This window comes from Cupriavidus sp. GW823-FHT07A04, from assembly GCF_058794615.1.
The window spans coordinates 169,824-225,866 of sequence record NZ_JBXAHA010000015.1 but is presented as its reverse complement, the minus strand read 5'-3'; the positions used below and the strand labels follow the sequence as shown (position 1 = coordinate 225,866).

Sequence of the window (56,043 nt, the reverse complement as noted above, 5' to 3'; positions counted from 1 at the left end):
GCCAGCATGCTCGCGTTAGCTCATGGGTACGACATTTCTATTTGGCTCAAGTACGACATTACTATTTAGCCCTGACAGCAAACTCACCGATAATCATTGTTATGTTAAATCATAGAAATTCTAAATCCACGCCTGAGACGCTGACTGGCTGAGCATCCATCCCCCCCATCCTTGGCCCCAACAGCGCAGTGCATCGTCAGCCCGGAGTTGACCAAGAGGGATTGTGTTCAAGCTCCAACGCCAAGTTTTCCTTGTCCCTTGGACAATCGCGAATACTCGCTGCTATATTGCGTGAACCATTCCCGCCCCAGATCCCATGGCACGCTCGCTTGTGCTTGTCGCGTTGGCCGCTTCGCTCTATGGTTGCGCCGGCGCTCCGTCCTTCAGCCTGTTTGGCGCCTATTTTCCGCTTTGGCTCTTGAGCGCCCTGATCGGCATCGTGGGCGCCGTCATTTCCTGGCGGCTGTTTATCCTGGCCGGCTGGGCGGATGTCGTCGGCTTCCCGCTGCTGGTGAACACGGCAATCGGCCTGATGGTCGCTGAAATCGTCTGGCTATCGGCTACGGGACACATCCTATGAAAATGGCCGGCGTCCGCAAAAGCCCGCTGCGCGGGAACTTGATCACCCTGGCGATCGTTGTTCTGGCCATCCTGCTCTCCATCTATGCTTGGCATCGCACCGTGCGGTTTCCGTCTTCCGACGATGCCGGGCTCGATGCCGACATGGTGCATGTGGCCTCGCCCGTGGGCGGGAGGATCGCGAGGATCCTCGTCAGCGAGAACCAGCACGTGGCCAAGGGCGACGTGCTGTTCGAGATCGATCCTGTGCCATACCGGCTAGCCGTGGCCCAGGCGACTGCCGATCTGGAACTGGCGCAGGCTGCGCTGGGCACGCGCAGACGCACGATTGCCACCGAACACGCCAACGCGGCGATTGCCTCGGAGCAGACCGCGCGTACCGAGCAGAACTACGCGCTGACCGCGCGCACCGTGGAGCGTCTGCGCCCGTTGGCCGCGGATGGCTACGTGCCGAAGCAGCAGCTCGACCAGGCCGAGGTGGCGCAGCGCGACGCGGCGGTATCGCTGAAACAGGCCAATGTGCAGCGTGCCGCGACGGCAAAGGCGGTGGGCACGGAAGACGACGCCACGGCGACCGTGCGAGCGCGCGAGGCGGCTCTGGCCATCGCCCAGCGGGCACTGGACGACACCGTGGTTCGCGCCCCGCATGACGGCCGCGTGAGTGGCTTGGCCGTGTTGTCCGGCGAAGTGGTGATTCCCAATCAGTCCCTCTTCCTGCTAGTGCATACCGGCGAATGGTTCGCCGTCGCCAATTTCCGTGAAACCCAGCTGGCCGATATCCGGCTGGGCGATTGCGCCACGGTCTATTCGATGATCGACCGCAGCCATGCCATGCGCGGCAAGGTCGAGGGCATTGGCATTGGCATCGCCGATACCGAGCGCCTGAACCTGCCGCGTTCCCTGCCCTATGTCCAGCCGTCGGTGAACTGGGTGCATGTTGCCAAACGATTCCCGGTGCGGATCAAGCTCGAAGAACCGCCGGAAACGCTGGCCCGGGTGGGCGCGAGTGCAACCGTCGAGATCCGGCATGGCGCAGCCTGCCGCTGACAAGTTGCGTCTCGGGCTGGCCGATCTCGGCGCCCTGCTGGCACCGTTTCCTGGCCGCGCATCGGCCACCACGCGCATTGCCGTGGCTTGCACGTTGACGGTGCTCGTCACCAGCATCTATGGCACGCCGGAGGCGGCCATCTCCGCCTATATCGTCTTTTTCATCAACCGGGCGGATCGCACCACCAGCATCGTGATGAGCGTGGCGGCGCTGGTGCTGGTCAGCATCATCATCGGACTTGTGATGCTGCTGGCCGATTTCAGCGTCGATGACCCACTGCGCCGGGTGGTGTGCATGGCCGTGCTGTCGGCCGCCCTGCTCTTCCTGACCTCAGCCAGCAAGCTGCGCCCGGTGGGCGCCATCATCGCCATGATCATCGGGTTCGGGCTCGACGAACTCGGCCTGGTGCCCGGCGGCGAGATCGCCACGCGCGCCCTGCTCTATGCCTGGCTGATGGTGGCAATTCCGATCGGCGTGAACGTGGTGGTCAACCTGGTGCTGGGGGCGGCGCCGCGCCGGCTGGCCTGCGACCGGCTGGCCCATTGCCTGCGCGTGGCGGCGGCCTGCCTGCGCGATCCGCCACCGGACGGCGCCGCGCTGCACGCAGCCTTGCACGCCGGCGTTCAGCCGGTGGCGGGCTGGCTGAAGCTGGCAAGGATCGAAGGCTCGGCCAAGGCCAGCGACGTAGCCGCGCTACGTCATGCCGCGGCGTCAACCATGGCGATCCTGCTGGCGGTCGATGTCGCCTGCCGGCAGCCGGGCGCACCCCTGCCCGCCCCGGTTGCCGATCCGATCGCCGACACGCTTGACGCGATGGCGCGCATGCTCGATGCGGGCGGCTATCCCGTGGAGATCGGGCTGAGCCCACCGGACTCCAGCCAGCTTGCGCCGGCGCAGGCGGCGGTTGCCAGGGAACTGCACTCGGCCATCAACGGCTTTGCCGAGCCCCCTGAAGCGGACACGGCGACGGACACAGCGACAGCCCCGACGCCCGCAACCCGCCGTGGCGGCTTCCTCGACGCAGATGCCTTTAGCAATCGCGACCACATCCACTACGCGCTCAAGACCACCGGAGCGGCCATGTTCTGCTACCTGCTCTATCAGCAGCTCAACTGGCCAGGCATTCATACCTGCTTCATCACGTGTTATCTCGTGTCGCTCGGGACCGCCGCGGAGACCGTGGAGAAGCTCGCGCTGCGGCTGGCCGGCTGCCTGGCCGGCGCGGTCATCGGCACGGCCGCCCTCGTCTATGTCGTGCCTTCGCTGTCGTCGGTGGGCGCACTCATGTTGCTCGTCTTCGCGGGCTCGTGGATATCGGCCTGGGTTGCGCAAGGCTCTGCGCGCATCGCCTACGCTGGCTTCCAGATCGCGTTCGCGTTCTACCTGTGTGTCATCCAGGGCGCAGGCCCAGGCTTTGACCTGACCATCGCGCGTGACCGGGTCATCGGCATCATGCTTGGCAACCTGATGGTCTACCTGGTCTTCACGCGCATCTGGCCGGTCAGCATTGCCGCGCGCATCGAAGCGGCGCTGGGCCGGCTGGTCGAGCAATGGCAGCAACTGGCGCATGCCAGGCGGCCCGACGACCGGCGCGGGCATGCCACGGCCGCGCTGGCCTTGCAGGGCGATATTGCGCAGGACCTGATCCTCGCGCACTACGAGCCTGCGCCCGTGGGCCCGGCACCCGAGTGGGTCGAAGACCGCCAGCGGCGCCTGCGCTCGCTCGACGCGATTGCCGGTCCGGCGTTCCTGTTCGCCGAGCGGTTCCCGGGCGACCCTGACCTCGTGCAGCGGCTTCGCACGCTGCGGGCGCACGATACGGCGCCGCAGCCAGTGCAGCCCACCGATACCACCCACGCCACTGAGGCCACTGACGCCGCCGGTCACGACGGCCCAGCCCGCGACGCCTTGCTGGCTCTCATCGACAAACGCCTGACCGCCTCCGTTGCCGACGCCGCGCAGGCGGCCCACCCTTCCCCAATCCATGCGCAAACGTGATTCGCTGGTGATTCCGCTATCGCTGATTGCCGCGACGCTGGCCGGTTGTGCCACGTCGTCGCTGAATCTCGCGCCTGTGCAAGCCGATCGGCCGTGGCAGCCCGCCACCACGGCATCCGGAGACATCGTGCCCGGCGCCGCGGCCAGGGCCGCACCCGCGCCAGGGCCTTCCGACTACACGCTACCCGCCAATTCAGCGCTGGCGTCGATCGCACCGCCGCCCGCGCTCGATCCGGCGCACGCTTACTCGCTGCCGGAACTGATCGACATGGCCGAGTCCGCCAACCCGCTGACGCGCATCGCGTGGAACGACGCACGCAATGCGGCGCTGGCCGCAGGCATCGCCAAGGCCAGCTACCTGCCGCACATCTCGGCCGCGGCCATGGGCGGCTACCAGAACGGGCATCTTTCCACCAGCACGCCCCTGGGATCGGCCGGCACCAACACATCCACCCACGGCGCGGTGTCGGTACTGTCGCTGCAATGGCTGCTGTTCGATTTCGGTGAACGTGCGGGGATTGTCGATGCCGCGGAGCAAACTTCGATCGCCGTCAATATTGCGTTCACGGCTGTTCACCAGCGCATCGTGCACGATGTCAGCGTGGCGTTCTACCGCTATCAGGCTGCCCGGTCGCGCGGCGGCACGGTGCAGCAGGCCATGACCAACGCCGATGCCGTGCTCGCGGCCGCCAAAGCCCGCTACCAGCGCGGCATCGGCACGGTCGTGGAGGTGGCGCAGGCCACCCAGAACCGTGCGCAGACCAACCTTGCGATGGTGCAAGCACAGGGCGCCGAGACCGACGCGTATCTGGCCCTGCTCACGGCCATCGGTATCTCGCCGTTGTCCAAACCACGCATCGCCGAAATGCCCGTGCGGCCCTTGTCGCCCGCCTTGCGCGGCTCCATCGAGCAGATCGTGGAAAGCGCGATCGCGCAGCGGCCCGACGTGCTGAGCGCCTACGCGGTCGAGCGTGCCAGCCAGGCCAAGGTCAAGGCGGCCGAGGCGGCGTTCCTGCCCAAGGTGTTCCTGTCCGCGTACACGTCATATGCGTCGGGTGGATCGTCCATCTCGGCGATTCCGCCAATCGGCCAGCAGCCGCCGACGCTGAACCTCAACGGCTATCGCTACGGCGCTAGCGTATTCCTTGGCGTTACCGTGCCCATTTACGACGGCGGGGTGCGCTCGGCGGTGGTCGCGCAGTCGCGCAATGACGTCGACAGCGCATCGGCCCGGCTGACGCGCGCCAAGGAAGAATCGGTACGGCAAGTGGTGGTCAGCCAGAGCGCGCTCGAATCGAGCCTGGCGGCGTACGACGCGGCCAAGGCGCTGGCCGACGCCGCCCAGGTCACCTACAACGCGGCCTTTGCTGCATATAGCAAGGGCGTGGGATCGGTAACCGAAGCCAACCTGGCGCAGACCCAGTTGCTGCTGGCATGGAACGCGTCGACCGACGCGTATAGCGGCGCGCTGGCCGCCGCCGCCACGCTGGCGCTTGCGACCGGGGCGATCGGCTCGATGCGTTGAGCCACCCGAATCCGACTCCGTCCCCCTCTGCTTCCAAAACCCATCAGGCGGATGCAGATGCGAGCGGTACTTCGGTGTAAGTCTGCAGGCGTATGTCGGCCCGATGCAGATCCGATTCATACTGGCGCGCCGCCAAAAGAAAACATGCGGCGGCGACCAAGCCGAATGCCGGCATCACCGCAAGGGCCGTCTGCAGGCCAAGGGCGTCCGAAATCGCCCCCCCGACGAAAGGCCCAACCGCAAGGCCAAACATATTCTGAAAGAGCGACAGTAGTGCCGCGCCGGTGGAACGCACACCCGGGTGAACGACGTCGAGCACAATACCTGCCGCCGGCCCTACCGTACACGTCATCAGGAAACCGCCCAACGCAATGAGCAGGAACTGCTGGCTGGCTGGCATCGCAACGGTAAAGGCCGCAACAAAAACCAGCAGGGTCGCCACGCACAGGAACGCCACGGCGAGAGGCTTGTTGCGCGGTCGGCGTGCAGCCGCCCTGTCCACCACGAGACCCCATACGAAGGCCCCCAGCGCGCCGCACAACACGATCAACGCCGCCTGCTTGGCGGCAACATCCGGGGCTGCGCCGTGGAACCGGTTGAAGTAGCTGGGGAGCCAGGCCCAGACGGTAGACACCACGATGAGCTGAAACGCTGCGCCGACGCAGGTCCACCAAACCGTACGCGAGTCAGACAACGCGCTTGCGACGTGCCTGATGAAGTTCCATGGTGATTCCTTCGCCTTGTGCAGCCGGGATGTCAGTTCCACGGTCTTGTAGTCAGGCACGAACAGGTACAGCAGCGCGATTGCCAGGCCCGGGAAGCCCACCACGCCGAACGCTGCCTGCCAGCCCCAGCGCTGGGCGATCACGCCGCCCAGCATGACGCCGAGGACAGCGCCAATGGAGCCGGCGGCAAAGAACGCTCCCAGCAACATGGAGCGCATGCGCTTAGGGAACAAGCTCGCAATCAGTGCCGCACCGACGGAACCATAGCCACTTTCGCCAACGCCGACCATGGCGCGCGCGGCAAATAGCTGACTGTAGTTGCGAGTAAACATGCATGAGATGGTCGCTACGCTCCATACCGTTGCCATCACGGCGACGCTCTTGACCCGGCTCATCCGATCGGCCAGAAGAGCGACGGGCAGGCCGCCCAGTGCGACAACGATCGAGATGATCGACACCAGTGCGCCAAGCTGCTTGTCCGACAAGCTCCACGCCTCCTTCAAGTGGGGAAACAACGAGACAATGACCTGCCGGTCGATGTAGTCGAACAGCATCAGCGCAAAGGTCATGGCAAAGGCAAACCAGGCTCGGGGCCGGCTGACCAGATAGTCGTCGCGATCATCGGGTCCGGAATGCGGGATGTGCGGGTTCATGCGTGTCTCCATAGTGGGTCGGCTCTTGCATTGAGAGCCACCTCTGATGCTTGCACAGTCTGCTACGTGCAACGGGCATTGCCGGCAACCTTCCGGCATGGTGCGTTCAAAGTCAGGCGGACACGCCAGCAATGCGCCCTTGATGCATGCCGCGTGTGCTTCTGCAATGTGACAGTGCCCTGTCAGGGCACCAGGACGGTGGAGCCTACTGTCTTGCGCGACTCGAGCGCCCGATGCGCGTCGGCGGCATCGGCCAGGGCAAAGGTCTGCTGGGGCTCGCTCGCGATGCGCCCGGCCAGCACGTGGTCGAACAGTTCCTTGGCCATGTCCAGCATGTGCGCGCGCGGCTGGATATAGTGCATCATGGCGGGCCGCGTGAACCAGATAGATCCCTTCACGGCCAGCATCTGGGAGTCGACGATCACCGCTCCCGACGAGGTGCCGTTGCTGATCAGCGAACCGCGCGGCTGCAGGCAGTCCAGCGAGGCTTCCAGCGTGTCCTTGCCCACCGAGTCATAGACCACCGGAACCCCCTTGCCGTCGGTGATCTCCTTGACGCGCTGCACGATGTTCTCGCGCGAGGTCACGATGGTGTGCGCACAGCCGTTGGCCTTGGCGATCGCGGCCTTCTCGTCGGTACTTACGGTTCCGATCATGGTGACGCCCATCGCCCGCGCCCACTGGCAGGCGATCAGCCCCACGCCACCCGCAGCCGCGTGGTAGAGGATGGTCTCGCCACCCTGGAGCGGGTAGACCTGACGGAACAGGTATTGCGCCGTCATGCCCTTCATCATCAGCGTGGCGGCGGTGCGCTCGGAAATGCCATCGGGCAGCGGGATCAGCACCGCGGCCGGCATCACGCGCACCTGGGAGTAAGCGCCCTGCGGTCCGATCAGGTAGCCGACGCGGTCACCCACGCGGATGTCCGTCACGCCGGAACCCACGGCCTCGACCACACCGACCGCGTCGGAGCCCAGCCCGTTGGGCAGCGCCAGCGGGTAGCGGCCGGTGCGGAAATAGATATCGATGAAATTCAGCGCGATGTAGCTGTGGCGCACGCGGGCCTCGCCGGGGCCAGGCTCGCCGACTTCGACGTCCTCGAACTTCAGCACTTGCGGGCCGCCGGTTTCGTACAAGCGAATGGCTTTTGACATGATTGTGTTCCTGTGTATGTTCTGTGGGGCTTCGCGCCGCCGGCCCAGTTGGTCACTGACAGCACGGCGACGGGGTTCGTGGACGGGCCAGAGGCGCCGACGCGCGCCGGGCGAAGGCGACCCCGAGAAGCGCCGCACGCTGGCCGTACCTGGTGGCTTGCCTCATCATGGGTCTCCTTGCCGTTGTGAGCCAGGGCGTGGCAGCGCTCAGGCGACCTTGCGCAGATGACCCTGCTGGCGACCGACGCGGTTGGGCGCGAAGCCATTGGCCGCCAGGGACTCCTCCACGGTGTCGTAGAACACACCGATCTTGGAAATCTCGCGCGCCTGCTGCGCGGTGGCGATCGGGCGGCCGAACTCACGTGAAATGCGCACCAGTTGCTCGATCTGCTGGACCGTGCTGAACTTACTGGAGCGCTGCTGATTCCAGAGGTTGTCCTCGATGCCGCAGCGCACGTGCAGGCCCATGGCGATGCCCATCATGTTGATCGGCAGCACGTTGAGCACGGAGCTTTCCACCGTCAGCACTGCGCCATCGGGCACGGCGCGCACGATGTTAGCCATGTTGTAGATGTTGGGCGCGTCCATGCCGCCGCTGATGGCCACCCAGTTCATGACCAGCGGGCCTTTGTAGATGCCCCTGCGCATCAGGCGCTCGACCGACTCGAAGCTGTTGATGTTGTAGCACTGGAAAGCGCTTTGGATGCCAGCAGCCGACAGGCGGCGGATGTGCTCCTCGACCCAGCCTGGCTGCGAGGGCACCGTCATTTCCTTGTAAGCCTGAAAGGTGGCCGGATCTTCCATCGACGTGCCACGCAGGTCTTCGTAATCGAAGTGCTCCAGCACATTCATCTGCGAGGTGTTCACGGTCACGGTGACCTGGTCGGGCTTGGGGTCGAGATCGGCCAGCATGTGGCGCGTATCGTCGGAGAGCCACTTGGCGGCAGCGCCATCGGTCTCTGGCGCGAAGGAGATCGAACCACCCACCTGGATGATCATCTCGGGCACGGCCTTGCGCACGCCGGCGACCAGTTCGTTGAATTTGGACAAACGCTTGGAGCCGCGGCCATCGAGTTCGCGTACGTGCAGGTGCAGCACCGTGGCACCCGCGTTGTAGCAATCCACGGCCTTCTGGATCTGCGCCTCCATCGTCACCGGGATGTCCTCGGGAAAGTCAGAGGGGACATAGGACGGCGCGTAGGGCGCGGCCGTGATGATGAGCGGCTGCTGGTTTTCGGGGAACAGGTGTCCGTCGAGAAAGTTCATGGCGTGTCTCCAGGGGGGAAAGAAGAAAGGGGATAGGGTTAGCGAGAGTGAGGATCAGAACACCAGGTCAGAACACCTTGTCGCCGATGATGCCGGCGCGCTCCATCTTGCGATGGCAGGGCGGGTAGTCCATCACGGCGTAGTGCTGCGTCGAGCGGTTGTCCCAGATGGCGATGCTGTTCGGCTTCCAGCGCCAGCGCACCTGATACTCGGGAATCAAGGCCTGGCCGATCAGGTACTGCAGCAGCGCCGATCCGCCTTGGGTGAAGTCCTGGCCGTAGCGCACGTTGGCCGCCGTGTGGAAGTTCGTGAAATGGGTGGCGAAGCCGTTGACGAACAGCACTTTCTCGCCGGTCTCGGGATGGGTGCGCACCACGGGATGTTCGGCATCCGGGTACTGGGCCTTGAGTGCCAGGCGTTTCTCAATCGGCATGGCCGCACCGAACGTGGCTTCGATGCTGTGCCGCGCACGCAGGCCGGCGATCTGGAGCTTGACCTCGTCGGGCAGCTTCTCGTAGGCCAGCGCCATGTTGGCCCACATGGTGTCGCCGCCCACCGGCGGGCATTCCACGCAGCGCAGCACGCAGCCCATTGGCGGCGTCTCGCGCCAAGTGGCGTCGCAGTGCCAGCCGTTCTCGTAACGGTCGTTGGGAGCCTCCGGCGATTTGTAGATGCGCACCAGGCCCGGGTGATCCGGGTCGCTGCCGACCACGGGGTGGTCCTCGAGCTCGCCGAAGCGGCGCGCGAAGCCCACATGCTCGGCGCGCGTGAGGTCCTGGTCGCGCAGGAACAGCACCTTGTGCTTGAGCAGCGCGGCCCTGATCTCGGCGAACAGCCCATCGTCGTGCACGGCGTCTGCCAGGTCCACGTTCACAAGCTCGGCACCGATGGCGCACGTCAGCGGTTTGATATGCATGGTTTGTCTCCTTCGTTTTTTTGTTCAAATCACCACCACGGACGGGCCCGTCGTCTTGCGGGACTCAAAGTCGCGGTGGGCACGCCCCGCTACATGCGGCGCGTAGCGCTGGCCGGGCCGCTCTTGCGTTGAGAGCTGCCGCCAATGCTTGATGCTTGCCCGGTCAGTGCTGCAACGCGGGCTCGGGACGGCTAGAGCGGCGCCCTGTGTCAAGCCGCTCGATCAACTGCGAGGCCATCGGCCAGGGCCCATAGCCAGATGCCGGGTTCAGATGACCGACCTTGCCCAGGTCCACCGTGTCACTGCCCCAGGCCTGCGCGAGTTCGATCACCCTGGGCAGATCGCCCAGCGGGTCGTTCTGGCTGGTAGCGACCAGGCTGGGAAACGGAAGCTGCTGGCGTGGTACCGGGAGCCAGCCGCTGGACCGGATCGTGGAGAGTGTCGGGTAGCCTTCCGGCATGGGGCGTTCAAAGTCAGGCGGGCATGCCAGCAATGCGCCCTTGATGCGTGCTGCGTGTGCGGTTGTCAGGGCCCAGTGAGCAAGCACGATGCAGCCACCGCTGTGGGCGACCAGCAGTACAGGGCCGCCAATGTCTGCCACCGCCCGCTCAATTGCCGCGACACGGCGAGAACAGTCCAGGTTCTCGCGTCCCATCGGCGGCACCGTGCATGCACCAGGCAGTCGCTCAGCCAGTAATGTCTGCCAATGGTCGGCAACCTGGTCACGCAGGCCGGGGACGATAAGCACAGTGGACGTTGTCATGATGGATTTCGATTTGAGGTTGTGCTGGAACTCGGGTCTGTCAACAGCTATCGGGGATCAGATCCACATCGGATCCACATCGCAAGACTATCTCTGCAAGACCAAATGCGATGTATTATTTGGGACATTCAATGTCTAAATTGGGACACACCCATGCCCGGCTATACGCCCTTGATCCGAAGCGCCAGTCTTACCGGCTACATGGAACTGGCGCGCCACCATGGACTCAACCCTGAGGCAATGCTGCGCAAAGTGGGGTTGAGTCCTCGAAGCCTCCTCGATCCCGACATGCCGGTCACTTCCATGGCGGTACGCCAGTTGCTTGAGGACAGCGCATCGATGGCGGGCGTGGAAGACTTCGGCTTGCGGCTGGCCATGGACCGGCGGCTGGCCAACCTGGGCCCGATCAGCTTTGTGATGCGCGAAGCACCGAATGCCCGGCAGGCGCTGGACAACCTGTGTCGCTATATGCGCCTGATCAATGCGGCGCTGCTGACTAGCATCGAAGACTTTGGCGATGCCGTATTGATTCGCGAAGAGATCCTGGTCACCGGCAAGTACCCGGTGCGGCAGTCCATTGAAATGGCCGTGGGCGTGCTATACCGCACGATCCAGGAACTATTGGGGCCAACCTGGCGGCCCCGAAGCGTCTGTTTCGAGCATCGTCAACCGCACGGTGCTACGTGTCACAAAGCGCTGTTCGGCTCAGTGGTTGAATTCAATGCGAGTTTCAATGGCATCGTCTGTGCGGCAAAGGACCTCGCCGCGCCCATGCCGGCCAATGACTACCGTATGACGCCCTATGTCCGTCGCTTTCTCGACCAGGCCATGTCTGGATCCGATGAGAGTGCATCGCACACCGTTCGGCAGGTCGTGATTGCCATGTTGCCCGGGGGCAGGTGTACGTCGGACCAGGTGGCAAAGCACCTTGGCGTGGATCGCCGAACTTTGCATCGCCGGCTCATTGCGGAAGGCACGAGCTTTTTGTCACTGCTCCAGGCGGTCCGGGCGGAACTCGCCTCCCGCCAGATACTCGACAGCGATCGCTCCCTCGCCGAACTCGCCGATCTGCTCGGCTTCTCAAGCCCCAGCGCTTTCGCATTCTGGTTCAGAAAGCACTTTGGCATGACGGTGTCGAGCTGGAAGCAAAGCGCACAGGCAGTCGCAAGTGCATTGCCGCAACCCGGCTGATCTTCGCCCTCTCCCACTGTAACCTGCGCACCGAGGCAGGCCAGTTTCTGGCCGGGCTCGCCGGTATGATCGCCTCATACCAAAGGGCAATAGACGCCCCCGGCCCCCTGCGCCTAGCCTTGCGCTGACCTGGCGGCAGGTATTCCCGGCCCCGGACGCAGCGCAGAACGGCGCTTGGCCCGGCGCTGCGCCCATCTCCTTTCCGGGTCTTGGCCATATCGGCGTCAAGGGACGGGAATTCCACGGGATTCCCGCACGCGGGCGCATTGATCCGCGCCTGACCAGCAGCAGCCCGCCGTGCCAGCCCTGCCCATAACGCCCCACAGCGGCTGACTAATACGAAGAGACAATGGCGATGAGCACCATGCAGCTTTAACCTTCGTTCGAGGTGCTTGCGCAGAGCTCCGCCACACTCCCGCGCTGCATCCGACCAAGGATCGGCCGTCCGTCGCCTGTGCCGCGCCATGCCTGCACGATCCTGCCAACCCAACTTCAGGAGAGAACCATGACCAATCCCAAGCTAGAAGTGCTGACCCCGCAGAACAGCCAGCTGATCTTCATCGACCATCAGCCGCAAATGGCTTTCGGCGTGCAGTCGATGGATCGCCAGGCCATGAAGAACAATGCGGTCGGGCTGGCCAAGGCGGCCAGGATCTTCAATATCCCCACCACCATCACCACGGTGGAGAGCGAGTCGTTCTCGGGCTACACCTACCCCGAACTGCTCGACGTATTCCCCGGCCAGAAGACGCTGGAACGCACCTCGATGAACTCGTGGGACGACCAGAAGGTGCGCGACGCGCTGAAAGCCAACGGCCGCAAGAAGGTCGTCGTCGCCGGCCTGTGGACCGAGGTTTGCAACACCACCTTCGCCCTGTGCGCGATGCTCGAAGGCGACTACGAGATCTACATGGTTGGCGATGCCTCCGGCGGCACCAGCAAGGAAGCGCATGACTACGCCATGCAGCGCATGGTGCAGGCCGGCGTGGTACCGGTGACCTGGCAGCAGGTGCTGCTCGAATGGCAGCGCGACTGGGCGCACCGTGACAGTTACGACGCCGTGATGAAACTGGTCAAGGAACACTCGGGTGCCTACGGCATGGGCGTGGACTATGCCTACACCATGGTGCACAAGGCCGAGCAACGTACCGCCACGCCGCACGAGTCGCTCGCGCCGGTACCGGCCCGCTGATTCGCCGCCAACACCACCCTTATCTCTCGGGCAGACAAGCATGAGCGCGCAATCCAATCAGCAAGGCATGGCCCAGAACCCAGCGCGGCGCGAGCTGCTGGTTTCCGGCGCCAGCACGGCCGGTGCCGCCGCCCTCGCGGCCCTGGGCAGCACCGCCGCCGTTGCCGCCGGCAAGCCGCAGGGCCACGCCGCATCCCACCATACCGGAGCACGCAGCATGAACACCGTTACCACCAAGGATGGCACCCGGATCTACTACAAGGACTGGGGCACCGGCCGCCCGGTCGTGTTCTCGCACGGCTGGCCGTTGAATGCCGACGCCTGGGACGCGCAGATGCTGTTCCTGGTGCAGCACGGCTTCCGCGTGATCGCGCATGACCGCCGTGGCCATGGCCGCTCCGACCAGCCCGCCAAGGGCAACGACATGGACACCTATGCCGACGACCTGGCAGCGGTGATCGAAGCGCTGGACCTGAAGGGTGCGGCGCTGGTCGGCCACTCCACCGGCGGTGGCGAGGTGGCCCACTACATCGGCCGCCACGGCACCAGGCGCGTGGCCAAGGCCGTGCTGATCGGCGCGGTGCCGCCCATCATGGTCAAGACCCCGTCCAACCCCGGCGGCCTGCCGATGGACGTGTTCGACGGCATCCGCAAGAACACGGCTGAAAACCGCTCGCAGTTCTTCAAGGATCTGGCGGTGCCGTTCTTCGGCTTCAACCGTCCCGGCGCCAAGATTTCGCAAGGCACCATCGATGCGTTCTGGGCGCAGGGCATGACCGGCAGCATCCTGGGCCAGTACCTGTGCATCAAGGAATTCTCGGAAGTCGACTACACCGAGGACCTGAAGAAGATTGATGTGCCGACGCTGATCCTGCACGGTGATGACGACCAGATCGTGCCGATCGACGATGCGGGCAAGCTCAGCGCCAAGATCGTCAAGAACGCCACGCTGAAGGTCTACCCGGGTGGCTCGCACGGCATGTGCGTGGTGCAAGCCGACAAGGTCAACGCCGACCTGCTGGCCTTCCTCTCGGCCTGATGAACACGCCGTCTCGCGACCAGCAGACAGGCCGGGACGGCCTGTCTTCATCCGATGCCTCCCGGTCCTCCTCGCCTTCCGTCTCACTGACCCGCCGCCAGTTCATCGCCGGCGCCGCCGCGCTCGGCGCGGCTGCCGCCGGCCGGAGTTTCGCCATGACCCAAACCAGCACGCCCGAGCTCATCCTCGTCAACGGCAAGTTCGCCACGCTCGACCGCGCCAATCCGCAGGCCGAAGCCGTGGCCATCAGCGACGGCAAGTTCATCGCCGTCGGCACCCGGCACGAGATCATGCAACTGGCCGGCGCCGCCACCAAGGTGGTCGACCTGCAAGGCCGCCGCGCGATTCCCGGGCTGATCGACAGCCACATGCACATCATTCGCGGCGGGCTGAACTACAACATGGAGCTGCGCTGGGACGGCGTGCGCTCGCTAGCCGATGCCATGCGCATGCTCAAGGACCAGGTGGCGCGCACGCCCGCTCCGCAGTGGGTGCGCGTGGTCGGCGGCTTCACCGAGCATCAGTTCGCCGAAAAACGCCTGCCCACCATCGAGGAGCTGAATGCGGCGGCGCCGGATACGCCTGTGTTCATCCTGCACCTGTACGACCGAGCCATCCTCAACGGCGCCGCCCTGCGCGCCGTGGGCTATACCAAGGACACGCCGAACCCGCCGGGCGGCGAGATCGTGCACGACAAGGCCGGCAATCCCACGGGCCTGCTGCTCGCCAAGCCAAACGCCACCATCCTCTACGCCACGCTGGCCAAGGGCCCCAAGCTGCCGCCCGAATACCAGAAGAACTCCACGCGCCATTTCATGCGCGAGGTGAACCGTCTTGGCGTGACCGGCGTCATCGACGCTGGTGGCGGCTACCAGAACTACCCCGAGGACTACCACATCATCGAGGAGCTGCACAAGGACGGGCAGCTCACGGTGCGCCTGGCCTACAACCTGTTCACGCAGAAGCCCAAGGACGAGCTCAGCGATTTCAGCGGCTGGTCCAAGCAGATCAAGCCTGGCCAGGGCGACGACCTGTATCGCCACAACGGCGCCGGCGAGATGCTGGTCTACAGCGCCGCCGACTTCGAGGACTTCCGCGTCGAGCGGCCCGACATGCCGCCGTCGATGGAAGGCGACCTGGAGCCGGTGATCCGCCTGCTGGCGGAGAACCGCTGGCCCTGGCGCCTGCACGCCACCTACAACGAGACCATCTCGCGCGCGCTGGATGTCTACGAGAAGGTGGCGAAGGACGTGCCCTTCGACGGCCTGCACTGGTTCTTCGACCACGCCGAGACCATCACGGACCGCAACATCGACCGCATCGCGGCGCTGGGCGGCGGCATCGCCGTGCAACACCGCATGGCCTACCAAGGCGAGTATTTCGTCGAGCGCTACGGCGCGCGCGCGGCCGAGGCCACGCCACCGATCAAGCGCATGCTCGAGCGCGGCGTCAAGGTCGGCGCCGGCACCGACGCCACGCGCGTGGCCTCATACAACCCGTGGGTGTCGCTGTACTGGCTGACTACCGGCAAGACGGTGGGCGGGCTGTCGATGTATCCGCAGGCCAACCTGCTCGACCGCGACACGGCGCTGCGGCTGTGGACCGAAGCCAACACCTGGTTCTCCTCCGAGGAAGGCAAGAAGGGCCAGATCAAGGCCGGCCAGCTGGCCGACCTGGCGGTGCTCTCCGCCGACTACTTCAGCGTGCCCGGAGACGATATCCAGGACATCACCTCGGTGATGACCGTGCTGGGCGGCAAGGTGGTGTATGGCGACGGCGATTTTGACAAGCTCGCGCCGGCGCTGCCGCCCGCCATGCCGGACTGGTCGCCGGTGCGCCACGCTGGCGGCTACCAGCCACGGCCGCAGGCCAAAGCGCTCGCGCTCAACACCGCGTGCGCCTGCGCCAGTGCCTGCGGCGTGCACGGCCACGGCCATGCGAACGCGTGGACGGCCGGCGTGCCTGCGTCGGACGAAAGCACATTCTGGGGCGCGCTCGGCTGTTCCTGCTGGGCCTTCTGAGACGCGCGTCCGATCCACGCATCCTGCCAGGGAGACTCCAAGATGCGCCCTTCTGCCTCCACCCACCCTTGCGCGGCGGGCGCCGTCCCGCTCCCGTCCTGGCTGCGCTGGCTTGCACTGCTGGCGCTGTGCGCCGCCTACCTGCAAGGTGGCCTGGTCAAGGCCATGGACTTCGCCGGCGCCATCGGCGAGATGCAGCACTTCGGCCTCGCGCCGGCGGCGCCGCTGGCCGCCGCGGTGATCGCGCTGGAGCTGGGCGCGTCGCTGATGATCCTGTGTGGCGTCTACCGCTGGCTCGGCGCGCTGGCGCTGGCGGTCTTCACGCTGCTGGCGACCCTGCTGGCCAACCGCTTCTGGGCGGCGCCGCCAGCCGAGCAGTTCATGATGGCCAACGCCTTTTTCGAGCATATCGGCCTGGTCGGCGGCTTTGTACTGGTGGCGTGGGAAGACCTCTGCCGCCGCGCGGCCGGGCAAACGGCATGAGGCTGGCCATGCCGCGAGCTCGGCAACCCACGCTGAACACTGAACACAGAACACTGAACACAGAACACTGGAAATGCGATGAAGCTCTATATCGTTTCGCTTGGCGCCGGCATCCTCGTCGGCATCATCTACGCCTTGCTGCAGGTCCGCTCGCCCGCCCCGCCCGTGGTCGCGCTGATCGGGCTGCTCGGCATGCTGATCGGCGAGCAAGTCGTGCCGCCAATCAAGCGCATGCTGGCCGGCGAGCCCGTCACCGCCGCCTGGTTCCACACGGAGTGCGTACCCAAGATCACCGGCGCACCGCCGCCGGCAACCTTGGCCGCGGCCCGCAACGACATACCACCAGCGCCGAGCGGCCCCATCGATTCGCGCTGAGCCCGCCTCACAAGCCAAGCCTTCCGGCGATTCAAGGCTGCATCTGCGCTGCTCCCGCAGCCATCCGCTGCAAGCGCAGACCTTCTGCGCGCGCCTCGGCCAGTCGCTGATTCCAGTCGTCCGGAGGGTGGCCACTCTCCTGCATCTTGCGGAATACGCGGTAGGCGTCGTCGCTGCTCTCGCAGGCGCGCTTGGTGTCTTCGTCGCTAACCCAGGCAAATACGATTACCTTGCTTTGCGCGTGGTAGCGAAAGAACAGCCGGTACTGTTGAAAGAACTTGGCCCGGAACCAATGTTTGTGATCGTCGCCGAGAGTGCCGCCCTGCCGGTATTCCGGCCGTGCCGGCTCCTGCGCGATCACCTCGAACGCCAACCTGGTGATCGCCGCCAGCCGCTTGCTGGCGTTCTTCTTCACGTACCCGGTTGGGTCTCTTTGCTTGAGCGCTTCGACTTGTTGGGTCAGCCCCTCAAGCTGAGCAAGAAACAGGGGATGGGCAAAAACGGTCCAACCGTTGATGACTAAAGGCGCGGGCTGACTCGCGCTCATTCATCGTCTGCCGAAAGGGCGGCATCAAGATCAACTTCGATGCCACCGACCAGCGACTGGATGCGCCGCACAAAACTGGCATCGACGGCCTGCAGGCCCTCCGGATGGCTGGCGATGTCGCGGACCAGGAAACTCAGGAAGTTGCCCAGCACCGGATCGTCTCCCTCGGAAGCCTCGGCGCGCGTCATCACGACCTCGCCGCCGGGGCGGATCGTGTAGTGGATCTTGTCGCGCTTGCCCAGCCGCAGGGCGCGGCGCACGGCCTCCGGCACCGTGGTCTGGTAGCGGTCGGTCAGCTTGGATTCGACTTCGAGGGTGGCAGCCATGGGGCTCTCCGGCCAAAGGAGTGGATGTCTTGCATGGTCATGCAATCGCCTTACCAAGTCAGTGCAAGCGCATTGCCTCCGACGTGTGCCATCCTGCCCCCAAGCCCAGATGGAGACGGCCTACCAACCACATCGAGATAGCGCTTTCTTCACTTTTCTCCATGAAGCGCCACCAGAACCTGAACCAGAATGGACCCACAATCCGCAATCCCCGAGGCCAGGCCGGGACGGATGCGGGGCTGGCTCATGGCGGCATGCGCGGCAGCTAGACCGCGTCCTTCCTCTCCATATCGCTCACCGCTTCGCCGACGATGCGGCGTAGCCACTCAAGCGCGGCATTACCCAGCACGCGGCGGCTGCAGACCATGTCTATGCTGAACGCGTTTTCGCCCAGTTCCGGCGGCAGCGCATGCAGCGCGATCTGCCGGCCTGCCAATGGCAACGCTGCTCGCCGCGCGAGCGTTGCGACGAGGTCGGTGTTCTGCACGGCATAGGGCAACGCAATAATGTGGGCGAAGGTCGCCGCCACGCGTCGCCTGACTCCCAGCCTGGCCAGGTTCTCATCGATCACGCCGCGGGTGGAACCGTCATCGCTCGGCACGAACAGCGCATGCGGCAACTCGATGAAGGTCTGCAGATCCAGCGCGTGCCGGCGCAGGCGCGGATGGCGGCGGTCAGCGATGCAAACGAATTGCTCCTCATACAGATGGGTGACAAGCATGCGTTTTGGCGGCGCCAGGTGGCCGCCGATGGCCATGTCCAGCACGCCTTCATCCAGTTGCTTGTAGATGGCAGCGCGATCAAGCTTGGCGACGCGCAGGTCGGTGTGCGGCGCCAGGCGACGCAGCCGCGCCAATATATGTGGCACGACCACAATATCGGCATAGTCGCTGGCGGCGATGGTGAAGCGCTTGCCCCTGGTCGTCGCGGGATCGAAGCCGGCGCCCTGGTCCAGCACCTCGCGGATCTGCGTCAGTGCCTGGCCGATGGACGGCATCAGGGCCATGGCCCGTTCGGTAGGCACCATGCCGGCCGCGGTCCGCATGAACAGTTCGTCTTGAAACAGCGTGCGCAGGCGGCTCAGCGCGTTGCTGACCGACGGCTGGGCTCTGTGCAAACGCTGCGCGGCTAGCGTGACATTACCCGTCTCGAACACTGCCTCGAAGGCCACCAGCAGGTTCAGGTCGATGGAAGCTAAATTCATGATTCCAATACTACGGATATTGATTATCCATTTCAAGAATTCATACCAGCAGATCTATGCTTGCGAATCTACCAGCTAACCAGGTTTGGAGCCTGCAATGACCAAGATCTTGCTCACCGGCATCGAGCCCTTCGATGGCGAAACAATCAATCCGTCATGGGAAGCGGCGCGTGCGCTCGACGGCGAGTCCATCGATGGGGCGAGCGTCGTCGCCCGTCAACTGCCGTGCGTGATCGGCAAGGTGAACCAGGTCCTGCAGCGCGCCATCGAGGAGCTTGATCCGACCGTGGTCATTTGCCTCGGACAGGCCGGCGGCCGCAGCGATATCTCGATAGAGCGCGTCGCGATCAATGTGGTCGATGCACGGATCCCCGACAATGAAGGGCGCCAGCCTGTCGACGAACCGGTGGTCAGCGACGGCCCAGCGGCCTATTTCTCCACCCTGCCGATCAAGGCCATTGTCAGCGCACTCCGTCAACATGGCGTGCCCGCCTCGGTGTCGCAAACCGCCGGCACGTACAACTGCAACGCGATTTTCTATGGGCTATCGCACTACATTGCCGAGTGCCGGCCCGGCCTGCGCGGCGGCTTCGTCCACGTACCCTATCTGCCTGAAATGGCGGCGCGCCATCCAGGCGCTCCCAGCCTTGCGCTCGATACGCTGATTGCCGGCGTCCGGGTAATAGTGGCGACTACGCTAGCTGTGGAGCAGGACATCCGAGAAGGCGCGGGCGCGCTGCACTGAAATGGCCAGGAACTCGGCATTGCCGAGCCTGCGCAGAGACCGGCACCGAGAGTCAGGATGGTCTCGGCCTGGGTGCGCAGGCTTTCTGCGCTGTAGCGATTCTCTGCCATGTGCGCCTCGCCTCAGGCGGGAGTCTTGCGAAACTTCTCGTGCAGCTGGCGCAGCAGCGGCGTGGGCGTCATGCCGTTCTTTTTTTCTACGGCAATCAGCCAGCCGGTGCGATGCCAGTCCTGCACGATGCGGTCGATGGCGGCCTGGGTATCGGTCTCGCCCTTACGCACCCAGATCACCGATGGCGATGGGATCAGGTCGCGTGGCGAAACGATCTCGTAGTCCTTCCAGTCGGCGTTGTTCTCCACCAGGTCGCGCAGCGTCGGACTCACATGCACCGCCGCCACGCAATTGCCGCCCCTGAGCGCCAGCAGCGACTCCGGCCGGCCGCGGAAAGCCTTGATCTGCGCGCCGTACTGCTCGGCCAGCGGCTTGGTGAAGTTGCTGCCCTGCGAAACGCAGACCGGCTTGCCTTTTGTGTCTTCCCACCTGGCGATGCCACTCCCCTTCCTGGCGATGGCCGCGCCACCGACCTCCTCAAAGGGCGTGGGCACGAAGGACAGGATCTCGCTGCGCTCCTGCGTCCATTGCATGTTGGCGATCAGGATGTCGACCTTGCCCTGCTGGAGGAACTGCACGCGGTTCGAAGGCTGCACCTGGATGGTCTCCAGTGTTACGCCAAGGCCCCTGGCCACGCCTTCGGACAACTCCACGTTATAGCCAATGTGCTTTTGCGTGGCCGGGTCGATGGTGCCGAAGGGCGGGCCGGACAGGATCACGCCGACCACGAGCTTGCCGCGCTGCCTGATCTTGTCGAGCGTGGCATCGGCATGCGCGGCAGTGGCCACCAGGGCAAGGCCGGCCAGCAGCGCGGCACGCACGCCACGCGAGGGGAGACGGAAACAGAAAGGGAAACGGGAATGGGAGTGGGAACGCAAGGTTTTCAGCATCTGCAATGTCACTTCCTGGATTGCTCGAAGGGCGCATGGTCGAATTCGCCCTGCCGTGCCTTCTGGTTACGGGTCTTGATGTAGGCATCCGGCACGCCATACTTGCGCGCGGTCCGCAGCAGCAGGCCGGAGCGGTGCCAGTCGCGGATGGCCTGGTCGACGAACGCCTGCGTATCGGTCTCGCCGCGCCGCATCCAGACCACAGTGGGTGACGGGATCAGCTGGTCCTGCGTGGCAAGCTCATAGTCCTTCCATTCGGCAGCGCCCTGGCCATGCAGCGTCTGGTAGAGCGCCGGCTGGATATGCACTGAGGCGGCGCAGGAGCCTCCCTTCAGGGCCAGCAACGATTCGGGAATGCCACGCAGCCCCTTGACGATGGCACCGTAGGTTTCCTGCAGCGGCCTGGCGAAATTGCTGCCTTGCGATACGCACGCGATCTTGCCGCGCAAATCCTCCCAGCGATGGATGCCGCTCGATCTGGCCACCATGGCGGCGCCACCGATGAGGTCATAAGGCGTCGGCGCGAAAGAGAGGATTTCGCTGCGCTCCTGTGTCCACTGGATATTGGCGATCAACAGGTCAACCTTGCCGGTATTGAGAAACTGGACGCGCGTGTTGGCGGTAACGGATACGGTCTCCAGTTGCACCCCCAGGCGCTTGGCGATATCGCTCGCCAGGTCGGTCTGGTAGCCGCCAACCTTGCCGGTAGCCGTGTCCATGAAGCCAAACGGCGGGCTGGCGCCGTCGATGCCGACGCTGATCCTGCCGCGCTGCTTGATCTTGTCGAGCGTGGCATCGCCATGGGCGGCGCCCACCGCCAGGCAAAGCAAGGCGGCGGCTGCGATTTGGGGAAAAAACGGGAAGCGGAAAACGGAATTCATGCGGGCTACGCACCGAGGCAAGTGAAGGGGAAGCGGGGATCTTGCTGGATCGCCCAGACGATCACAAGAAAGGGTTTCGGATATGGATATGCGCGACTCCAGGTAGGGCCCGGAACCCCGCCCGGCTTAGCTAGGCCGCGCGCGCCCGGCGTGCAGGCGCGGGCTCGGCCGCAATCAGTGCGCGCGTGTAGGGATGCACCGGAGAATTCCAGAGCTGCTCCTGCGGCGCGTTTTCGACGATCTGCCCCGCCTGCATCACCATGACGCGGTCAGCCAGATAGCGCACCACGGCGAGATCGTGCGAAATGAACAGGTAGGCCAGGCCGAACTCGCGCTTCAAGTCAACCAGCAGGTTCAGGATCTGGGCCTGGATCGACACATCGAGCGCCGACACCGGCTCGTCGCAGACCACCAGGTCGGGCTGCAGCAGCAAGGCGCGCGCGATACCGATGCGCTGGCGCTGGCCGCCGGAAAACTCGTGAGGATAGCGCCCCAGCGCCGACAGCGGCAGGCCCACCCGGTCGATCATCAGCGCCACCTGCCGCAAGCGCTCCCTCGCGTTGGACACGCCATGCACACGCAGTATCGTCTCCAGCGTGTCGCGCACGCTGCGGCGCGGGTTGAGGGACGCGTAAGCGTCCTGGAAGATCATCTGGACGCGGGGACGCAATGCGCGTAGCGGCCCCGGTTTCAAGGCGCCCAGGTCCACACCGTCGAGCAGCACGCGTCCGGAAGTGGCGGGCACCAGTTGCAGCAGCGTCTTTCCGAGGGTCGATTTTCCGCAGCCGGACTCGCCTACCAGCCCCACGGTTTCGCCTGCGGCAATGTCAAAGGACACACCCCTTACCGCATGGGTAACGCCCGCGCGGGTGGCGTAGCGGGTATGCAGATCAATGACTGACAACAGCGGCATGAGAATCCTGTTTCTCGCTCTGATAATAGCCTGGCGCGGCACCGCGGTGAGCGGGCCCGCAGGCCACGTGGTGCAGCGTTGCGCCCGGCGGCGCAACGCGGGACTGTTCGTATACCGCTGAGCGCAGCGGTTCTGGCCTTGGCGGCCGTACCAGGCACTGCGCCTGCGCCTGCGCGCAGCGCGGCGCGAAGGGGCAGCCAGCAGCCTGCCGCGCGGACTCCACGCCGCCGGGAATCTCGGCAAGCCGGGTGTCGCGATAGAACCTGCCCTGATCCAGCCGCAGCGAGGCGTCGAGCAGGCCGCGCGTGTATGGGTGGGCCGGGGCTGCGAATAGCTCGCCCGCCTGCGCCTCTTCCATCTTTCGACCGGCGTACATCACCACCACGCGGTCGGCCCATTGCTCCACCAGGCCGAGATCATGGGTGATCAGCAGCAACGCCATCGACAATTCGCGCCGCAGCGTATCCAGCAGGGCCAGTACCTCGGCCTGGATGGTCACATCGAGCGCGGTGGTGGGCTCGTCGGCAATCAGCAGCTGCGGCTTGCAGGCGATCGCCATGGCGATCATCACGCGCTGGCGCTGGCCGCCCGACAGATTGTGCGCATGGGTATCCACGCGCTGCGCCGGGGCGGGAATACGCACCAGGTCCAGCAGCTCGATGGCCTGCGCGCGCGCCGCGCGGCGCGACAAGCCCTGATGCCGGCGCAGCACTTCGGCAATCTGGTGGCCCACCGGCATCACCGGATTGAGCGAACTCATCGGTTCCTGGAAAATCATCGACATGGCGCGCCCCCGCAGGTCGCGCAGCGCCGGTGGCGGCAAGCCCAGCAAAGACTGCCCGGCAAAGCGGATGCTCCCCCCGCTGATTCTCCCAGGAGCTGGCAACAGCTGCATCAGTGCCAGCGCGGTGGCCGATTTGCCGCAGCCCGATTCGCCCACCAGCGCGAGGGTCTGCCCGGCTTCGATGGCAAAGCTCAGGTCATGCACCACGGGCTGGGTACCGAAGCGGATCTCCAGTTTCTCGACTTCCAACAGTGCGCTCATGCGCTCTCCCCTAGTGCGCCCGCATGCACGGCGGCAAGGCCACGGCCGGCCTTTCTGGCATCGGTCACAGTCATATCTCAGTCATATCTCAGTCATACCGCAGGCGAGGGTTGAGCGCATCGTTGAGTGCATCGCCCACCAGGTTCAGCGCCAGCACGGTCAGGATGATGGCGGTCCCCGGCAGCGCGCTCAGGTACCAGGCGCTGCGCAGCACCTCGCGGCCGGCGCCAATCATGCTGCCCCAGCTCACGACATTGGGATCTCCCATGCCCAGGAATGAGAGTGCCGATTCGATCAGGATGGCGCTGGCCACCATGACCGAGGTGGTGACGATCACCGGTGGCAGCGCATTGGGCAGGATCTCGGCAACGATGATGCGGCTGCTGCGGTAGCCCACGCTGCGTGCAGCCAGCACGAAATCCGCCTCCCGCAGGGTACGGAACTCGGCGCGCACCAGGCGCGCCACCGTGGGCCAGGAGGCCAGCCCGATCGCCAGCGCAATGGTGGTGACAGACGGACTGCCGATGGCCACGATCACGATCACCAGCAAGAAGCTCGGCACCGTCTGCACCAGCTCGATCAGCCGGCTCAGCACGGCGTCGGCCGCGTGCCCGAAGTAGCCTGCCACGGCGCCCACCAGCATACCAATCAACAGGCTCAGCGACGCCGCCGCCAGCCCCACCAGCAGCGACACGCGCGCCCCGTGCACGATGCCGGCCAGCACATCGCGGCCGAGCGAGTCGGTGCCGAACGGGAAGGCGGGATCTGCGCCGGGCCACAGGAAGGGCTGGCCCACCATGTCAAGCGGATCGCCGGGAAACAGCACGCCGGCGAGCGCGGCCATTGACACCATCGTCAGCAGCACCAGTACGCCGCCCAGCGCGGCCGGGTTGCGCAGGAAAATGCGCAGCGCGCGCATGCGCGCAGTGCCCGCCTGCGATACGTCCACGGAGGTGGTGTTTGCGGTGCCAGCCGCGCCGGCCGGCCCGGAGGAAGACATGGAACTCATATCAATACGCGCCTTGTATGGCGCTCCGCGATTCGGTTGATCGGCGATCCCGCCATGCCGTGCTTGGTGCGTCAGGCATTCTTGATGCGCGGGTCCAGCCATGCTTGCAAGAGGTCGACCAGCACATTGGCAAGCACCACCAAGAAGGACGACAGCAACAGCACGCCGAGCAGCACGCTGAAATCCCGCGCCATCACCGCCTCCAGCGCCAAGCGGCCCAGCCCGGGCCAGCTGAATACCGTCTCGATCACCACCGTGCCGCCCAACAAGGCGCCAAAGTGCATGCCGGCCACCGTCGTGATCGGCATCAGCGCATTGCGCAGCACGTGGCGCACGGATACCCGCAGCGGATGCAGCCCTTTGGCAGCAGCGGTGCGCACGAAGTCCTGGCGCTGTACCTCGAGCATGGCGGCGCGCGTCAGGCGCGCGTAGATGGCGATGAAGAACGTCGACATTGCCAGTGCCGGCAGCACCAGGTGGCTGGCCACGTCGCCAAGCCGCGCCCACCCGCCCAGCTCCGCGCCGATGGTGCCGGTGCCTTCGCTGGGCAGCCAGCCCAGATGGACCGAGAACAGCACGATTGCCATCAACCCGATCCAGAAGCCTGGCACCGAGTACAGCAGCAGCACCGCGAGCGAGAGTGCGCGATCCACCCAGGTGCCCACGCGCGCGGCCATGGCAGCGCCGCAAGCCACGCCGAGCGCCAGCGCGATGCACAGCGCGGCGCCCGTCAGCAGCAGCGTATTGGGCAGGCGCGCCAGGATCAGGTCCGCCACCGGCATGTTGTAGCGTGGCGAGAAACCCAGGTCGAAGCGTGCCAGGTGGCCCAGGTAGGCCAGCAACTGGTGCAGCACCGGCTGGTCCAGGCCAAAGCGGGCCCGTATCAACGCCATGGTCTGCTCGGTAGCCGAGCCGGACTCGCCCGCCAGCACGTCGGCGGCATCGCCGGGCACCAGCTGCAGCAGCAGGAAGTTGAAGACGATCACGCCCAGGGCGGTGGGCAGCGCGCGCCATAGCGTGCGCCGCAGGGCCGATCCGATTCGTAGCAAGGTTGGCATGGTGTGGCGCCCGGTCGGCCGGACTATTTGTCCAGGTAGACGTTGGCGAGGTTGGACTCGACCCCGTCGGCAGTCAGCGAATGGTCATGTACCCGCGTGTTGGCGATGGTGATGAACTGCGGCGACACGAGGTTCAGATCGGGCACCTCCTTGCCGACGATCTGCTGGAACTGCTTGAACTGCGCCACCCGCCTGGCGGGGTCGATCTCGGAAGTGGCGTCCTCCAGCAACCGGTCCACCTCTGGATTGCTGTAGTGGGTTGCGTTGGAGAACGGCACACCCTTCTTGAAGTTCTTGGACCAATACAAACGCTGCACGCCGACGGTGGGATCGAACAGGTTGCTCGCGCCATTCACAGTGAAATCGTAGTCGCGCTCGGTATAGATGCGCTTGACGAAGGCCGGCAGGTCTTGCGAGCGGATGGTCACGTCGATGCCGACCTTGCCCAGCGCCGAGCGCAGGTAGTCGGCCAGGCGCTTGCTGTCCTCGCTGATGGGGTTGTAATCCAGCGTGACGCGAAAGCGCGGAGCGCCGCCTTTGCGTGGATAGCCGGCCTCATCCAGCAGCTTGTCGGCCGCTTTCGTGTCGAATGGGTAAGGCGTGGGCGTATTGTCGTGGAACGCGCTTAGGCCGGGAGCGATCGGCGATGCGGTTCGGGTGCCGTAGCCGTAGTAGACCGTGTTCAGCACCACATCTCGGTTGACGGCCTGTGCCACCGCCTGGCGCACTTTCAGGTTCTTGAAGTACGGATTGTCGAGATTGAACTCCAGTCGCGTCACATTGAAGGAGTAGCTGTTGCCCTTCGTCTCGAACATCAGCTTGGGCACCTTCTTCAGCCGCGCCAGATCGGACAGCGGTACCGGTGTGCGGTAGCCCAGGTCCACCGCGCCGGTCTCGAAGGCAATGGCGCGCGCGGCCGGATCGGGGATGAACTTCACCACGACGCGGTCCACGTAGGGCTTGGGCTTGTCCCAATAGTCCGGATTGCGCTCATAGACGATGTGGCTGCCGCGCACCCATTCCTTGAAACGGAAGGGGCCGGTGCCGATCGGGGCATTGTTGTTGGGATTGCCGATGGCGTCCGTGTTCTCGTAGATGTGCTTGGGCACGATCGGTGATTCGGTGGCCACCAGCGCCTTGATCAGGTAAGGCGCGGGCCTGGACAGCACGATGATCGCGGTGTAGGGATCGGGGGTCTTCACCTCCGTCACGTTGGCGAAGGTGCTGCTGCCGCGCGGGTGGACCTTCTTGAGCAGCAGGATCGAGAACGCGACATCGGCCGAGCTGAAGTCCTTGCCGTCGTGCCACTTGACGCCCTTGCGCAGATGGAAGGTGTACTGCTTGCCGTCCGGGCTGATGCTCCACGAGGTGGCCAGTTGCGGGCGCGGGGTCAGGTCGTAGTTGTATTCCAGCAGGCCTTCCGTCACCTTGGCACTGACGCTGAGTGCGGGCGTGGCCACATTGGCAAGCGACACCAGCGTGGGCGGCTCGTAGTTGAGCAAGAGGTTGAGCGTGCCACCGTGAGCTGGCGCGGGCGCGGCGTGCGCGACCGGTATCGGCAGCGCGGCAATGCCTAGCGAGACAACCAGCACTGCCGACAACACACCGGACAGCAAGCGTTCATGCAGTTTGGGCAACGAAGGCTTTGAAGACATGAGTGGGAGATCCTGATGAAAATGCGGATGGATGGCGGTGCCGGGCACCGCCGGGCCGGCGGCAGCGCCGCGAGCCGGCGTAGGGAGGTGAGGCAAATCCTTCATGCCAATGCGGCATTGCCCGGCGCGGCATCCAGGCCATAGCTGGCGCTCGCCTGCGCGGCGCTGACCAGGCCGTTGCGCAGATCCGCCGCCAGTTTCTCCGAATCGCGCGCCGCGGGGTTGCCGATGCCACCGCCGCCTGGCGTTTCCACCACCAGTCGCTCGCCACCCGGCACCAGTTGCCGGCCCTTTCCCCTCAGGGCCTGGCCAGAGGCAAGCGAGACCCGGCCGGGCGCGCCGGCCAGGCCGCCATCGGCGCCCCGCGCCGGAAACAGCAGGCGATCCCACGCGGCAGCCAGCACCATGGGCGCACCTTCGGCGTTGGCCACCTCGATGACCTGCCCCAGGCCGCCGCGCTGCTGCCCGGCGCCTCCCGAATCCGGACGGTACTCTTTGCGCCAGAACACCAGCGGGCTCACCGTTTCCAGGATTTCCACCGACACATTGCGCACCCCGCTGGGGAAAGACGTGGTGGACAGCCCGTCCTTGCCTGGACGCGCGCCGGTGCCGCCAGTGGAGAAACTGGTGATGGCGAAGCGCCGGCCTTGCAGCAGCTCGCCTGCGCCAGCGCCGGCCAGCGGCTGGCCGCCCGAGAGCTGGATATTCCACAGACTCGACGAACCTTCGGCCGGCACCACGCCAGCGCGCGCCTGGCGCAGGCAGCCAAACACAACGTCCGGCAGCATCTGGCCGATGATGTGGCGCGCGGTCACGGCGCAAGGAAACGGCGCATTCAGGATCGAACCTTCGGGCGCATGCACGCGCACGGGAGCCAGCGAGCCGGCGTTGTTGGGAATATCAGCGCCGATCAGGCAACGGATGCCGAACGAGGTATAGGCGTCGGTATAGGCCTTGGGCACATTGATGCCGCGCGCCACCACCGGCGACGAGCCGGTGAAGTCCACGTCGATGCCGTCCGGCGAAATGGTCAGGCTGGCCTGCAGGGTGATCGGCGTTTCATAGCCGTCGATGGTCATGCTGTTGTGCCAGGTGCCGTGGGGCCACGCGGCGATCGCGGCGGTCATGGCCTGGCCGGCCTGGCGGATGATGTACTCGCCCACCGCATGCAGGTCGCCGAGTCCGAACTCATCCATCATCGTCCGCAAGCGGCGCCCGCCGATCTCGTTGCAGGCAACCAGCGCATGCAGGTCGCCGATCACCTGCACCGGCTCGCGCACGTTGGCGCGCACGATGTCGAACACGGCTTCATTGGGCTGGCCTGCGTCGAACAGCTTCAGGATCGGCAGGAACAGGCCTTCGTGATAGACCTGGGTGCCATCCGGACCCGCACCGATGCCGCCGATATCGACCACGTGCAGGGTCGAGGCGAACAGCGCCACCACCTGGCCCGCGCGCACCACCGGCGTGACCATGGTCATGTCGAACAGGTGGCCGGTGCCCTTCCATGGATCGTTGGTAAGGTAGACATCGCCCTCGGCCATGGTTGCGGCGGGAAATGCAAACAGGAAGTGCTTGACCGATTCGGCCATCGAGTTGACGTGCCCCGGCGTACCGGTAACCGCCTGCGCGATCATGCGGCCATCGGGCAGGAACACCCCGGCGGATAGATCCCCGGCTTCGCGCGTGGAGGTGCCAAAGGCCGTGCGGATCAGGGTCTGCGCCTGCTCCTCCACGACCGACAGCAGCCGGTTCCACATCAACTGGGCGTGGATGGTGCCGCGCAGCGCGGCATGGGTGACTACGGGATTGGCCGGGCTCATTGCGCCACCTCCACAAGATCGGTAAGGCCCGCTTGGGCCGGGACAGGTATCGACGCCGCGAGCACCAGATGCCCATCCGGATCCAGCGAGAAGGCAAAGCCAGCCGGCACCACGGTCGTGGTTTCGTCCTCCACCACCAGCGCGGGGCCGTGTATCGGCGAGCCGCCGGACAACGTGGCACGTTCGTACACCGGTACTTCGCGCCCCGCACCGTGCTCGCCGTCGAACAGGATCCGCTGGCCACCGCTGGCCACCGCCGCGGCGCCCGCCGCCACGCTCTGCCCCGCGCGTGCAATCGCCGGCTGCGCGGTACTCACATTGATCGACCAGCTGATGATCTCGACCGGGTTGCCGGGCAAGGTGCGGCCGTACAGGGCGGCATAGGCACGCTCGAAGCTCTCGCCCAGCGCCGCCGCATCTGCCGCGCGCAGAACCTGTGCATGCAGGGGCACGGGAATTTCGTGCCCCTGGCCTGCATAGCGCATGTACGCCAGGCGCTGTTCGCCCAATGCCTGGCCGGGTGCGGCCTGGCTGACGATATCCCGCGCGCTGGCCGCCAACTGCCCGAGCACGGCATTGACTGCCGCTGCGTCGAAGGCGTCAAGGCGTTGATAAAAGCTGCGCACCGCCTGATAAGCAATCGGTGCCCACAGGAAACCCAGCGCCGACCCCACCCCGGCGGATTGGGGAACGATCACGCGGTGGATGCCGAGCCGCCTGGCCAGTGCCGCCGCATGCAACGGCGCGGCGCCGCCAAACGCGATCAGGGTGTAGTCCTCCACCGTCTTGCCGAGCTCGGTGGCATGGACGCGGGCAGCGTTCGCCATGTTCTCCGTCACGATCTCGGTCACCGCCAGCGCGGCGAACTCCGGTGTCGTACCCAGTCCATGCGCGATATCGGTGCCAAGCGCAACACGCGCGAGCTCCGGCTGCAGCGCCACCTTGCCCACGGCAAAGCGCTGCGGATCCAGCAGGCCCAGCACGCAGTTGGCGTCGGTCACCGTGGCAGCGCTGCCACCCAAGCCATAGCTGGCCGGGCCGGGCTCGGAACCGGCACTATCCGGGCCGACCTGCACGCGGCCCAGCGCGTCGATGCGGGCGATCGATCCGCCACCCGCGCCGATCTCCACCATCTCGATCACCGGGATGCGGATCGGCAAGCCCGATCCCTTGAGGTGCCGGTGCATGCGGCCGAATTCGAAACTACGCGAGATCTGCGGCTGGTAGTCGTCGATAAAGCAAATCTTGGCGGTCGTGCCACCCATGTCGAAGGACAGCGCGCGCCCGATGCCACCCTGCTCCGCCACCCGGCGCGACAGGATGGCGCCCCCGGCGGGACCGGATTCGACCAGCCGCACCGGCTGCGCGATGCCCGCTTCGATATTGGTAATGGCGCCGCCCGATGTCATCAGGAAGAGCGGACTGCGCAGGCCCAACGCGGCCACGCGCTCGCGCAGGCGTCCGAGATAGCCCGCCACCAGCGGCTGGACATAGGCATTGGCGCTGGTGGTGGACAAACGTTCGTACTCCCGGATCTCCGGGCACACGTCGGAAGACAGCGAGACCCACAGATGCGGTGCCAGCTCGCCCAGGATGGCGCGCACTCGCTGCTCGTGCGCGGGATTCACATAGCTGTGCAGGAAGGTGACGGCCACGCTTTCCACGCCCTGCGCCTCGAACTGCGGCACCAGCGCGGCCACGGCCTCCTCGTCGAGGGACAGCAGCGTGTTGCCGCGGCCGTCGACGCGCTCCGGTACGCCAAAGCGCAGGTAGCGCGGCACCAGCGGTGCTGGCTTGTCGAGGAAGATGTCGTACTGCGCGAAACGATCCTCCCAGCCGATCTCGACCAGATCGCGGAATCCCGCCGTGGTGATCAGCGCGGTACGCGCGCCCTTGCGTTCGATCAGCGCGTTGGTGGCAAGGGTGGTGCCGAGGATAAAGAGGTCGACTTGAGCCAGCGAGAGCCCGGCGCTGGCCAGGAGGTCCTGTACGCCGTGGATCACGCCGTTCTCGGGCGCGGCCGGCGTTGTCAGGACTTTGCTGGTGTAGCGGCGCGTGCCGGCCAGCAGGACGGTATCGGTAAAGGTGCCGCCAACGTCGACAGCGAGCCGCACGCTCGCCTGATGTGAATTCTGGTTGTCTGCAGGCATGCCGTTGTTCATGGAGTGGGAATATCTGGATTCAGCCCTCGCGGCGGGGTGCCGCAGCGCACTCGACAAACGACGACCATCGGGAACTTCCCCTGGATAGATACATCTCCCCTGCCTGAAGGCAGGGAGCAAGCGCCGGACTTCGCTGAAAGCCAGCGCGCAGCATAGTCGGCCGCGGCGGCACATCGGAACGAAGGATTTCGCGCTTGCTTATGTTGTGTCAATGGCTATGGATAGACGCAATCCATCCTTGCGCCAACGCGCGCGCGAGACTATGTCGCGCCCCGGCCGGGCCTTCGCACGTCGGCAAATACCCATATGAGCGAACCTTCGTATGCAAGGCATTGCGGCGCGGCTAGGATCGTCGCCTATTGCCGTGCCGGGTCCGCGTAAGCCGGCCTGCCCGCCATGGCGCTCACTGGAATCCACCTTGACTCTCGCCGTCCCGCCCTTCTCTCCCAACGCTTCTCGCACTTCCCGACGCACCTCCCGGCGCATCTTCCTTCTCAGCACCGCGCGCGCCGGGGCCAGCCTTGCCGCATTGGGCGCGCTGTCGGCATGCGCCACGGTATCGGGCACCGCCGAGCCGGTCGTCGATACCACATCGGGCCGCCTGCGCGGCACGCGTGCGCGCGGCGCGTTCGTCTTCAAGGGCGTGCCCTATGCGGCGACAACAGCTGGCGACAACCGCTTCCGCCCGCCCGTCGCGCGGCAACCGTGGGCAGGCGTTCGCGATGCCCTGGAAGGCGGTGCTTCCGCGCCGCAGCCGCAAGTCGGCAGCCCGGTCGAGTTCGCCTGGTACTGGTCGGGCATTCCGGCGAGCGAGGACTGCCTGTCGTTGTCGGTGTTCACGCCCGCGCTGCGTGACAATCAGCGCCGCCCCGTGCTGGTGTGGCTGCACGGCGGGGCATTCGCCATCGGAGCCGGCACGTCGGCGGGCTTCGATGGCAGCCATCTGGCGACATCGCAGGACGTGGTGGTGGTGTCCGTCAACCATCGCCTCAACGTGTTGGGCGGGCTGTTCACTGGCGAGCAACCCGAACAGTTGTCCGCCGAATCGGGAAACCTCGGCACGCTCGACCAGCTTGCCGCGCTGAAGTGGATCAAGGCCAATGCCGAGTCGTTTGGCGGCGACCCGGCCAACCTCACGGTGTTCGGCCAGTCGGGCGGCGCGGCCAAGGTCACGGCGCTGCTGGGGCTGCCCGCCGCGCGCGGCTACATCCAGCGGGCCATCGTGCAGAGCGGCTCCGGCGCCTGGAAGCTGGCAGGCCCGGATGCGGCGGCACGCGCCGCGCATGCGTTCCTGCGTGAGTTCGGCTTGACCGCCGCCAACGCGGGCCGCCTGCGCCAGTTGCCGGTGGAGCAACTGGTGGCCGCATTCGCCAAGGTGTCCGGCGCCGCCGGCGGCGTCAGCGAGTTCCGGCCCACGCTGGACGGCAAGGTGTTCGTCGACGATCCGTTCGACCCGGTGGCATCGCCGCTGTCGGCGGACGTTCCGGTCCTGATCGGCAATGCCGCGCAGGAGGCCACGTTCTTCCTCGCCGCCGACCCGCGCAATTTCTCGTTGAGCGCCGGCCAGGCGCGTCAGCGCATCCAGCGCTTCCTGAAGCTCGACGACGCCGGCACCGCTCGGCTGATCGATGCCTACCGCGACCTAGACGGCAAGGCTACGCCCAGCGAACTGCTGATCCGCATTGCCGGCGACTACAACTACCGCCTGCCGACGCTGGCCGTGGCCGAGCGCAAGGCCGCGCAGAATGGCGCGCCGGTCTATGCCTACGAATTCGACTGGCAATCGCCGGCGCGCGGCGGCGTCCTGGGGGCTGCACATACGTCGGAGGTGCCGTTCATCTTCGGCACGCTGGACGCGGCGAGGCCTCTGGTGCAAGACAGCGCCGACCAGCTGGAGGTGCGCGACCACATGGGGGGCAATCTGGGCGCAGTTCGCACGCACCGGCAAGCCGGGCAGCGGCGTGGTAGCGGGCTGGGCGCCTTACGACGGCTCGGCGCGCACCACCGCGCTGCTGGGCAAGTCATGGGAGGCACGGCGCGACCCTGCCGCGCGCGCACGCGCCGCGTTTGCGGGTATCCCGCTGTACGCGTACAGCGTCCCGGTGTCGTTCACGCGCGACTGACGCCCGGCGCGCGCCGGCAAACGCGCCTGCGTGCGCGACGCGCATCAGGCGGCGTTGATCCGCGATCAGACCAGCCGCGCGTAGCCGGCCGCCACCGCGGCGCGGGCCATCTGCGCCACCGGCTCGTAGTGCGCCAGTCCGGTCCGCGCAATGCCCCGCAAGCGCAAGCGGCGCGCCAGTGCCGGCTCGCCGGAAAGCACCTGGGCCAGCGCCGCGCCAACGCGCGCGCTATGCGCCGGGGCGGCGTGGCGCGAAGACACCAGCGGCAGTCCGGGGGCGGCCTCGGTGCGGCCAATCTGACGCAGCGCGACAAGACGCTCGGGCAGGTGATCGCGCGCGAACGCCAGCGTGACGCAATCGATGGCGGCGACATCCGCCGCGCCGTTGGCCACGGCGTCAAGCGATGCCAGATGCGAGCCGGTGCGCACCGTGCCGGAGAAGAAGCGGCCGTCCCGCGCCAGCGGCGCCACCGCGTAGCGCAGCGCGTTCATGCCGCTGTGCGAGCCCTCATCGTTGTAGGCCGCGCGCAATCCGCGGCATGCGGCGAGCGTGGCGGGCCCGTCATTGGCGCGCACCACGATGGCGCTGGTATAGCTGGCGCCGTCGCAGCCCGGCGCATTGAACCGAGGCGTGCCAATGATGCGCACATGGCGCCGCAGGCCCTGCACCAGCGGATAGCCGCAGGTTTGCGAGAGCAGCAGGTCCGGCCGGCGCCAGAAGTCGTGCAGCGCCTCCACCGTCGCGGCGGGTTCGACGATGCTCAGCTGGAGCGGGTCGCGTTGCCGCGCGAGCACGTCGGCCACGCGTGCGATCAGCGCCAGCCAGTCCGTATGCAGCGCGGGTGTCAGGTTATACATGGGTAGCGCGGCCACCCAGTGCTTGCGTTCGGTCATCGGCCGGTCTTCCACGTTCACCCCGCCAGTTGCGCACGGGCATCGTTGCTGGCCTGCCCGCTTCCTGTTGCAACGGGCACCGCGTCACGTACAGGACCGTGAAACAGCGGATGCACCACGGGCGCGGCCGGACGCAGCGAGAAGCGCGCCAGCCATTCGCCGTAGCCATCCACCACGAAACCGCCGCTGCGCCGCTGGTAGTCGGCCGCGCGACGACGATAGATACGCCCCAGCGCGAACCAGGGCACCGCGGGCAGATCATGGTGGACGAGGTGATAGTTGTTGTTGAGAAAGAGCAAGCGCCATGGCCACGCGGCCTCGTTTATCACGCTGCGGCATGCCGGCAAGGCATGGGCACGGTGCTCCTGGAAGGAGCGTACCGCCGACAGCGACAGCGCCGGATAGGCCACGCCGCCCAACATCAGCCACGGCGCTATGCCGCAAATGCGGTCGAGCCAGGCCAGCAACGCGCCCAACGCCAACAGGTGCGCAAGCCACATCGGCAGGTCGCGCAGATCGCCGTCGCGCACCTTGCGCCCTGCGCCGGCCGCAGTCTGCGCAATGGCAAAGGCCGGGCCGATCAGCACACGCCCCGCCAATGTATTGCGACAGCGCAGCAGCACCCGCCCTAGCGGACCGGCCGCCTGCCAGTCACCGGAGAGCATGAAATAGCTCTCCGGATCGGCGCCCGGATGGGTGAGATCATCGGCCTCGTGATGGCGCAGGTGTTCGCGGCGATACAGCCCGTAGGGAAACCATACCGCCAGCGGCGCCATGCCGAACAGCGCATTGAACCAGGCCAGCCGGGTCGGATGACCATGCAGCAACTCGTGCTGCACAGACATATACCAGGCGGTGACAAGGGCCAGCAGCGCAACAGCCAGCGGCAGGCCGATGCGGGTGGCGTTGAAGGCAATGCCAAACCACCCGCCATAGACCGCCGCGATCAGCAGCCAGGTGGGCGCCTCCGCTCGCCATAACCAACGGCGGGAGGCGCGCGCAATCTCGGCGCGTTGAATGTCATCCAGGTAGATTGCCATGGCTTCGTCATCGTCGATCGGTGGCGGGCTGGTCGGCAATCGAGGCGATGCGAACACCCAGGGCATCCCGCGCCCAGCGCTCCGCCATGTGCATGGCTCCCGGCGCGAGGGATGTCACTCCAGCTTAGCGCCGACGGAAAATAAGGGAACGAAGGAATGCCGATAAGGATATGCGCAGCGCAGGGCCGGCTAACCGCTGCTATTGCTGGAGTGCTCGCCGGGCCCGCAGGCATCGGGTTTACCGCCTCGGCAGGCGTTCGATAGCTTACTTCTGCAGCGAGCGCACGCACGGAACCGAGTAAGCATCTACAAAAAAATTCGTGGGAAAGAGCCGAGGCGCCATGCTGCAATGCGCGAATGGTTTACTTAGCGCATCCAGCCTCCAGGCCGGGCAGCCACGCTGCTCCGTCGCCCTCCCCAGTCACGCAAACCGGCACACGGGCCGGCACGGTGACCCTGCAGCCATTACTGGACATCCATGGCCTCAACGTGCACTTTCCCGGCAATCATGCGCTGCGCGACCTGAACCTGCAGGTCGCTGCCGGAGAGATGCTGGCGTTGGTCGGCGAATCCGGCTGCGGAAAATCGACGACGGCCCTGGCGTTGATGCGCCTGCTGCCGGCGCATGCACGGCTGTCGGGCACTGTCCGCTTCGACGGCGAGGACCTGCTTGCGCTGCGCGAGGCGGAGATGAGCGCCATGCGGGGGCGCGCTGTGTCGATGATTTTCCAGGAGCCGATGACTTCGCTGAACCCGGTGCTAAGCATCGGCCAGCAGGTCGCCGAGGCCTTGACGCTGCACGCACCGCTGTCACGCCGCGCAGCGCGGGCACAGGCCATCGAACTGCTGCACCTGGTCCAGTTGCCTGACCCGGCGCGCCGCTTCGATGCGTACCCGCACCAGTTCTCCGGCGGGCAGCGCCAGCGCGTGATGATTGCCATGGCGGTGGCCTGCAAGCCGCGCCTGCTGATCGCGGACGAGCCGACCACCGCGCTGGACGTGACCATCCAGGCGCAGATCCTCGCGCTGATCGACAGCCTGCGCCGTGAACTCGGCATGGCCGTGCTGCTGATCACGCACGACCTGGGTGTCGTGGCCCGGTATGCAGACCGCGTTGCGGTGATGTACGGCGGGCGCAAGCTGGAAGAAGGCACCGCGCAGAGCGTGTTCGCCGCGCCCCGGCACGCCTACACGCATGGCCTGCTTGGCGCATCGCTGCACGTCGCGCAGGGCCTGCACTACACCACCGACCGGCTGGCGGAGATCCGCGCAGATGGCCAGGATGGCTTCCAGCTTGTCAAGCCGCCGGTAGCGCCTTGCGCGGCCGCGCTGCGCACGCCGGCCGCCAACGCGGCACCGCTGCTCTCGGTGCAAGGCCTGCGCGTCTCATACACCAGCGGCGAGCATCGAGTGAGCGCGGTCAACGACGTCTCGCTCGACATCGCCGCCGGCGAAACACTCGGACTGGTGGGGGAATCGGGCTGCGGCAAGTCCAGCCTGTCGCGCGCCATCCTGCGGCTGGCGCCTGCCGACGCGGGCAGCATCTCGTTTGCCGGACAGGACTTGCTGGCACTGGCGCCCGGTGCGCTGCTGCCCTGGCGCCGCCGCGTGCAGCTGATCTTCCAGGATCCCTACGGTTCACTCAACCCGCGCCACCGCGTGGAAGACATCCTTGGCCATGCCCTGGCCATCCATGGCGTGCGCGAGCGCGCCGAACGCACGCGCCGCATCGACGCCATCCTCGACGACGTCGGGCTCGGCACGGGCGCACGCAGCCGCTACCCGCACGAGTTCTCGGGCGGGCAGCGCCAGCGCATCGCCATCGCACGCGCGCTGGTGCTGCGCCCTGAGCTGGTGATCTGCGACGAGCCCGTATCCGCGCTGGACGTTTCCATCCAGGCGCAGATCCTGAACCTGCTGGTCGACCTGAAGGCAGAGCACGGCCTGACCTACCTGTTCATCTCGCACGACCTGTCGGTCGTGCGTTATATCGCCGACCGTGTGTGCGTGATGCAGGCGGGGCGGATCGTCGAATCAGGCGATCCCGATGCCATCTGGACGCGTGCGCAACATCCCTACACCCGCACCCTGCTGGCGGCCATGCCCGGCCATGCGCGACCGGCCTGTCCTCCGGACGCTGCCGCCGAAGCGCCGCTGCCTGCCCTCGCGCACAGCTGAACTCTTGCTGTCTTTTTTCCGCAGTTACCGCATCACCGGAACCTCAACGCCCCATGAACGAACACGATTTCCCCTTCGCCAAGCCGTCCGACACCCTTGCCCAGGACAACGCCGCGCCGCATAGCGCGCAACGCCGTCAGCTGCTTGGCGCCACCGGCGCCCTGCTTGCCGGTGGCCTGTTCGCCGGCCTGCTGCCCGAGGCCAGCGCGCTGACCAAACCGCTGCCGAATACCGAAGATGGCGCCCAGCGCGGCGGCGCTCTCGATGCCGTGGTGCACCCCGAGCCACCCACGCTGGCGTTCTTCATCAACACCTCCACGCCGGGCCGCACCGTGGTCAGCAAGATCTTCGACGGCCTGCTGGACTACGGCCCCGACCTCAAGCCGCGCCCGCAGCTCGCGCAGAGCGTCGACGTCTCACCCGATGGCCTCACCGTGCGGCTCAAGCTGCGCAAGAACGTACTGTGGCACGACGGCAAGCCCTTCACCGCCGCTGACGTGAAATTCTCCGCTGAAGAAATCTGGCGCAAGCACGCACCCACCGCACGCCGCGTGTTCCAGCACCTGGCCAAGGTCGATACGCCGGACAGCCATACGGTGGTGCTCACGCTCGGCAAGCCAACGCCGGTGATCCTGAACGCGCTCGACGTGGTAGCCGCGCCGATCCTGCCCAAGCACCTTTACGAAGGCACGGACATCCCGAACAATCCGTACAACAACAAGCCAGTCGGCACCGGCCCCTTCGTTTTCAAGGAGTGGGTGCGCGGCCAGCATATCGCGCTGGAGCGCTTCGACAAATACTGGGCGCCGGGGCTGCCTTACCTCGACAAGCTCACCTTCAAGATCATACCGGACGTGGCGGGCCGCGCCACTGCGCTGGAGACCGGCGCGGTGCAATACGGGGAGCGCAACCCGGTAACCTTTGCCGACGCCGACCGCCTGGCCAAGTCGCCTAACCTGGTGGTGAGCACCGAGGGCTACAACGGCTTTGCCGGCTGGCTGTGGCTGATCCCCAACCTGCGCGACCCGGTCATCGGCAACCTCAAGGTACGCGAGGCCATCCTGTATGCGATCAACCGCGATGCGCTGGTCAAAACGGTGTGGGGCGGCTACGCGGTGCCAGCCACCGGGCCGGTGTCCTCCCTGCTCAAGACCTTCTATACCAAGGACACACAGCAGTACCCGTTCGACCGCAAGAAGGCCGAAGCGCTGCTCGACGAAGCCGGCTTCCCACGCAAGGCGGACGGATTCCGCTTCAAGCTCAATCACGACTTCATTCCCTTTGGGGACGACTACCGCCGCACCGGCGAGTTCGTGCGCCAGTCGCTGCGCGCTGTCGGCATCGATGTGAACCTGCGCGGCCAGGATCTGCCCACCTGGACCAAGAACGTCTTCACCGACTACAACTACCAGCTGGTCAGTTCCTGGGGCATCAACTGGCAGGATCCGCAGATCGGCGTGGAGCAGCATTACTGGTCCAAGGCCGAGTCCAAGGGCACGCCGTGGCAAAACGCGTCCGGCTATGCCAGCGCGGAAGCAGACAAGCTGATCGAAGCGGCACAGGTCGAGCGCGATCCCGCCAAGCGCGTGCAGCTCTACCAGGATTTCCAGAAGCTGGCGCAGAAGGACCTGGCGCTGCTGAACCTGTTCGAGTTCCGCTGGTTCGGCGTCTGGGACAAGCGCCTGCGCAACGTCACGGATACCTTCGACCACAGCCAGAACAATTTCTCCCGTGTCTGGCTCAGCGCCAAGTGAGGTTGCCGTGCGCATGACCCGACGCCTGCTGCGCCGCCTGCTGCAACTTCTTGGCGTGATCGTCGCCACCGCCGTGCTCAACTTCGCGCTGCTCAAGGCGCTGCCCGGCGACCTGGTGGATGTGATCGCCAGCGAGAGCGGCAGCGTGCCGCCGGAGTACGTGACGCAGCTGCGCCAGCTCTACGGGCTGGACCGCAGCCTGCCGGAGCAGTTGGCAAGCTATCTCGGACGCATCGCGCATGGCGACCTGGGCTACTCGTTCCGCTTCGGCGAGCCTGTCCTTGATCTCGTGCTCGGCCGGCTTGGGCCAACGCTGGCGCTCGTCGGTGCCGCGCTGCTGCTGTCCACCGTCGGCGGCGTGCTGCTGGGCGTGGCGGCGGCACGGCGCCCGCATGGCCTGACCGACACCGTGCTGTCCGCGCTGGCTACGGTGGGCTACTCGGCGCCGATGTTCTGGACCTCGCTGATGCTGATCGTGCTGTTTGGCGTGCAGCTGGAATGGCTGCCGATCGGCGGGCTGCGCGAAGTCAATGCCGGCTACCACGGCCTGCGGCTGTTGCTCGACTACATCCATCACCTGGTGCTGCCGGTGCTGACGCTGGCGATCTACTACATCGCGGTATATGCACGGCTGGCGCGCGCGTCGATGATCGAGACGCTGGCGGAGGACTTTATCCGCACCGCCCGCGCCAAGGGCGCGCGGGAGGCGCGGGTCATCTTTGGCCACGCGCTGCGCAACGCCGTGCTGCCGGTGATCACCATGCTGGGCGTGCAAAGCAGCGCGCTGCTGGGCGGCTCGATCGTGGTGGAAACGGTGTTTGCGTGGCCCGGGCTGGGCCAGCTCTCCTTCGAGGCCATCAAGAGCCGCGATATCCCGGTGCTGCTGGCCGTGCTGATCTTCAGCGGCGTGCTGGTGGTGCTGGCCAACCTGCTGGTGGACATGGCACAGGCGGTGCTTGACCCGCGCGTGCGGGCCGGTTCGGCCCCCGTGCCTTCGGCAACACAAGGAGGCGCGGCATGAAGCGCTGGTACCTGCAACCTTCCATCTGGCTCGGCGGCGCCATCCTGCTGCTGGTCTTAGCCGCTGCGGCGCTGGCCGGCGTGCTGTTCCCGGCCGATCCGCTCGACATGGTGGGCGCGCCCTTCGTCTGGCCCGGCACGGACCCGGCCACGCCGCTCGGCACCGACCTGATGGGCCGCGACCTGCTGGCCGGGCTAGCACACGGCGCGCGCGTTTCACTGCTGGTTGGCGTGTCGTCGGCCGCGGTAGCACTAGCGATCGGCGTCACGATCGGCGCAGCGGCGGGCTTCTATCGCGGCGCCGTGGACGCGGTGCTCAGCCGCATCACCGAGTTCTTCCAGACCATCCCGGCCTTCCTGCTGGCGATCATCCTGGTGGCGGTGCTCAAGCCCAGCCTCGGCACCATCGTGTTCGCGCTTGGCGTGACCTCATGGACCAGCGTGGCCCGGCTGGTGCGCGCGGAGTTCCTGACGCTGCGCGAGCGCGAATACGTGCGGGCCGCCGTGGCGGTGGGCGCCAGCGACGCGCACCTGATCTTCCGCGAGCTCCTGCCCAACGCCTGGACGCCGATCATTGTCTCCACGGGCCTGCTGGTGGCCAGCGCGATCCTGTCCGAAGCCGGGCTGGCCTTTCTCGGGCTGGGCGACCCCAACGTGGTGAGCTGGGGTTCGATGATCGGCCTGGGCCGGGACGCGCTGCGCACCGGCTGGTACATGACCGCGATCCCCGGCCTGGCCGTGGTGCTCACCGTGCTCTCGCTCAACCTGCTCAGCGACGGCCTGCAGGCCGCGCTCAACCCGCGCCTGCGCCGCGCGCGCCGGGCTGCTTTGCCAACCTGAACTGCCAGCCTGACCCGCGCCGACCCGACACACGACTGCCATGACGAAACTGAACGATCTCCCTTCCACACCCATTTGCACACCCATTCCCGCGCCACCGGCACGGCTGCCCGACCCGGAGCGCGTGCGCCGCATCGCCAGCGATGCCGAGGCGCTGCAAGCCGCCCGCGAGCTTGCAGCGGTATTCGCCGACGGCGCCTCCGAGCGGGACCGCGAACGCCGCCTTCCCTGGGACGAGCTGGACCGCTGGTCCGAAAGCGGCCTGGGCGGCATGACCGTGCCGCGCGAGTACGGCGGCGCCGATGTGTCCTACGCCACGCTGGCCGAAGTCTTCACCATCCTCTGCGCTGCCGACCCGGCGCTCGGCCAGATCCCGCAGAACCACTTCGGCTTGCTGGGCGTGCTGCGCGAAATCGGCAGCGAATCGCAGAAACGCCGCTTCTATGGCGAGGTACTGACCGGCGCGCGCCTGGGCAACGCCGGTCCCGAGCGCCGCTCCGAGACCAGCCAGACCATCCTCCAAGGCACCACGCGGCTCACCGGAACCGCCCAGGGCCTGCGGCTCAACGGCCAACGCTTCTACGCCACGGGCGCGCTGTTCGCGCATCGCGTTCCCGCACGGGCGCTCGACGACCAGGGCCGCAGCGTGCAGGTGTGGACGCCGCGCGAGGTGCGCGGCCTGCGCATCGTCGACGACTGGTCCTCCTTCGGCCAGCGCACCACGGCCAGCGGGAGCGTGGTGTTCGACAACGTGCCGGTGGCGCCCGAGGACGTGTTGCCGATCTGGCAGCTGGCCGACCGTCCGGGCCTGTATGGCCCCACCTCGCAACTGATCCAGGCCGCCATCGACCAGGGCATCGCCGAGGCTGCGCTGGCCGATGCCATCGCCTTCGTGCGCCAGTACGCCCGCCCGTGGATCGACTCCGGTCTGGAGCACGCCACGCAAGACCCCTACATCATCCAGGACGTCGGCCGCCTGCAGATCGACGTGCACGCCGCGCGCGAAGTGCTGCTGGAAGCCGGCCGCACGCTTGACGCGATCGCCGCGCGGCCACTGGATGCCGAAGCCAGCGCGCGCGCCTCCGTGGCAGTGGCCGAGGCCAAGGTGCTGACCACCGAGATCGCCCTGGAAGCCAGCCAGAAGCTGTTCGAACTCGCCGGCTCGTCCGCCACGCGCGCCAAGCACAACCTGGACCGCCACTGGCGCAACGCGCGCGCCCACACGCTGCACGACCCGGTGCGCTGGAAAACCCACCTGATCGGCAACTACCACCTTAACCACGTGCTGCCCGCGCGCCACTCCTGGAACTGATATGTCCGTGCTCCTCTCCCCGGTTCCCACCGATAGCCGTCCCGCGCCAGCCGCACCGCCCGCCCAGCCGCCCGAACTGATCCGCGACGACGCCCACGCCATCCTGAGCGCGCGCCAGCTCGCAGCCCGGTTTGCCCCCGAGGCGGCATTGCGCGACCGCGAGCGCCGCCTGCCCTGGGCCGAGCTGGACGCCTTCAGCGCCAGCGGCCTGTGGGGCATCACGGTGCCGCGCGAATACGGCGGCCCCGGCGTGTCCAACGTCACGCTCGCCGAGGTCATTGCCACCATTTCCGCCGCGGACGGCTCGCTCGGGCAGATCCCGCAAAACCATTTCTACGCGTTGGAAGTGCTGCGTGTGGGCGGCAGCGAGGCGCAAAAGCGCTTCTTCTACGAGCGTGCACTCGCCGGCGAGCGCTTTGGCAACGCCCTTGCCGAAATCGGTCACAAGGACTTCAAGCGCCGCACCCGGCTGGCGCCGGACGGCGACGGCTGGCGCGTGGACGGCAAGAAGTTCTATTGCACAGGCGCGCTCTTCGCCCACTGGATCCCCACGCTGGTGGTAGCCGAGGAGCAAGGGCGCGAGGTCACCTACCTGGCTTTTGTGCCGCGCCGCGCCGAAGGCGTGTCCATCGTCGACGACTGGGACGGCTTCGGCCAGCGCGTCACCGGCAGCGGCTCGGTGTCCTTCGACAACGTGCGGGTCGAGGCCGAATGGGTAGTGCCCTTCCTGGCCTCCTTTGAACAGCCGACCACCATCGGCCCCGTAGCGCAGCTCCTGCACGCGGCGATCGACCTCGGCATTGGCCGCGCCGCCTTCGAAGCCACCCTGCCCTTCGTACGCGAGCGCGCCCGCCCCTGGGCGGACGCCGGCGTGCAACGCGCCAGCGACGACCCGCTGACGATCCACCAGGTTGGCGAGGTCTCGGTTAGGCTGCGCGCAGCCGAAGCGCTGGTGCGCCGCGCCGGGCGCATCGTCGATGCCGCCCAGTTGGCCCCCACCGAACGCAGCGTGGCAGAGGCCTCCATCGCCGTGGCAGAGGCGCGCGCACTGACCACCACGGCATCGCTGCTGGCGGGCAGCAAGCTGTTCGAGCTGGGCGGCACCGCCGCCACGCTGGATCACCTGGGCCTGGACCGCTTCTGGCGCAATGCCCGCACCCACACCCTGCACGACCCGGTGCGCTGGAAGTACCACGCCGTCGGCAACTTCTACCTCAACGACCGGCTCCCGACCCGGCATGGAGCGCTGTAATGGCACGCAAGGAAATCCTGCTCAACGCCTTCAACATGAACTGCGCCGGGCATATCAACCACGGCCTATGGACGCACCCGCGCGACCGCTCGGCTGACTACAACACCCTGACGTACTGGACCGGCCAGGCGCGCACGCTGGAGCGCGGCTTGTTCGACGGGCTCTTTATCGCCGATATCGTCGGCGTCTACGATGTGTACCAGGGCAATGTGGACGTGACGCTGCGCGAGTCGATCCAGCTGCCGGTCAACGATCCGCTGCTACTGGTGCCTGCGATGGCCGCTGTCACGCAGCACCTTGGCTTCGGCGTCACCGTGAACCTGACCTACGAGCAGCCCTACCTGCTGGCGCGCCGCTTCTCCACGCTGGACCACCTGACGCGCGGACGCGTTGGCTGGAACATCGTCACCGGCTACCTGGACAGCGCCGCGCGCGCCATGGGCCTCGCCGGCCAGATCGCGCACGACGAGCGCTACGACCGCGCGGACGAATACCTGGAGGTGCTCTACAGGCTCTGGGAAGGCAGCTGGGAGGACGATGCGGTGCGGCGCGACAAGGCCGCCCGCGTGTTCGCCGATCCGCGCAAGGTACATAAGGTCAGGCACGAGGGCAAGTACTACAAGGTCGATGGCTATCACCTGGCCGAGCCCTCGCCGCAGCGCACGCCGGTGCTGTTCCAGGCCGGCAGCTCCGGGCGCGGCCAGCAGTTTGCCGCGCGCCATGCCGAGTGCGTGTTCATCTCGCCACCCAGCAAGGAAGCCGCCCGCCATACCGTGAGGGCACTGCGCGACCAACTGGTGGCCGCCGGACGCAGGCCGGATGACATCAAGATCTTTGCCGGCACCGCCGTGGTACCGGGCAAGACTGCTGCAGAAGCCCGCCAGAAGCACGCCGAGTACAAGGACTACGCCAGCCGCGAAGCCGGCCTGGCGCACTTTGCCGCGAGCACGGGCGTGGATTTCGGCCGCTATGACCTCGACGCGCCGGTGGACTACGGCGGCGGCAACGCCATCGAGTCGGCCACGCGCACCGCGCAGCAGCATGGGTGGACCCGGCGCAAGCTGCTGGAGCTGTTCGAACTTGGCGGCCGCTATCCCGCCATCGTGGGCGACGCGCAGCAGGTTGCGGATGAACTACAATCCTGGGTGGACGAGACCGGCATCGACGGATTCAACCTCAGCCGCACCGTGGTGCCGGAGAGCTACGAGGACTTCGTGGACCTGGTGGTGCCCGAGTTGCAGAATCGCGGCATCTACAAGACGGCCTATGCCGAAGGCAGCCTGCGCAAGAAGCTGTTCGCCGAAGACGATCGGCTGCCGGCGCGGCACGCGGCGGCGGGATTTCGCCATGGCCGGGACTGAGCCCCGCGCACCCCATTGAAGGCACCGAAGGCACGCAAGGGCGAGGAATCCCCCCGGAACACCTCGCATCGAGGCGCTGTCCAGCGGGCTCAGCCGGTCGCGCCGAATGGCCGCAATATGCTCGCCAAGGGCCCCTCCCAACTGCTATCGGCATGCACCTGGCGCCAGGCAGCGGTACATACAGAAATACAAGCCCCCCCGATAGTAGGGTCAAGTTTTCCCCCAGGGGGTCGATAGAAAAGACCACGGCTTCAGTCTGTGACCGGCCAGGCGCGCGCATGCGCATGCGGATCGCTTACGATCATAGGAAAAGACAAACATGGAGCTAGTAGTGAGTATCGATAGCATCATGTCCAAAAAGCTCGTCACCGTCGTGTTCGACGACACGTTGGCAACGATCAAGAATATCTTCGACGAGGCCAAGTTCCACCACGTGCTCGTCGTAGAGGACGGAAAGCTGCATGGTGTTGTATCGGACCGCGATCTGCTGCGCGCGATGAGCCCGTTTATAGGCAGCACGGTAGAGTCGGCCAGGGACGTCAATACCCTCAAGAAGCGCGTGCACCAGATCATGACGCGCAAGCCGGTAACGCTGCGCCCCGAGGCCGGGATTGCTGATGCCATTGCACTATTTCTTGCCCACCAGGTCTCGTGCATTCCCATCGTCGACGAGCAGTTCCGGCCGGTTGGCATCGTGAGCTGGCGGGACATTCTGCGATCGTTGGCGGCAAGTTCCACGCCGCCGGATAGCGCCGCCTAGGAAAGACATGGCATCCGAGATATCCGGGCGGGGAGTACTGTCCTCCCCCTTGCAGGGCGGCCGCTACGCGTAGTGCACCGTTCCGATGCCGACGCGACGGGATCCGCCAGCCTCGTCGGGCATCGGGTCGCTTTCGAGTGCCTCGATCGCCTCCTCCAGCGCTTGCCTCACATCCTCGCGCCGTTTCGGCAGAGCCGATAGCAGGTCGCGCAGTTCGGACACATCGCAGATCTCGGCCAGCGCCTGGACAGCCTGCTGCCGCACATGGGGATCGCTGTCGCCAAAGCTGCCCGTCAGCAGCGGCAGCACCTTGCCGGGCGTGAAGAAGCTCAGCGCCCAGACGACCCGGCGCCGGACATCCGGCGAAGGCTCCCGCTTGAGCCGCGACGCCAATGGCGGAACCGCGTCATCGTCACCGATGGCCGCCAGCGCCAACGCCGCCTCGCCACGCACCGCATCGTCGTCATCACTCAGCAGCCCAAGCAGCAACGGCATCGCGCGCGGATCGGGTTGCTCCCGCAAGGCTTCGACGAGGCCAGCGCGCGCATCTGCCTGCGCGGTGGCGAGCACGTCGATCAGGTGCGCAATGGCTGCGGGGTCGCCATGCCGCGTCAGCGACTTCGCCAGCGCCCCCTTTACTTGTGCATCCGCATCTGGGGCGCGCAGAAAGGCCAGTGCTTCCGGCGGTGTGACGGCACCATCGGGGAGCCAGAGTGCTTCGGCTGCGCACTGCTGAACGCGCCGGCTCGGATCCTGGAGGCAACCCAGGATCAGGGCGGCATGGTGCTTCGCGTCGATGCGGCTGATGGCCTCGATGATCTTGCACCGAACCTCGTCGTCGCCGTCGCGCAGCGCACCGGCAAGAAACGGGACGGCCCGCGCATCGCGCAAGCTGGCGAGCGCGTCGCAGACGCTGCGCCTGACGTTCGGCTCGGCATCGCTCAGCGCACGGCAGAGGCTTTGCAGCGTGGCCGTGGTGTCGGGATGCGCCTCCCACGGGAGGCTGCCGAGCGAGTCAGCGGCGCGCTCCCTGAATTCCGGGTCGGGATCCTGCAGGGCCGCACGCAATGCCGGCAGCGCGTCAAAGTCGTTGTTGTCGCCCAAAGCCCAGAGCACCGCCCAGCGGACCCGACGTGTCTCGGCAGGATTGTTGAGCGCGTCAATCAGATGCTGCGTGGCGCCCGCGTGCCGCATCTCGCCCAGCGCATTGACCGCGTAATAACGGACCTCTTCGTCCGGATCGCTGAAGATGCGGTCGGCGAGGGTGTCGATGGCTTGATGCACCTGCATCGAACCCAGCGCGATGACGGCCTGCAGCCGCACGCCAGCCACCTCGTCGTTTGCCGCAAGCATGAGCGCCGGGATGGCCTCCGGCGACGAAAACCGCAAGGCTTCGGCTGCCGTTTCCCGGACGATTGCCGAGGTGTCGGACAAAGCGGCCAAGAATACGATGCACAACGCCGGCCCCGCCTCGACGCCGGCGCACTCCCTGAGCGCGGATAGTACCGTGGCCCGTACACCCTCGTCGCTGTCGTTGACGGCCGCGCGCAGATCCGGGATCAGGTCGGCACACTGTAATTCACCGAGCATGGCGGCGGCAGAGGCGCGCACCCCGGCGTCCTGATCGTGGCGCAGGCGGTCTTTCAGTGCCTCGACTGCCGGCTCCGTGCGAAAGACGCCGAGCGCCAGGACGGCTTGCCTGCGGACCTCGGCACTGGCGTCATCGAGCGCCTTCACGAGCGCATGCACGAGCGCATGCACGTGCTTCGGCGACTGGCTCGCCAGGGCTGCCGCCGCGGCCGCCCGGATCGACGCGTCAGGGTCGCCCGCCAGCGCCCGATGCACGGCCTGCGCCACTTGCGCATGCGTCTCCATGTCGTAGTGCCCGAGCGCATGGATCGCGCTGGCGCGGATGTACGGGTCCTGGTCCCGCGCTGCGGCCAGCAACGGCGCAACGAACGCATCGGCCACCCCCGGATCGGTGAGGCTGACGTTCGCACCGCGCCGCTCGTCAGGGGGCTGCGTCCTCAAGGACGCGATCAGGTCTTCGATTTCGCTCGGCGCACGCATTCCTTCTCCGGCCGAATCGTCAGCAGCGGCATCTCGATGGCCAGCAAGGGCCGCTTTCATGCGCATCATCAGTGCCTTCAGCCGCATGTGCCGGCCCCCGGACCTTCCCACGTGTCGTAGTCCGCAACCGGCAACGCGCGCGGTTGCCGCCCGTCGAGCAGCGCATCGGACGCGCAGTCAATGCGCCGGATTTCCTTGATATCTCTCATGATGTCCATCGCGATGCGTAAGCTTCCCTCCCCATTGCACGGTCGCGAGGCCTACGCCTTGTTCGCCTGCCGTTCGCCTGCCGTTCGCCAGCTTGACGGATTGGTGACCAGCTCGCCCGTCGCCCGGCACACACTGCTCGCTTCGAGCCTCAACGCAACCATTTCGCGTCGAACCGGCGCGACACGTTATCACAGGCGCATCGTGCATCTCAAGTGCAGGCGCAACCCGGCAATGTGGACAATCAGGCCGCCTTCGCCCCAACCGACCAGTAGTAAGTCGGCGCCGTGCCGTTGATGACGTGATCGCCGACAACTCTGCCCTTGTAGAGGGTCGGATTATGCGAAGCCAGTGTCCGCGCATTGCGCCAGTGGCGGTCCAGCCGGCGGTCTTCATCCAGCGCGGAAGCGCCGCCGATGTCGAACAGCCGCGTGGCCGCCGCCAGCACCTGGTCCGCGATGCCGACCTGCGCCTTGGCGGTACGCAACTCCACGTCGTCCAGCAAGCCGACCGGAACGGCTTCGCCCCGCTGGCGCAGGCGATCGATCTCGCCAAGGCCTTGCGCCACGGCTGCGACGGCGGCAGCCGCAACGAACGCCGTGCCGGCAAGCTGGCCCACCACCTGCTGCACCAGCGGATCCTCGGCTGGCGTGCGTGCGCTGCCGTGGCTGTACACCCGCTTGCGCGCGCGCACAAAGGCGGCCGCGTCGCGCTCGATGGCCCGGGCGATGCCGGCCAGCGTCGCCAGATGCACCAGCTGGAAGTAAGCCGTGATGGATGTGGGCACATTGCGCGGGAAGCTCAGCACCTGTTCGCCGGACACCGCCACATCGCGAAAGCGTGTCGTGCCGGAGCCGGTGAGGCGCTGGCCAAAACCCCGCCAGTCGTCGATGCGGTCGATGCCCGGCGCATTGGCCGGCACCAGCACATAAACCGGATCGGCACTGCCCTCGCGGCTGGCGCTGACGGCAATCCAGTCGGCATAGAGCGTGCCTGTGCTGTAGAACTTCTCGCCGTCGAGCCGCCAGCCTTCGCCATCCGGCGACAAGGTGGTCTTGTGCTTGCCTGGCGCGCCGTCGCCAAGCTCGGTAGTGGCGTTGCCGAAGATCGCGCCCTGCGCGACGAGCTGCAGCCAGCGCTCCCGCAGTTCTGGCGCTATCTCCGCATAGAGCCGCTCGACAAAGCCAAAATGCGCGCGCAGGATCTGCGGCAAGTTGGAATCCGCTTCGCCCAGCTCGATCAGCAGTTCGAACAATTGCTCGACCGACGCGCCCAGCCCGCCGAGCGCCACCGGGACGCGCAAGGCGCCGAAGCCGGCATCGCGCAGCAGGGCGACCGCATCGAAAGCAAGCTCGCGCTCCTGTTCGCGCTGGGCCGCGCGTTCGGCGATCTGCGCAAAGATCGGGCGGAAGCGCGCAAAGAGATCCGCCTGGGAAGGATTGAGTTCTGGCATGCGTTTGTTGTCTGGGTTTAGATAGCGATGGCAAACACGGGAGGCTCGCCAGCGGCGGCATCTGGCTCTTCCGGCTCGCCGGGCTTGGGCCGGCTCTCCCGCAGCTCGCCGATCTGGATCAGGCGCGAGCGCGTGAGGTTGCGGCTCAGGCCGCAGCCTTCCTGCCCGGCAGCACGTCGTTGGCGATCATCTCGCCGAACGGCCCCGTCAGGTTGGTGGCGCCGCCGCGGCCCAGGCTGGCGTACGGCTCCGGCAGCAACGGGAACACCAGTTCGGCGAAGCGGTACGCTTCCTCCAGGTGCGGGTAGCCCGAGAAGATAAAGCTCTCGATGCCAAGATCCGCGTATTCCTGGATCCGTGCGGCCACTTCCTGTGGATTGCCCACCAGCGCGGTGCCGGCACCGCCGCGCACCAGGCCCACGCCGGCCCAGAGGTTGGGATAGATCTCCAGCTGGTCGCGGCGGCCGCCGTGCAACGCGGCCATGCGGCGCTGGCCGACGGAATCGAAGCGCGAGAAGGACTTCTGCGCGGCGGCGATCGTTTCGTCCGAGATCTGCGCGATCAGTTCATCGGCGGCCCGCCAGGCTTGCTCGCTGGTACGGCGCACGATCACATGCAGGCGCACGCCAAAACGCACTTTGCGGCCAAGGCGCGCGGCGCGCTCGCGAACATCGGCGATTTTTTGCGCTACGGCCTCGGGCGGTTCGCCCCAGGTCAGGTACACGTCGACCTGCTCGGCTGCCAGGTCGTGCGCTTGCTCGGACGAGCCGCCAAAGTAAAGGGGCGGGTAAGGACGCTGCACCGGCGGATACAGCGCCTTGGCGTTATCCACCTTGATATGCTCGCCATCGAAGTGAACCGCCTCGCCCTCCAGCACGCGGCGCCAGACGCGCAGGAACTCGGCCGATGCCGCGTAGCGCTGGCTGTGGTCGAGGTACAGCCCATCGCCACGATTTTCGTCCGGATCGCCGCCGGTCACGACGTTGATCAGCAGCCGGCCATTGGTAATACGGTCAAGCGTGGCGGCCATGCGCGCCGACACGGTAGGCGAGATGATGCCCGGGCGGATTGCCACCAGGTAGCGCAGGCGCTCCGTCCAGGGCGCCACTGCGGAGGCAATCACCCATGAATCCTCGCAGGAGCGGCCGGTGGGAATCAGCACGCCGTAGTAGCCCAGGTTGTCGGCCGCCTGCGCGATCTGCTTCAGATAGCCCAGCGAAACGGGGCGCGCGCCCTCCGTGGTGCCGAGATAGTGGCCGTCGCCGTGCGTGGGAAGAAACCAGAAGACATTCATTGCCGCGGTTCTCCCCTTCAAGCCGCGCGCTGCAGCGGCAATTTGCGGCTGGCTTCGAACAACGGCGCGCAACGATCCGCGGCCAGGCGGATGCGTTCGGCCAGCGCGGTGCTGCTGACCTGGTCATTGTGGAAATCCCCCGGGCTGCCGTACACGCCGATGGGCAACGTGAGCGCCTGCAGGAAGCCGAACAGCGGCCGCAGCTGATGCTCCAGCACCAGCGCGTGGCGGTCGCTGCCGCCCGTCGCCCCCAGCAACACCGGCTTGTCCACCAGCGCTTCCTGCCCCACCAGGTCGAAAAGGTGCTTGAAGTGGCCGGGATATGAACCGCGATACACCGGCGCGGCCACCACCAGCAGGTCCGCGGACTCGATGGCGACCAGTTCGTTTTCAATCTCGGCCGGCAGCTCTGCGCGCGACAGCGCCGCGCCCAGCGGACGCGCGATATCGCCGAGGTTGACGATATGGCTTTGCAAAAGCAGCCGGCTATCCAGTTCCGTGAGCAGTGCCTGCACGAGCGCGAGCGTGCGCGAGGGCTGCTGCGCGCTGCCGTTGACGGCGACCACTTTCAGCGGTGTAGCCATGGGAAGAACCTCCTGTCGATATCGATGGTTTGTGGATTCACGCGCGGGGCGCATTTCGTTGCCGGCAATGCATCAGGCAAGAAGCAAGCCCGCGTGAATTGCCATGTTCTTTGCCTGTGCGCCATTCCTGGCACGGATCCGCGCCGTTCTCCCAGAGCACACTGCTGATGATGCAACTGCGTGGAGATGGGGGGCGTTGCCACCGCAGCCGTCTTAGGCAAGCGCTTACAAGCCCCTCACGATAGCGCAACGGAATTGGCCGTCGAAGGATGAATTTCGTCTATATATAGACACGCGAAACGCATATAGGCATGCAAGCTTTGCATCCCCGCCAGGACCCTGCAGAGAGTGCCGAAGATTGGTGCTGCTCCAGCCCGAATGCGCAGCGGCGATGCATGCAAAGCGAAGGGGGCCCCGCTTGCGGGACCCCCTTCGTTCATGCCTTGCCGGACGCGTCTTCATCCAACGGCCTCAGAAATCCAGTCCACCGCCTCCGCCAGCCGCGCCCTGCGCGCCGAGCTGTCCCTCATCCTTCGGCAGTTCGACGATCGCAGCATCCGTGGTAAGGATCAGGCCTGCCACCGAAGCGGCATTCTGCAAAGCGGTGCGTGTGACCTTGGTCGGGTCAACCACACCACCTTCCACCAGGTCACCATATTCTCCCGTCGCCGCGTTGTAGCCAAAATTGCCCGTCCCTTCGGCCACGCGCGCTACCACCACGCTGGCCTCTTCGCCGGCGTTGGCAACAATCTGGCGCAACGGCTCCTCCAGTGCCCGCAGCACGATCTTGATGCCTGCCTGCTGGTCCGGGTTGATGCCCGTCAGATCCTTGATGGCCTGGCGCGCACGAATCAGCGCTACGCCGCCGCCGGCCACGATGCCCTCTTCCACCGCGGCACGCGTGGCGTGCAGCGCGTCTTCCACGCGGGCTTTCTTCTCCTTGACCTCGACTTCCGTGGCGCCGCCGACCTTGAGCACTGCCACCCCGCCGGCCAGTTTGGCCACGCGCTCCTGCAGCTTCTCGCGGTCATAGTCGGAGCTGGCCTCGTCGATCTGGGTGCGGATACGCTTGACCCGCGCCTGGATCTGCGCGGCGTCGCCGGCGCCATCGATGATGATGGTGTTCTCCTTGCCGATTTCCACGCGCCCCGCCTGGCCCAGTTGCTCCAGCGCGATCTTTTCCAGAGACAGCCCGACCTCTTCCGACACCACCTGGCCGCTGGTCAGGATCGCGATGTCTTCCAGCAGTGCCTTGCGGCGGTCGCCAAAGCCGGGGGCCTTGACCGCGGCGGCCTTCAGGATGCCGCGGATATTGTTGACCACCAGCGTGGCGAGTGCCTCGCCCTCCACGTCCTCGGCCACGATCAGCAGCGGACGTCCGGCCTTGGCCACCTGCTCCAGCACGGGCAGCAGGTCGCGGATGCTGGAGATCTTCTTGTCCACCAGCAGCAGGTAGGGTTGCTCGAGCACCGCCACCTGCTTGTCGGGGTTGTTGATGAAATACGGCGACAGGTAGCCACGGTCGAACTGCATGCCCTCCACCACTTCGAGCTCGTCTTCCAGCGACTTGCCGTCTTCCACCGTGATCACGCCTTCCTTGCCGACCCGGTCGATGGCCTGGGCGATACGCTCGCCGATGGCGCTTTCGCCGTTGGCGGAGATGGTGCCGACCTGCGCGATCTCGCGGCTGGTGGTGGTGGGCTTGCTGATGCGGCGCAGCTCTTCAATGGCCGCCGTCACCGCCTTGTCGATGCCGCGCTTCAGGTCCTGCGGATTGAGCCCGGCCGCGACGTACTTGACGCCCTCCCGCACGATGGCCTGCGCCAGTACGGTAGCGGTGGTGGTGCCGTCGCCGGCGTTATCGCTGGTGCGGGAAGCGACCTCCTTGACCAGCTGCGCGCCGATGTTCTGCAGCTTGTCCTTGAGCTCGATCTCCTTGGCCACGGAGACGCCGTCCTTGGTCACGGTAGGGCTGCCGAAGCTGCGCTCCAGCACCACGTTGCGGCCCTTGGGGCCCAGCGTCACCTTGACCGCATTGGCGAGAATATTGACGCCTTCGACCACCTTGGCGCGGGCCACGTCGCTGAACACTACATCTTTTGCTGCCATTGCTGTCTGTCCTGTCTTGATTGTCGGGTTCGTTCGGGAAACACTGGATCGATGCTGGCGGACACGCGGCGATTCAGCGCTCGACCACCGCCAGGATGTCTTCCTCGCGCAGCACCAGGAGTTCGTCGCCGTCGACCTTCACCGCCTGGCCTGCATACTTGCCGAACAGCACCCGGTCGCCCGCGCGCAGGTCCAGTGCAATGCGTTCGCCGGCTTCGTTGCGCCGGCCCGGGCCGACGGCGATCACCTCGCCCTGGTCCGGCTTTTCGGCGGCGCTGTCGGGAATGACGATGCCGGATTGCGTGCGGGTTTCGTTGTCGGACCGTTTGACGAGAACGCGGTCGTGCAGTGGGCGAAGGCTCATGCTGGCTCCAGAAGGAAAGGAAGAGAGAAGTTCGTTGGCGGCGGATGCCAGTGCCGACGGTGGCACTGCGGGCTGGCAATCAGCACTCGATGCCGGTGAGTGCTGAGTATAGAAAGCACCGCCATGCGCGGCCAACTGATCGTTTCGCATTTGCTTAGAATGCGCGCCTGACAGCGCGCCTGACGTGGCGAGCACATCGGGTTCCCACCCACGCTGCCTTGCGCGACCCGCATGATTTACCCGGGTCCACGACGTCGGCATGGAGCGGGCCGGGCACGGCCAGCCGGCCAGCCTTAAGCGTTTCTTAAGCCGTTGTGCCCTATCCTTGCCGCATCGCCAGAATCCAACGTTCCCGATGCCGACGCTCCTTGCCCTGAACCTCACGCTGTTCCAGCGCCTGAACGCCCCCGCTGGGCTGTCTGGCGCCGGCCTCTGGGTGGCCGCTTTCCTTGCCGAGGGACTGATCGCAGCCGCGCCGCTGGTGCTGGCCGCGGGCTGGCTGCGCGCGCGGCCGGGTGAGCGCCAGATGGTGACGAGCGCACTGGCGGCCGTGGCGCTGGGCGGGCTCTGCTCGACCCTGTTCGGCCTGCTGCTGCCGATGCCGCGGCCCTTCATGGCGGGCGTCGGGCATACCTACCTGGCGCATGCCGCCGACCCCTCCTTCCCGAGCGACCACGTCACGCTGCTGGCCACGCTGGCCTTCGTCCTGCTGCGCGCGCCCGGCAGGGCCCAGCGCCTGAGCGGTACCGGCTTGCTGGTAGCCGCGGCACTAACGGGCTGGGCCCGCGTCTTCCTCGGCGTACACTTTCCACTGGACATCGTCGGCGCATTTGCGATAGCGGCATGCTGCGCGGCCGTGACTACGTCTGCCTTCACGCGCCCGCTGCTTGCCGCTGTCACTGTGCGCGCGGAGCAGCTTTACCGCCACCTGCTGGCCTACCCCATCGCACGCGGATGGCTCAACCCATGACAATGGCTGACACGATGCCGCCCCTTGCCACCGTTGGCGCCCTGCCGTCAACGCGCGGTGCCGACGCCAGCCTGGACATCAGCGGCCTCGAAGGCGCCGGCCGCGGGCCGTTCAGCCTCACCGTCGCGCCCGGCAGTTGCGTGATCCTGTCCGGCGCTTCCGGCGCGGGCAAGAGCCTGCTGCTGCGCATGATTGCCGATCTCGATCCCAATCGCGGGCAGGTCCGGCTAGGCCATACCCCGCGCGAGAGCATGAGCGGTCCGGCCTGGCGGCGCCAGGTCATGTACGTGGCGGCCGAGTCCGGCTGGTGGGGCGACGACGTGCTTGAACATATGACGGACGTGCCGGCTGCCCAGGCGCTGCTGGCGCGGCTGCGCTTGCCCGCGGACATCCTGCAGGCGCCCGTGAGCCGCCTGTCCACCGGCGAGCGCCAGCGCCTCGCGCTGATCCGCGCGCTGGTGCGCCGTCCGCGCTTCCTGCTACTGGATGAGCCAACCTCCGCGCTGGACGCCGAGACCACGCTGGCCGTCGAAGCGCTGCTGCACGACTGCAAGGCACAGGGGCTGGGGCTGCTGATCGTCTCGCACAATCCCGCGCAGGCGGCACGCCTGCAGGACCGGCACTATCGCCTCGGCGCCGCCGGGCTGGAAGCGGTGCCGGCATGAGCCCGATCCCGCTCACAGCCTATGACCTGGCGCTGGCCAGCCTGCTGGTGCTAGCCGGCGCGGGCGCCTCGCTGGTGATGTCGCTGGACGTGCACCGCAACCTGCTCTGGGCCGCCGGCCGCATGGTGGTGCAACTGCTGCTGGTCGGGCTGGTGCTGCGCACGGTGTTTGGCTTGTCGTCGCCGCTGGTGACCGCGTTGACGGTAGCGGCCATGATCGCGGCAGCCGCCCGCGAGGTGGGCAGCCGGCAGGAGCGCCGCCTGGCGGGGCCCTGGCACGCGCTGATCGGCGCCGCCGCCGTGAGCCTGCCGACGCTGCTGGTGACCGTGCTGGCGCTGACCACGGCCTTGCGCCCGACGCCCTGGTACGACGCCCGCCACGCGATCCCGCTGGCCGGCATCATCCTGGGCAATGTGATGAACGCCGCGAGCCTGGCGCTCAATGGCGCCTTTACCGCGGTCTGGCACCAGCGCGCCGCCATCGATGCACGCCTGGCG

At 66.5% G+C, this 56,043-nt stretch carries 47 protein-coding genes and 1 pseudogene (1 of these 48 cut by a window edge); 23 read left to right on the top strand and 25 right to left on the bottom strand.

The features are described from left to right. Window positions 1-316: 316 nt before the first annotated feature. Genes AC1Q7Q_RS25850 through AC1Q7Q_RS25835 form a run of 4 tightly spaced genes read left to right on the top strand, consistent with a single transcriptional unit; the run spans window position 317 to window position 5,150 of the window. Window positions 317-580: a hypothetical protein gene (locus tag AC1Q7Q_RS25850; protein ID WP_492371273.1), complete on the top strand. Its 264-nt coding sequence runs from the start codon at window positions 317-319 to the stop codon at window positions 578-580. After that, complete coding sequence (gene mdtN, locus AC1Q7Q_RS25845; protein WP_492371272.1) at window positions 577-1,626, top strand: multidrug transporter subunit MdtN; 1,050 nt, start codon at window positions 577-579, stop codon at window positions 1,624-1,626. The genes AC1Q7Q_RS25850 and mdtN overlap by 4 nt, the downstream gene beginning before the upstream one ends. Beyond that, complete coding sequence (locus AC1Q7Q_RS25840) at window positions 1,607-3,625, top strand: FUSC family protein (protein WP_492371271.1); 2,019 nt, start codon at window positions 1,607-1,609, stop codon at window positions 3,623-3,625. The genes mdtN and AC1Q7Q_RS25840 overlap by 20 nt, the downstream gene beginning before the upstream one ends. Then, on the top strand, window positions 3,612-5,150 hold the full coding sequence (locus AC1Q7Q_RS25835; RefSeq protein ID WP_492371270.1) for a TolC family protein: 1,539 nt from the start codon (window positions 3,612-3,614) through the stop codon (window positions 5,148-5,150). Before AC1Q7Q_RS25840 ends, AC1Q7Q_RS25835 begins: the two co-directional genes overlap by 14 nt. Window positions 5,151-5,193: 43 nt before the next feature. Here the strand turns inward: AC1Q7Q_RS25835 and AC1Q7Q_RS25830 are convergent, their stop codons facing one another. From AC1Q7Q_RS25830 to AC1Q7Q_RS25810, 5 genes are all read right to left on the bottom strand, one after another. Further along, window positions 5,194-6,528, bottom strand: coding sequence for a spinster family MFS transporter (locus AC1Q7Q_RS25830; RefSeq protein WP_492371269.1), 1,335 nt, complete (start codon window positions 6,526-6,528; stop codon window positions 5,194-5,196). 182 nt (window positions 6,529-6,710) lie between these two features. Continuing rightward, on the bottom strand, window positions 6,711-7,682 hold the full coding sequence (locus AC1Q7Q_RS25825; protein ID WP_492371268.1) for a quinone oxidoreductase family protein: 972 nt from the start codon (window positions 7,680-7,682) through the stop codon (window positions 6,711-6,713). 207 nt (window positions 7,683-7,889) lie between these two features. After that, window positions 7,890-8,948 (bottom strand): beta-keto acid cleavage family enzyme, encoded by a 1,059-nt coding sequence (locus tag AC1Q7Q_RS25820; protein ID WP_492371267.1) that lies wholly within the window; start codon window positions 8,946-8,948, stop codon window positions 7,890-7,892. A gap of 67 nt (window positions 8,949-9,015) precedes the next feature. Next, the gene (locus AC1Q7Q_RS25815; RefSeq protein WP_492371266.1) at window positions 9,016-9,864 is read right to left on the bottom strand and encodes a TauD/TfdA dioxygenase family protein; all 849 of its coding nucleotides are present in this window, start codon (window positions 9,862-9,864) and stop codon (window positions 9,016-9,018) included. A 163-nt stretch (window positions 9,865-10,027) separates the two neighbouring features. Next, window positions 10,028-10,627 carry an RBBP9/YdeN family alpha/beta hydrolase gene (locus AC1Q7Q_RS25810; protein ID WP_492371265.1) on the bottom strand — a complete coding sequence of 200 codons (600 nt, stop codon included), beginning with the start codon at window positions 10,625-10,627 and terminating at the stop codon, window positions 10,028-10,030. Window positions 10,628-10,780: 153 nt separating this feature from the next. On the opposite strand from AC1Q7Q_RS25810, the gene AC1Q7Q_RS25805 reads away from it, so the two are divergent. From AC1Q7Q_RS25805 to AC1Q7Q_RS25780, 6 genes are all read left to right on the top strand, one after another. After that, on the top strand, window positions 10,781-11,818 hold the full coding sequence (locus AC1Q7Q_RS25805; RefSeq protein WP_492371264.1) for an AraC family transcriptional regulator: 1,038 nt from the start codon (window positions 10,781-10,783) through the stop codon (window positions 11,816-11,818). Between the two features lie 505 nt (window positions 11,819-12,323). Beyond that, complete coding sequence (locus AC1Q7Q_RS25800) at window positions 12,324-13,010, top strand: hydrolase (protein ID WP_492371263.1); 687 nt, start codon at window positions 12,324-12,326, stop codon at window positions 13,008-13,010. Window positions 13,011-13,227: 217 nt separating this feature from the next. Beyond that, window positions 13,228-14,049 carry an alpha/beta fold hydrolase gene (locus AC1Q7Q_RS25795; RefSeq protein ID WP_492371286.1) on the top strand — a complete coding sequence of 274 codons (822 nt, stop codon included), beginning with the start codon at window positions 13,228-13,230 and terminating at the stop codon, window positions 14,047-14,049. 155 nt (window positions 14,050-14,204) lie between these two features. After that, window positions 14,205-16,070: an amidohydrolase gene (locus AC1Q7Q_RS25790; RefSeq protein ID WP_492371262.1), complete on the top strand. Its 1,866-nt coding sequence runs from the start codon at window positions 14,205-14,207 to the stop codon at window positions 16,068-16,070. Window positions 16,071-16,112: 42 nt separating this feature from the next. Next, window positions 16,113-16,553 carry a DoxX family protein gene (locus tag AC1Q7Q_RS25785; protein ID WP_492371261.1) on the top strand — a complete coding sequence of 147 codons (441 nt, stop codon included), beginning with the start codon at window positions 16,113-16,115 and terminating at the stop codon, window positions 16,551-16,553. Window positions 16,554-16,631: 78 nt separating this feature from the next. Beyond that, on the top strand, window positions 16,632-16,928 hold the full coding sequence (locus tag AC1Q7Q_RS25780; RefSeq protein WP_492371260.1) for a XapX domain-containing protein: 297 nt from the start codon (window positions 16,632-16,634) through the stop codon (window positions 16,926-16,928). A gap of 31 nt (window positions 16,929-16,959) precedes the next feature. Here AC1Q7Q_RS25780 and AC1Q7Q_RS25775 read toward each other — a convergent pair whose 3' ends face one another. The 3 genes from AC1Q7Q_RS25775 to AC1Q7Q_RS25765 all read right to left on the bottom strand — a co-directional run bounded on the left by AC1Q7Q_RS25775 (window position 16,960) and on the right by AC1Q7Q_RS25765 (window position 19,005). Next, the gene (locus AC1Q7Q_RS25775) at window positions 16,960-17,475 is read right to left on the bottom strand and encodes a type II toxin-antitoxin system YhaV family toxin (protein ID WP_492371259.1); all 516 of its coding nucleotides are present in this window, start codon (window positions 17,473-17,475) and stop codon (window positions 16,960-16,962) included. Then, window positions 17,472-17,801 carry a type II toxin-antitoxin system PrlF family antitoxin gene (locus AC1Q7Q_RS25770; RefSeq protein WP_492371258.1) on the bottom strand — a complete coding sequence of 110 codons (330 nt, stop codon included), beginning with the start codon at window positions 17,799-17,801 and terminating at the stop codon, window positions 17,472-17,474. Before AC1Q7Q_RS25770 ends, AC1Q7Q_RS25775 begins: the two co-directional genes overlap by 4 nt. 265 nt (window positions 17,802-18,066) lie before the next feature. After that, entirely contained in the window at window positions 18,067-19,005 is a 939-nt protein-coding gene (locus AC1Q7Q_RS25765) for a LysR family transcriptional regulator (RefSeq protein ID WP_492371257.1), read from the bottom strand. A 97-nt stretch (window positions 19,006-19,102) separates the two neighbouring features. Here AC1Q7Q_RS25765 and pcp point away from each other — a divergent pair, with 97 nt between their 5' ends. Next, window positions 19,103-19,750 (top strand): pyroglutamyl-peptidase I, encoded by a 648-nt coding sequence (gene pcp / locus AC1Q7Q_RS25760; RefSeq protein ID WP_492371256.1) that lies wholly within the window; start codon window positions 19,103-19,105, stop codon window positions 19,748-19,750. A gap of 122 nt (window positions 19,751-19,872) precedes the next feature. On the opposite strand, the gene AC1Q7Q_RS25755 is transcribed toward pcp, so the two are convergent. The 9 genes from AC1Q7Q_RS25755 to AC1Q7Q_RS25715 form a co-directional block, all read right to left on the bottom strand. Then, complete coding sequence (locus tag AC1Q7Q_RS25755) at window positions 19,873-20,751, bottom strand: transporter substrate-binding domain-containing protein (protein ID WP_492371285.1); 879 nt, start codon at window positions 20,749-20,751, stop codon at window positions 19,873-19,875. Window positions 20,752-20,759: 8 nt separating this feature from the next. Beyond that, the gene (locus AC1Q7Q_RS25750) at window positions 20,760-21,632 is read right to left on the bottom strand and encodes a transporter substrate-binding domain-containing protein (protein WP_492371255.1); all 873 of its coding nucleotides are present in this window, start codon (window positions 21,630-21,632) and stop codon (window positions 20,760-20,762) included. A gap of 130 nt (window positions 21,633-21,762) precedes the next feature. Continuing rightward, the gene (locus AC1Q7Q_RS25745) at window positions 21,763-22,545 is read right to left on the bottom strand and encodes an ATP-binding cassette domain-containing protein (protein WP_477134589.1); all 783 of its coding nucleotides are present in this window, start codon (window positions 22,543-22,545) and stop codon (window positions 21,763-21,765) included. After that, the gene (locus tag AC1Q7Q_RS25740; protein ID WP_492371254.1) at window positions 22,523-23,590 is read right to left on the bottom strand and encodes an ABC transporter ATP-binding protein; all 1,068 of its coding nucleotides are present in this window, start codon (window positions 23,588-23,590) and stop codon (window positions 22,523-22,525) included. Before AC1Q7Q_RS25740 ends, AC1Q7Q_RS25745 begins: the two co-directional genes overlap by 23 nt. Before the next feature lie 88 nt (window positions 23,591-23,678). Next, a complete protein-coding gene (locus AC1Q7Q_RS25735) occupies window positions 23,679-24,509 on the bottom strand; it encodes an ABC transporter permease (protein ID WP_492371284.1) in 831 nt (276 codons plus the stop codon). Window positions 24,510-24,670: 161 nt separating this feature from the next. Continuing rightward, complete coding sequence (locus AC1Q7Q_RS25730; protein WP_492371253.1) at window positions 24,671-25,657, bottom strand: ABC transporter permease; 987 nt, start codon at window positions 25,655-25,657, stop codon at window positions 24,671-24,673. Between the two features lie 23 nt (window positions 25,658-25,680). After that, a complete protein-coding gene (locus tag AC1Q7Q_RS25725; RefSeq protein ID WP_492371252.1) occupies window positions 25,681-27,312 on the bottom strand; it encodes an ABC transporter substrate-binding protein in 1,632 nt (543 codons plus the stop codon). A gap of 101 nt (window positions 27,313-27,413) precedes the next feature. After that, window positions 27,414-29,135, bottom strand: a complete 1,722-nt coding sequence (locus tag AC1Q7Q_RS25720; protein ID WP_492371251.1) for a hydantoinase B/oxoprolinase family protein — start codon at window positions 29,133-29,135, stop codon at window positions 27,414-27,416. Next, complete coding sequence (locus tag AC1Q7Q_RS25715) at window positions 29,132-31,285, bottom strand: hydantoinase/oxoprolinase family protein (protein ID WP_492371250.1); 2,154 nt, start codon at window positions 31,283-31,285, stop codon at window positions 29,132-29,134. Before AC1Q7Q_RS25715 ends, AC1Q7Q_RS25720 begins: the two co-directional genes overlap by 4 nt. 334 nt (window positions 31,286-31,619) lie before the next feature. On the opposite strand from AC1Q7Q_RS25715, the pseudogene AC1Q7Q_RS25710 reads away from it, so the two are divergent. Continuing rightward, window positions 31,620-33,107, top strand: a pseudogene (locus AC1Q7Q_RS25710) (carboxylesterase/lipase family protein); the annotation flags it as partial. Window positions 33,108-33,485: 378 nt separating this feature from the next. Here the strand turns inward: AC1Q7Q_RS25710 and AC1Q7Q_RS25705 are convergent. Then, window positions 33,486-34,313: a phosphate/phosphite/phosphonate ABC transporter substrate-binding protein gene (locus tag AC1Q7Q_RS25705; RefSeq protein ID WP_492371283.1), complete on the bottom strand. Its 828-nt coding sequence runs from the start codon at window positions 34,311-34,313 to the stop codon at window positions 33,486-33,488. Between the two features lie 17 nt (window positions 34,314-34,330). Further along, window positions 34,331-35,353: a fatty acid desaturase gene (locus tag AC1Q7Q_RS25700; RefSeq protein WP_492371282.1), complete on the bottom strand. Its 1,023-nt coding sequence runs from the start codon at window positions 35,351-35,353 to the stop codon at window positions 34,331-34,333. Between the two features lie 456 nt (window positions 35,354-35,809). Here AC1Q7Q_RS25700 and AC1Q7Q_RS25695 point away from each other — a divergent pair, with 456 nt between their 5' ends. From AC1Q7Q_RS25695 to AC1Q7Q_RS25660, 8 genes are all read left to right on the top strand, one after another. Continuing rightward, on the top strand, window positions 35,810-37,531 hold the full coding sequence (locus AC1Q7Q_RS25695; RefSeq protein ID WP_492371281.1) for an ABC transporter ATP-binding protein: 1,722 nt from the start codon (window positions 35,810-35,812) through the stop codon (window positions 37,529-37,531). A gap of 53 nt (window positions 37,532-37,584) precedes the next feature. Further along, window positions 37,585-39,285 carry an ABC transporter substrate-binding protein gene (locus tag AC1Q7Q_RS25690; protein ID WP_492371249.1) on the top strand — a complete coding sequence of 567 codons (1,701 nt, stop codon included), beginning with the start codon at window positions 37,585-37,587 and terminating at the stop codon, window positions 39,283-39,285. A 13-nt stretch (window positions 39,286-39,298) separates the two neighbouring features. After that, window positions 39,299-40,306, top strand: a complete 1,008-nt coding sequence (locus AC1Q7Q_RS25685) for an ABC transporter permease (RefSeq protein ID WP_492371248.1) — start codon at window positions 39,299-39,301, stop codon at window positions 40,304-40,306. Beyond that, window positions 40,303-41,145 carry an ABC transporter permease gene (locus AC1Q7Q_RS25680; RefSeq protein WP_492371247.1) on the top strand — a complete coding sequence of 281 codons (843 nt, stop codon included), beginning with the start codon at window positions 40,303-40,305 and terminating at the stop codon, window positions 41,143-41,145. The genes AC1Q7Q_RS25685 and AC1Q7Q_RS25680 overlap by 4 nt, the downstream gene beginning before the upstream one ends. A gap of 40 nt (window positions 41,146-41,185) precedes the next feature. Then, the gene (locus tag AC1Q7Q_RS25675; RefSeq protein WP_492371246.1) at window positions 41,186-42,457 is read left to right on the top strand and encodes an SfnB family sulfur acquisition oxidoreductase; all 1,272 of its coding nucleotides are present in this window, start codon (window positions 41,186-41,188) and stop codon (window positions 42,455-42,457) included. Between the two features lies 1 nt (window position 42,458). Beyond that, window positions 42,459-43,709, top strand: a complete 1,251-nt coding sequence (locus AC1Q7Q_RS25670; RefSeq protein ID WP_492371245.1) for an SfnB family sulfur acquisition oxidoreductase — start codon at window positions 42,459-42,461, stop codon at window positions 43,707-43,709. Next, window positions 43,709-45,070: an LLM class flavin-dependent oxidoreductase gene (locus tag AC1Q7Q_RS25665; protein WP_492371244.1), complete on the top strand. Its 1,362-nt coding sequence runs from the start codon at window positions 43,709-43,711 to the stop codon at window positions 45,068-45,070. Before AC1Q7Q_RS25670 ends, AC1Q7Q_RS25665 begins: the two co-directional genes overlap by 1 nt. Before the next feature lie 349 nt (window positions 45,071-45,419). After that, window positions 45,420-45,830 (top strand): CBS domain-containing protein, encoded by a 411-nt coding sequence (locus tag AC1Q7Q_RS25660; protein WP_477134584.1) that lies wholly within the window; start codon window positions 45,420-45,422, stop codon window positions 45,828-45,830. A 63-nt stretch (window positions 45,831-45,893) separates the two neighbouring features. On the opposite strand, the gene AC1Q7Q_RS25655 is transcribed toward AC1Q7Q_RS25660, so the two are convergent. From AC1Q7Q_RS25655 to groES, 6 genes are all read right to left on the bottom strand, one after another. Next, a complete protein-coding gene (locus tag AC1Q7Q_RS25655) occupies window positions 45,894-47,987 on the bottom strand; it encodes a HEAT repeat domain-containing protein (protein ID WP_492371243.1) in 2,094 nt (697 codons plus the stop codon). 364 nt (window positions 47,988-48,351) lie between these two features. Further along, entirely contained in the window at window positions 48,352-49,560 is a 1,209-nt protein-coding gene (locus tag AC1Q7Q_RS25650; RefSeq protein WP_492371242.1) for an acyl-CoA dehydrogenase family protein, read from the bottom strand. Window positions 49,561-49,705: 145 nt separating this feature from the next. Further along, a complete protein-coding gene (gene ssuD, locus AC1Q7Q_RS25645; RefSeq protein ID WP_492371241.1) occupies window positions 49,706-50,854 on the bottom strand; it encodes an FMNH2-dependent alkanesulfonate monooxygenase in 1,149 nt (382 codons plus the stop codon). 17 nt (window positions 50,855-50,871) lie between these two features. Further along, the gene (gene msuE / locus AC1Q7Q_RS25640; RefSeq protein WP_492371240.1) at window positions 50,872-51,438 is read right to left on the bottom strand and encodes an FMN reductase; all 567 of its coding nucleotides are present in this window, start codon (window positions 51,436-51,438) and stop codon (window positions 50,872-50,874) included. 471 nt (window positions 51,439-51,909) lie between these two features. Beyond that, window positions 51,910-53,547 (bottom strand): chaperonin GroEL, encoded by a 1,638-nt coding sequence (groL, locus tag AC1Q7Q_RS25635; protein WP_492371239.1) that lies wholly within the window; start codon window positions 53,545-53,547, stop codon window positions 51,910-51,912. Window positions 53,548-53,620: 73 nt separating this feature from the next. Then, a complete protein-coding gene (gene groES, locus AC1Q7Q_RS25630) occupies window positions 53,621-53,911 on the bottom strand; it encodes a co-chaperone GroES (protein ID WP_492371238.1) in 291 nt (96 codons plus the stop codon). A gap of 355 nt (window positions 53,912-54,266) precedes the next feature. Here groES and AC1Q7Q_RS25625 point away from each other — a divergent pair, with 355 nt between their 5' ends. The 3 genes in view from AC1Q7Q_RS25625 to AC1Q7Q_RS25615 are tightly spaced (at most 2 nt apart) and all read left to right on the top strand, a layout consistent with a single transcriptional unit that may run on beyond the window. Further along, window positions 54,267-54,881, top strand: a complete 615-nt coding sequence (locus AC1Q7Q_RS25625; protein ID WP_492371237.1) for a phosphatase PAP2 family protein — start codon at window positions 54,267-54,269, stop codon at window positions 54,879-54,881. A 2-nt stretch (window positions 54,882-54,883) separates the two neighbouring features. Next, window positions 54,884-55,546 carry an ABC transporter ATP-binding protein gene (locus tag AC1Q7Q_RS25620; protein ID WP_492371280.1) on the top strand — a complete coding sequence of 221 codons (663 nt, stop codon included), beginning with the start codon at window positions 54,884-54,886 and terminating at the stop codon, window positions 55,544-55,546. After that, window positions 55,543-56,043, top strand: partial view of an ABC transporter permease gene (locus AC1Q7Q_RS25615; protein WP_492371236.1) — the 5' portion only. It continues 297 nt past the right edge of the window; only the first 501 of its 798 coding nucleotides appear in the window; its start codon is at window positions 55,543-55,545; the stop codon falls past the right edge of the window. Before AC1Q7Q_RS25620 ends, AC1Q7Q_RS25615 begins: the two co-directional genes overlap by 4 nt.

What these genes read in the sequence shown, in the direction of transcription:
- AC1Q7Q_RS25850 (WP_492371273.1), top strand. Translation starts at nt 317, where the DNA reads ATGGCACGCTCGCTTGTGCTTGTCGCGTTGGCCGCTTCGCTCTATGGT.
- mdtN (WP_492371272.1), top strand. Translation starts at nt 577, where the DNA reads ATGAAAATGGCCGGCGTCCGCAAAAGCCCGCTGCGCGGGAACTTGATC.
- AC1Q7Q_RS25840 (WP_492371271.1), top strand. Translation starts at nt 1,607, where the DNA reads ATGGCGCAGCCTGCCGCTGACAAGTTGCGTCTCGGGCTGGCCGATCTC.
- AC1Q7Q_RS25835 (WP_492371270.1), top strand. Translation starts at nt 3,612, where the DNA reads ATGCGCAAACGTGATTCGCTGGTGATTCCGCTATCGCTGATTGCCGCG.
- AC1Q7Q_RS25830 (WP_492371269.1), bottom strand. Translation starts at nt 6,528, where the DNA reads ATGAACCCGCACATCCCGCATTCCGGACCCGATGATCGCGACGACTAT.
- AC1Q7Q_RS25825 (WP_492371268.1), bottom strand. Translation starts at nt 7,682, where the DNA reads ATGTCAAAAGCCATTCGCTTGTACGAAACCGGCGGCCCGCAAGTGCTG.
- AC1Q7Q_RS25820 (WP_492371267.1), bottom strand. Translation starts at nt 8,948, where the DNA reads ATGAACTTTCTCGACGGACACCTGTTCCCCGAAAACCAGCAGCCGCTC.
- AC1Q7Q_RS25815 (WP_492371266.1), bottom strand. Translation starts at nt 9,864, where the DNA reads ATGCATATCAAACCGCTGACGTGCGCCATCGGTGCCGAGCTTGTGAAC.
- AC1Q7Q_RS25810 (WP_492371265.1), bottom strand. Translation starts at nt 10,627, where the DNA reads ATGACAACGTCCACTGTGCTTATCGTCCCCGGCCTGCGTGACCAGGTT.
- AC1Q7Q_RS25805 (WP_492371264.1), top strand. Translation starts at nt 10,781, where the DNA reads ATGCCCGGCTATACGCCCTTGATCCGAAGCGCCAGTCTTACCGGCTAC.
- AC1Q7Q_RS25800 (WP_492371263.1), top strand. Translation starts at nt 12,324, where the DNA reads ATGACCAATCCCAAGCTAGAAGTGCTGACCCCGCAGAACAGCCAGCTG.
- AC1Q7Q_RS25795 (WP_492371286.1), top strand. Translation starts at nt 13,228, where the DNA reads ATGAACACCGTTACCACCAAGGATGGCACCCGGATCTACTACAAGGAC.
- AC1Q7Q_RS25790 (WP_492371262.1), top strand. Translation starts at nt 14,205, where the DNA reads ATGACCCAAACCAGCACGCCCGAGCTCATCCTCGTCAACGGCAAGTTC.
- AC1Q7Q_RS25785 (WP_492371261.1), top strand. Translation starts at nt 16,113, where the DNA reads ATGCGCCCTTCTGCCTCCACCCACCCTTGCGCGGCGGGCGCCGTCCCG.
- AC1Q7Q_RS25780 (WP_492371260.1), top strand. Translation starts at nt 16,632, where the DNA reads ATGAAGCTCTATATCGTTTCGCTTGGCGCCGGCATCCTCGTCGGCATC.
- AC1Q7Q_RS25775 (WP_492371259.1), bottom strand. Translation starts at nt 17,475, where the DNA reads ATGAGCGCGAGTCAGCCCGCGCCTTTAGTCATCAACGGTTGGACCGTT.
- AC1Q7Q_RS25770 (WP_492371258.1), bottom strand. Translation starts at nt 17,801, where the DNA reads ATGGCTGCCACCCTCGAAGTCGAATCCAAGCTGACCGACCGCTACCAG.
- AC1Q7Q_RS25765 (WP_492371257.1), bottom strand. Translation starts at nt 19,005, where the DNA reads ATGAATTTAGCTTCCATCGACCTGAACCTGCTGGTGGCCTTCGAGGCA.
- pcp (WP_492371256.1), top strand. Translation starts at nt 19,103, where the DNA reads ATGACCAAGATCTTGCTCACCGGCATCGAGCCCTTCGATGGCGAAACA.
- AC1Q7Q_RS25755 (WP_492371285.1), bottom strand. Translation starts at nt 20,751, where the DNA reads ATGCTGAAAACCTTGCGTTCCCACTCCCATTCCCGTTTCCCTTTCTGT.
- AC1Q7Q_RS25750 (WP_492371255.1), bottom strand. Translation starts at nt 21,632, where the DNA reads ATGAATTCCGTTTTCCGCTTCCCGTTTTTTCCCCAAATCGCAGCCGCC.
- AC1Q7Q_RS25745 (WP_477134589.1), bottom strand. Translation starts at nt 22,545, where the DNA reads ATGCCGCTGTTGTCAGTCATTGATCTGCATACCCGCTACGCCACCCGC.
- AC1Q7Q_RS25740 (WP_492371254.1), bottom strand. Translation starts at nt 23,590, where the DNA reads ATGAGCGCACTGTTGGAAGTCGAGAAACTGGAGATCCGCTTCGGTACC.
- AC1Q7Q_RS25735 (WP_492371284.1), bottom strand. Translation starts at nt 24,509, where the DNA reads ATGCGCGCGCTGCGCATTTTCCTGCGCAACCCGGCCGCGCTGGGCGGC.
- AC1Q7Q_RS25730 (WP_492371253.1), bottom strand. Translation starts at nt 25,657, where the DNA reads ATGCCAACCTTGCTACGAATCGGATCGGCCCTGCGGCGCACGCTATGG.
- AC1Q7Q_RS25725 (WP_492371252.1), bottom strand. Translation starts at nt 27,312, where the DNA reads ATGTCTTCAAAGCCTTCGTTGCCCAAACTGCATGAACGCTTGCTGTCC.
- AC1Q7Q_RS25720 (WP_492371251.1), bottom strand. Translation starts at nt 29,135, where the DNA reads ATGAGCCCGGCCAATCCCGTAGTCACCCATGCCGCGCTGCGCGGCACC.
- AC1Q7Q_RS25715 (WP_492371250.1), bottom strand. Translation starts at nt 31,285, where the DNA reads ATGCCTGCAGACAACCAGAATTCACATCAGGCGAGCGTGCGGCTCGCT.
- AC1Q7Q_RS25705 (WP_492371283.1), bottom strand. Translation starts at nt 34,313, where the DNA reads ATGACCGAACGCAAGCACTGGGTGGCCGCGCTACCCATGTATAACCTG.
- AC1Q7Q_RS25700 (WP_492371282.1), bottom strand. Translation starts at nt 35,353, where the DNA reads ATGGCAATCTACCTGGATGACATTCAACGCGCCGAGATTGCGCGCGCC.
- AC1Q7Q_RS25690 (WP_492371249.1), top strand. Translation starts at nt 37,585, where the DNA reads ATGAACGAACACGATTTCCCCTTCGCCAAGCCGTCCGACACCCTTGCC.
- AC1Q7Q_RS25685 (WP_492371248.1), top strand. Translation starts at nt 39,299, where the DNA reads ATGACCCGACGCCTGCTGCGCCGCCTGCTGCAACTTCTTGGCGTGATC.
- AC1Q7Q_RS25680 (WP_492371247.1), top strand. Translation starts at nt 40,303, where the DNA reads ATGAAGCGCTGGTACCTGCAACCTTCCATCTGGCTCGGCGGCGCCATC.
- AC1Q7Q_RS25675 (WP_492371246.1), top strand. Translation starts at nt 41,186, where the DNA reads ATGACGAAACTGAACGATCTCCCTTCCACACCCATTTGCACACCCATT.
- AC1Q7Q_RS25670 (WP_492371245.1), top strand. Translation starts at nt 42,459, where the DNA reads ATGTCCGTGCTCCTCTCCCCGGTTCCCACCGATAGCCGTCCCGCGCCA.
- AC1Q7Q_RS25665 (WP_492371244.1), top strand. Translation starts at nt 43,709, where the DNA reads ATGGCACGCAAGGAAATCCTGCTCAACGCCTTCAACATGAACTGCGCC.
- AC1Q7Q_RS25660 (WP_477134584.1), top strand. Translation starts at nt 45,420, where the DNA reads ATGTCCAAAAAGCTCGTCACCGTCGTGTTCGACGACACGTTGGCAACG.
- AC1Q7Q_RS25655 (WP_492371243.1), bottom strand. Translation starts at nt 47,987, where the DNA reads ATGCGGCTGAAGGCACTGATGATGCGCATGAAAGCGGCCCTTGCTGGC.
- AC1Q7Q_RS25650 (WP_492371242.1), bottom strand. Translation starts at nt 49,560, where the DNA reads ATGCCAGAACTCAATCCTTCCCAGGCGGATCTCTTTGCGCGCTTCCGC.
- ssuD (WP_492371241.1), bottom strand. Translation starts at nt 50,854, where the DNA reads ATGAATGTCTTCTGGTTTCTTCCCACGCACGGCGACGGCCACTATCTC.
- msuE (WP_492371240.1), bottom strand. Translation starts at nt 51,438, where the DNA reads ATGGCTACACCGCTGAAAGTGGTCGCCGTCAACGGCAGCGCGCAGCAG.
- groL (WP_492371239.1), bottom strand. Translation starts at nt 53,547, where the DNA reads ATGGCAGCAAAAGATGTAGTGTTCAGCGACGTGGCCCGCGCCAAGGTG.
- groES (WP_492371238.1), bottom strand. Translation starts at nt 53,911, where the DNA reads ATGAGCCTTCGCCCACTGCACGACCGCGTTCTCGTCAAACGGTCCGAC.
- AC1Q7Q_RS25625 (WP_492371237.1), top strand. Translation starts at nt 54,267, where the DNA reads ATGCCGACGCTCCTTGCCCTGAACCTCACGCTGTTCCAGCGCCTGAAC.
- AC1Q7Q_RS25620 (WP_492371280.1), top strand. Translation starts at nt 54,884, where the DNA reads ATGGCTGACACGATGCCGCCCCTTGCCACCGTTGGCGCCCTGCCGTCA.